This window comes from Nocardia aurantiaca (assembly GCF_009708175.1).
Classification (GTDB): Bacteria; Actinomycetota; Actinomycetes; order Mycobacteriales; family Mycobacteriaceae; genus Nocardia; species Nocardia aurantiaca.
The window spans coordinates 1-56,750 of record NZ_WMBB01000020.1 but is presented as its reverse complement, the minus strand read 5'-3'; the positions used below and the strand labels follow the sequence as shown (position 1 = coordinate 56,750).

55 protein-coding genes (1 of these 55 running past the window's edge) are annotated in these 56,750 nt (G+C 68.5%); 31 read left to right on the top strand and 24 right to left on the bottom strand.

Annotated features, from left to right (window positions below):
• The 5 genes from GLP40_RS31100 to GLP40_RS31080 all read right to left on the bottom strand — a co-directional run.
• Positions 1-236: the 5' end (the start) of a 3-oxoacyl-ACP reductase gene (locus GLP40_RS31100; RefSeq protein WP_407671733.1), read on the bottom strand. It extends 544 nt beyond the left edge of the window; the window shows 236 of its 780 coding nt (coding positions 1-236); the start codon lies at positions 234-236; the stop codon falls past the left edge of the window.
• Positions 237-253: 17 nt separating this feature from the next.
• Entirely contained in the window at positions 254-1,615 is a 1,362-nt protein-coding gene (locus GLP40_RS31095; RefSeq protein ID WP_328290861.1) for an aldehyde dehydrogenase family protein, read from the bottom strand.
• Positions 1,612-2,355 (bottom strand): gamma-glutamyl-gamma-aminobutyrate hydrolase family protein, encoded by a 744-nt coding sequence (locus tag GLP40_RS31090; protein WP_328290860.1) that lies wholly within the window; start codon positions 2,353-2,355, stop codon positions 1,612-1,614. Before GLP40_RS31090 ends, GLP40_RS31095 begins: the two co-directional genes overlap by 4 nt.
• Positions 2,336-3,703: a glutamine synthetase family protein gene (locus tag GLP40_RS31085; RefSeq protein WP_230330112.1), complete on the bottom strand. Its 1,368-nt coding sequence runs from the start codon at positions 3,701-3,703 to the stop codon at positions 2,336-2,338. Before GLP40_RS31085 ends, GLP40_RS31090 begins: the two co-directional genes overlap by 20 nt.
• A 393-nt stretch (positions 3,704-4,096) precedes the next feature.
• Complete coding sequence (locus tag GLP40_RS31080; RefSeq protein WP_154791576.1) at positions 4,097-4,978, bottom strand: RNA polymerase sigma-70 factor; 882 nt, start codon at positions 4,976-4,978, stop codon at positions 4,097-4,099.
• Positions 4,979-5,142: 164 nt separating this feature from the next.
• Between GLP40_RS31080 and GLP40_RS31075 the strand changes: the two genes are divergently transcribed.
• Complete coding sequence (locus GLP40_RS31075) at positions 5,143-5,628, top strand: carboxymuconolactone decarboxylase family protein (protein WP_154791575.1); 486 nt, start codon at positions 5,143-5,145, stop codon at positions 5,626-5,628.
• A gap of 3 nt (positions 5,629-5,631) precedes the next feature.
• Here the strand turns inward: GLP40_RS31075 and GLP40_RS31070 are convergent, their stop codons facing one another.
• From GLP40_RS31070 to GLP40_RS31050, 5 genes are all read right to left on the bottom strand, one after another.
• Complete coding sequence (locus GLP40_RS31070; RefSeq protein WP_154791574.1) at positions 5,632-6,180, bottom strand: hypothetical protein; 549 nt, start codon at positions 6,178-6,180, stop codon at positions 5,632-5,634.
• Positions 6,177-7,298, bottom strand: a complete 1,122-nt coding sequence (locus GLP40_RS31065) for a hypothetical protein (RefSeq protein ID WP_154791573.1) — start codon at positions 7,296-7,298, stop codon at positions 6,177-6,179. The genes GLP40_RS31070 and GLP40_RS31065 overlap by 4 nt, the downstream gene beginning before the upstream one ends.
• A gap of 29 nt (positions 7,299-7,327) precedes the next feature.
• Complete coding sequence (locus GLP40_RS31060) at positions 7,328-7,735, bottom strand: FixH family protein (RefSeq protein WP_154791572.1); 408 nt, start codon at positions 7,733-7,735, stop codon at positions 7,328-7,330.
• Positions 7,732-9,162 carry a hypothetical protein gene (locus GLP40_RS31055; RefSeq protein WP_328290859.1) on the bottom strand — a complete coding sequence of 477 codons (1,431 nt, stop codon included), beginning with the start codon at positions 9,160-9,162 and terminating at the stop codon, positions 7,732-7,734. The genes GLP40_RS31060 and GLP40_RS31055 overlap by 4 nt, the downstream gene beginning before the upstream one ends.
• A gap of 202 nt (positions 9,163-9,364) precedes the next feature.
• A complete protein-coding gene (locus GLP40_RS31050) occupies positions 9,365-9,832 on the bottom strand; it encodes a hypothetical protein (RefSeq protein ID WP_328290858.1) in 468 nt (155 codons plus the stop codon).
• Positions 9,833-9,972: 140 nt separating this feature from the next.
• Between GLP40_RS31050 and GLP40_RS31045 the strand changes: the two genes are divergently transcribed.
• Positions 9,973-10,599 carry a TetR/AcrR family transcriptional regulator gene (locus GLP40_RS31045; protein ID WP_154791618.1) on the top strand — a complete coding sequence of 209 codons (627 nt, stop codon included), beginning with the start codon at positions 9,973-9,975 and terminating at the stop codon, positions 10,597-10,599.
• A 9-nt stretch (positions 10,600-10,608) separates the two neighbouring features.
• Here the strand turns inward: GLP40_RS31045 and GLP40_RS31040 are convergent, their stop codons facing one another.
• Positions 10,609-11,541, bottom strand: a complete 933-nt coding sequence (locus GLP40_RS31040) for an alpha/beta fold hydrolase (RefSeq protein WP_154791571.1) — start codon at positions 11,539-11,541, stop codon at positions 10,609-10,611.
• Positions 11,542-11,689: 148 nt separating this feature from the next.
• Here GLP40_RS31040 and GLP40_RS31035 point away from each other — a divergent pair, with 148 nt between their 5' ends.
• Together GLP40_RS31035 and GLP40_RS31030 are read left to right on the top strand one after the other, a co-directional pair.
• The gene (locus GLP40_RS31035; protein WP_328290857.1) at positions 11,690-12,511 is read left to right on the top strand and encodes an SDR family oxidoreductase; all 822 of its coding nucleotides are present in this window, start codon (positions 11,690-11,692) and stop codon (positions 12,509-12,511) included.
• A gap of 15 nt (positions 12,512-12,526) precedes the next feature.
• The gene (locus tag GLP40_RS31030; protein WP_154791570.1) at positions 12,527-13,558 is read left to right on the top strand and encodes a phosphotransferase family protein; all 1,032 of its coding nucleotides are present in this window, start codon (positions 12,527-12,529) and stop codon (positions 13,556-13,558) included.
• Positions 13,559-13,590: 32 nt separating this feature from the next.
• Here GLP40_RS31030 and GLP40_RS31025 read toward each other — a convergent pair whose 3' ends face one another.
• Entirely contained in the window at positions 13,591-15,255 is a 1,665-nt protein-coding gene (locus GLP40_RS31025; protein WP_154791569.1) for a bifunctional 3'-5' exonuclease/DNA polymerase, read from the bottom strand.
• A 125-nt stretch (positions 15,256-15,380) separates the two neighbouring features.
• Between GLP40_RS31025 and GLP40_RS31020 the strand changes: the two genes are divergently transcribed.
• A complete protein-coding gene (locus GLP40_RS31020) occupies positions 15,381-16,133 on the top strand; it encodes an SDR family oxidoreductase (protein WP_328290856.1) in 753 nt (250 codons plus the stop codon).
• A gap of 127 nt (positions 16,134-16,260) precedes the next feature.
• On the opposite strand, the gene GLP40_RS31015 is transcribed toward GLP40_RS31020, so the two are convergent.
• Positions 16,261-17,148: an RNA polymerase sigma-70 factor gene (locus tag GLP40_RS31015; RefSeq protein WP_154791567.1), complete on the bottom strand. Its 888-nt coding sequence runs from the start codon at positions 17,146-17,148 to the stop codon at positions 16,261-16,263.
• A 120-nt stretch (positions 17,149-17,268) separates the two neighbouring features.
• Positions 17,269-17,682, bottom strand: coding sequence for an SRPBCC family protein (locus GLP40_RS31010; RefSeq protein ID WP_154791566.1), 414 nt, complete (start codon positions 17,680-17,682; stop codon positions 17,269-17,271).
• Positions 17,683-17,970: 288 nt separating this feature from the next.
• Between GLP40_RS31010 and GLP40_RS31005 the strand changes: the two genes are divergently transcribed.
• Positions 17,971-18,147, top strand: a complete 177-nt coding sequence (locus GLP40_RS31005; protein ID WP_154791565.1) for a DUF6374 family protein — start codon at positions 17,971-17,973, stop codon at positions 18,145-18,147.
• 82 nt (positions 18,148-18,229) lie between these two features.
• Here GLP40_RS31005 and GLP40_RS31000 read toward each other — a convergent pair whose 3' ends face one another.
• The 5 genes from GLP40_RS31000 to GLP40_RS30980 form a co-directional block, all read right to left on the bottom strand.
• Positions 18,230-19,813, bottom strand: coding sequence for a regulator (locus GLP40_RS31000; RefSeq protein WP_154791564.1), 1,584 nt, complete (start codon positions 19,811-19,813; stop codon positions 18,230-18,232).
• A 12-nt stretch (positions 19,814-19,825) separates the two neighbouring features.
• On the bottom strand, positions 19,826-20,524 hold the full coding sequence (locus tag GLP40_RS30995) for a cysteine hydrolase family protein (RefSeq protein ID WP_154791563.1): 699 nt from the start codon (positions 20,522-20,524) through the stop codon (positions 19,826-19,828).
• Positions 20,521-21,906 carry an allophanate hydrolase gene (locus GLP40_RS30990; RefSeq protein ID WP_154791562.1) on the bottom strand — a complete coding sequence of 462 codons (1,386 nt, stop codon included), beginning with the start codon at positions 21,904-21,906 and terminating at the stop codon, positions 20,521-20,523. The genes GLP40_RS30995 and GLP40_RS30990 overlap by 4 nt, the downstream gene beginning before the upstream one ends.
• Positions 21,907-21,962: 56 nt before the next feature.
• Complete coding sequence (locus tag GLP40_RS30985; RefSeq protein WP_230330110.1) at positions 21,963-22,631, bottom strand: GntR family transcriptional regulator; 669 nt, start codon at positions 22,629-22,631, stop codon at positions 21,963-21,965.
• Positions 22,632-22,977: 346 nt separating this feature from the next.
• The gene (locus GLP40_RS30980; protein ID WP_230330109.1) at positions 22,978-23,709 is read right to left on the bottom strand and encodes a hypothetical protein; all 732 of its coding nucleotides are present in this window, start codon (positions 23,707-23,709) and stop codon (positions 22,978-22,980) included.
• 252 nt (positions 23,710-23,961) lie between these two features.
• On the opposite strand from GLP40_RS30980, the gene GLP40_RS34240 reads away from it, so the two are divergent.
• On the top strand, positions 23,962-24,309 hold the full coding sequence (locus GLP40_RS34240; protein WP_230330108.1) for a TetR family transcriptional regulator C-terminal domain-containing protein: 348 nt from the start codon (positions 23,962-23,964) through the stop codon (positions 24,307-24,309).
• A 21-nt stretch (positions 24,310-24,330) separates the two neighbouring features.
• On the opposite strand, the gene GLP40_RS30970 is transcribed toward GLP40_RS34240, so the two are convergent.
• Positions 24,331-24,678, bottom strand: coding sequence for a zinc ribbon domain-containing protein YjdM (locus tag GLP40_RS30970; RefSeq protein WP_328290855.1), 348 nt, complete (start codon positions 24,676-24,678; stop codon positions 24,331-24,333).
• 47 nt (positions 24,679-24,725) lie between these two features.
• On the bottom strand, positions 24,726-25,541 hold the full coding sequence (locus GLP40_RS30965) for an alpha/beta fold hydrolase (protein ID WP_328290854.1): 816 nt from the start codon (positions 25,539-25,541) through the stop codon (positions 24,726-24,728).
• A gap of 239 nt (positions 25,542-25,780) precedes the next feature.
• On the opposite strand from GLP40_RS30965, the gene GLP40_RS30960 reads away from it, so the two are divergent.
• The 15 genes from GLP40_RS30960 (at position 25,781) to pdxS (ending at position 45,498) form a co-directional block, all read left to right on the top strand.
• Positions 25,781-26,101, top strand: a complete 321-nt coding sequence (locus tag GLP40_RS30960) for an ArsR/SmtB family transcription factor (RefSeq protein ID WP_154791560.1) — start codon at positions 25,781-25,783, stop codon at positions 26,099-26,101.
• 97 nt (positions 26,102-26,198) lie between these two features.
• Positions 26,199-28,025, top strand: coding sequence for a phosphoenolpyruvate carboxykinase (GTP) (locus tag GLP40_RS30955; RefSeq protein ID WP_328290853.1), 1,827 nt, complete (start codon positions 26,199-26,201; stop codon positions 28,023-28,025).
• 2 nt (positions 28,026-28,027) lie between these two features.
• Positions 28,028-29,668 carry a SulP family inorganic anion transporter gene (locus tag GLP40_RS30950; protein WP_196054863.1) on the top strand — a complete coding sequence of 547 codons (1,641 nt, stop codon included), beginning with the start codon at positions 28,028-28,030 and terminating at the stop codon, positions 29,666-29,668.
• Entirely contained in the window at positions 29,665-30,045 is a 381-nt protein-coding gene (locus GLP40_RS30945; protein WP_154791557.1) for a DUF5313 family protein, read from the top strand. The genes GLP40_RS30950 and GLP40_RS30945 overlap by 4 nt, the downstream gene beginning before the upstream one ends.
• A gap of 519 nt (positions 30,046-30,564) precedes the next feature.
• On the top strand, positions 30,565-32,775 hold the full coding sequence (locus GLP40_RS30940) for a SulP family inorganic anion transporter (RefSeq protein ID WP_154791556.1): 2,211 nt from the start codon (positions 30,565-30,567) through the stop codon (positions 32,773-32,775).
• Between the two features lie 185 nt (positions 32,776-32,960).
• Positions 32,961-35,168, top strand: a complete 2,208-nt coding sequence (locus GLP40_RS30935) for a SulP family inorganic anion transporter (RefSeq protein WP_154791555.1) — start codon at positions 32,961-32,963, stop codon at positions 35,166-35,168.
• Between the two features lie 256 nt (positions 35,169-35,424).
• A complete protein-coding gene (locus GLP40_RS30930; RefSeq protein ID WP_230330107.1) occupies positions 35,425-36,201 on the top strand; it encodes a (2Fe-2S)-binding protein in 777 nt (258 codons plus the stop codon).
• Between the two features lie 551 nt (positions 36,202-36,752).
• Positions 36,753-38,810, top strand: coding sequence for a threonine--tRNA ligase (thrS, locus tag GLP40_RS30925; RefSeq protein ID WP_328290852.1), 2,058 nt, complete (start codon positions 36,753-36,755; stop codon positions 38,808-38,810).
• Positions 38,807-39,382, top strand: a complete 576-nt coding sequence (locus tag GLP40_RS30920; RefSeq protein WP_196054859.1) for an HIT family protein — start codon at positions 38,807-38,809, stop codon at positions 39,380-39,382. Before thrS ends, GLP40_RS30920 begins: the two co-directional genes overlap by 4 nt.
• 115 nt (positions 39,383-39,497) lie before the next feature.
• Positions 39,498-40,169 (top strand): phosphatidylinositol phosphate synthase, encoded by a 672-nt coding sequence (gene pgsA / locus GLP40_RS30915; RefSeq protein WP_328290851.1) that lies wholly within the window; start codon positions 39,498-39,500, stop codon positions 40,167-40,169.
• 20 nt (positions 40,170-40,189) lie between these two features.
• Positions 40,190-41,197 carry a phosphatidylinositol mannoside acyltransferase gene (locus GLP40_RS30910; protein WP_154791611.1) on the top strand — a complete coding sequence of 336 codons (1,008 nt, stop codon included), beginning with the start codon at positions 40,190-40,192 and terminating at the stop codon, positions 41,195-41,197.
• The gene (locus tag GLP40_RS30905; protein WP_154791553.1) at positions 41,194-42,318 is read left to right on the top strand and encodes a glycosyltransferase family 4 protein; all 1,125 of its coding nucleotides are present in this window, start codon (positions 41,194-41,196) and stop codon (positions 42,316-42,318) included. The genes GLP40_RS30910 and GLP40_RS30905 overlap by 4 nt, the downstream gene beginning before the upstream one ends.
• A complete protein-coding gene (locus GLP40_RS30900; protein ID WP_328290873.1) occupies positions 42,318-43,358 on the top strand; it encodes an NUDIX hydrolase in 1,041 nt (346 codons plus the stop codon). Before GLP40_RS30905 ends, GLP40_RS30900 begins: the two co-directional genes overlap by 1 nt.
• 200 nt (positions 43,359-43,558) lie before the next feature.
• Entirely contained in the window at positions 43,559-44,227 is a 669-nt protein-coding gene (locus GLP40_RS30895) for a hypothetical protein (protein WP_154791551.1), read from the top strand.
• Positions 44,228-44,577: 350 nt separating this feature from the next.
• Positions 44,578-45,498, top strand: a complete 921-nt coding sequence (gene pdxS / locus GLP40_RS30890) for a pyridoxal 5'-phosphate synthase lyase subunit PdxS (RefSeq protein WP_154791550.1) — start codon at positions 44,578-44,580, stop codon at positions 45,496-45,498.
• A 329-nt stretch (positions 45,499-45,827) separates the two neighbouring features.
• On the opposite strand, the gene GLP40_RS30885 is transcribed toward pdxS, so the two are convergent.
• Both GLP40_RS30885 and GLP40_RS30880 read right to left on the bottom strand, forming a co-directional pair.
• The gene (locus tag GLP40_RS30885) at positions 45,828-46,439 is read right to left on the bottom strand and encodes a nucleoside/nucleotide kinase family protein (protein ID WP_328290850.1); all 612 of its coding nucleotides are present in this window, start codon (positions 46,437-46,439) and stop codon (positions 45,828-45,830) included.
• A 115-nt stretch (positions 46,440-46,554) separates the two neighbouring features.
• The gene (locus GLP40_RS30880) at positions 46,555-47,373 is read right to left on the bottom strand and encodes a PaaX family transcriptional regulator C-terminal domain-containing protein (protein ID WP_154791609.1); all 819 of its coding nucleotides are present in this window, start codon (positions 47,371-47,373) and stop codon (positions 46,555-46,557) included.
• A 489-nt stretch (positions 47,374-47,862) separates the two neighbouring features.
• Between GLP40_RS30880 and GLP40_RS30875 the strand changes: the two genes are divergently transcribed.
• From GLP40_RS30875 to ruvB, 8 genes are all read left to right on the top strand, one after another.
• Complete coding sequence (locus GLP40_RS30875; RefSeq protein WP_154791549.1) at positions 47,863-48,714, top strand: acyl-CoA thioesterase; 852 nt, start codon at positions 47,863-47,865, stop codon at positions 48,712-48,714.
• Between the two features lie 540 nt (positions 48,715-49,254).
• Positions 49,255-49,878, top strand: a complete 624-nt coding sequence (gene pdxT / locus GLP40_RS30870) for a pyridoxal 5'-phosphate synthase glutaminase subunit PdxT (RefSeq protein WP_154791548.1) — start codon at positions 49,255-49,257, stop codon at positions 49,876-49,878.
• Between the two features lie 65 nt (positions 49,879-49,943).
• Positions 49,944-50,696: a YebC/PmpR family DNA-binding transcriptional regulator gene (locus tag GLP40_RS30865; RefSeq protein ID WP_154791547.1), complete on the top strand. Its 753-nt coding sequence runs from the start codon at positions 49,944-49,946 to the stop codon at positions 50,694-50,696.
• A gap of 93 nt (positions 50,697-50,789) precedes the next feature.
• Positions 50,790-51,314 (top strand): O-acetyl-ADP-ribose deacetylase, encoded by a 525-nt coding sequence (locus GLP40_RS30860; RefSeq protein ID WP_154791546.1) that lies wholly within the window; start codon positions 50,790-50,792, stop codon positions 51,312-51,314.
• A gap of 97 nt (positions 51,315-51,411) precedes the next feature.
• Positions 51,412-51,855 carry a hypothetical protein gene (locus GLP40_RS30855; protein WP_154791545.1) on the top strand — a complete coding sequence of 148 codons (444 nt, stop codon included), beginning with the start codon at positions 51,412-51,414 and terminating at the stop codon, positions 51,853-51,855.
• A 111-nt stretch (positions 51,856-51,966) separates the two neighbouring features.
• Positions 51,967-52,536, top strand: coding sequence for a crossover junction endodeoxyribonuclease RuvC (gene ruvC, locus GLP40_RS30850; RefSeq protein ID WP_328290872.1), 570 nt, complete (start codon positions 51,967-51,969; stop codon positions 52,534-52,536).
• Complete coding sequence (gene ruvA, locus GLP40_RS30845; RefSeq protein WP_328290848.1) at positions 52,533-53,138, top strand: Holliday junction branch migration protein RuvA; 606 nt, start codon at positions 52,533-52,535, stop codon at positions 53,136-53,138. Before ruvC ends, ruvA begins: the two co-directional genes overlap by 4 nt.
• Positions 53,139-53,144: 6 nt before the next feature.
• Positions 53,145-54,233, top strand: a complete 1,089-nt coding sequence (gene ruvB / locus GLP40_RS30840) for a Holliday junction branch migration DNA helicase RuvB (protein WP_154791543.1) — start codon at positions 53,145-53,147, stop codon at positions 54,231-54,233.
• 84 nt (positions 54,234-54,317) lie between these two features.
• On the opposite strand, the gene GLP40_RS30835 is transcribed toward ruvB, so the two are convergent.
• Positions 54,318-55,286: an NADP-dependent oxidoreductase gene (locus GLP40_RS30835; RefSeq protein ID WP_230330106.1), complete on the bottom strand. Its 969-nt coding sequence runs from the start codon at positions 55,284-55,286 to the stop codon at positions 54,318-54,320.
• 70 nt (positions 55,287-55,356) lie between these two features.
• Between GLP40_RS30835 and GLP40_RS30830 the strand changes: the two genes are divergently transcribed.
• Positions 55,357-56,343, top strand: a complete 987-nt coding sequence (locus GLP40_RS30830) for a GlxA family transcriptional regulator (protein ID WP_154791542.1) — start codon at positions 55,357-55,359, stop codon at positions 56,341-56,343.
• The last annotated feature ends 407 nt before the right edge of the window (positions 56,344-56,750 follow it).

The following is a 56,750-nucleotide window of genomic DNA, read 5'->3' as shown; positions in this document are numbered from 1 at the left end:
TCGACGGCGGTCTGGAACATGGCTCGCACCTGTTCCTCGTCGGTGACGTCGACTTTCACGTAGAGCCCGCCGACCTCGGCCGCGGCGGCCTCACCGGCGGCGGCGTCGATATCGGCGACGACGACCTTCGCGCCCTCCTGGGCGAAGCGCCGGACGGTGGCGAGGCCGATGCCGCTGCCGCCGCCGGTGACGACCGCGACTCGATCCTGTAAGCGCTGCAACGTATCTCCTTCGATGAAATGGCGGGGGCGGACTATTCGGTGGCGAGGAACACGTTCTTGGTCTCGGTGAAGGCCCGCGCCGCGTCGGGACCGAGTTCGCGGCCCAGGCCGGACTGTTTGAACCCGCCGAACGGAGTCCAATAGCGCACGGAGGAATGGGAATTCACCGATAGGTTCCCGGCCTCCACACCACGGGCCACGCGGAGGGCGCGGCCGACGTCATTTGTCCAGATGGAGCCGGACAGGCCGTATTCGGTGTCATTGGCGATGCGCAGGGCGTCGGCCTCGTCGTCGAACGGCAGCACCGCGACCACCGGACCGAACACCTCCTCGGTCAGCACCCGGTCCTGGGAGCTGGAGGGCAGGACAACCGTTGGCGGGAACCAGAATCCGGGGCCGTCGGGGTGGGCGCCGGTGAACGCCACCTTGGTCGACGGCTCCAGGAATCCGGCGACACGGTCGCGATGCGCGGCGGAGATGAGCGGGCCCATCTCGGTCGCCTCGTCGCCCGGATCACCCACAGCCACGCCCTGGACCGCCGGTTCGAGCAGTTCCAGGAAGCGGTCGAAGATGCCGCGCTGCACCAGGATCCGGGAGCGGGCGCAGCAGTCCTGGCCGGCATTGTCGAAGACGCCGTAGGGTGCGGTGGCGGCGGCGCGCTCCACATCCGCGTCGGCGAACACGATATTGGCGCTCTTGCCGCCCAATTCGAGGGTCACCCGCTTCACCCGCTCGGCGCAGCCGGCCATGATCTGCCTGCCCACCTCGGTGGAGCCGGTGAACACCACCTTGCGCACGGCGGGATGGGTGACGAAGCGGGCGCCGACCACCGAGCCGCGGCCGGGGATGACCTGGAAGACGTTCTCCGGCAGCCCCGCTTCGAGGGCCAGTTCGCCGAGACGGATGGCGGTGAGCGGGGTGAGCTCGGCCGGTTTGAGCACCACGGTGTTGCCGGCGGCCAGCGCGGGACCGAAACCCCAGGCCGCGATGGGCATGGGGAAGTTCCAGGGCACGATGATGCCGACCACGCCCAGCGGCTCGCAGAAGGTGATGTCCACGCCCCCGGCGACCGGAATCTGAGTGCCGAGCAGTCGTTCCGGCATGCCCGCGCTGTAGTGCAGGACGTCGCGGACATTGCCCGCCTCCCAGCGGGCATTGCCGATGGTGTGGCCGGCGTTGCTGACCTCGAGCCGGGCCAGCTGCTCGATTTCGGCGTCGACGGCGTCGGCGAAGCGGCGCAGTAGTCGCGCCCGGTCGCCGGGGGAGACGGCCCGCCAGCTCGCTGCCGCCCGATGGGCGCGTTCGATGGCGGCGTCGGTCGCGGCCGTGTCGGCCGCCGCGATGGTGGCCAGGACCTTTTCGGTGGCGGGGTTGACGATGTCGGTGGTTGTCACAGGGTGCGCTCCTTTCCGTACTGTGCCGCGCGGCGGACCAGGGCCCGTATGAGGCGGGTGTCGGACGGGTTCTCCTCCGGATGCCATTGCACGCCGAGCAGGAACGAGCCGTCGCGGGTCTCGGCGGCCTCGATCATGCCGTCCGGTGCGTGCGCGCTAGCGGTGAGTTCGGGGGCGAGAGTGTCGATGGCCTGATGGTGATGGCAGTACGCCTTCACCTCGGGGCCGGTGATGGCGGCGATCCGGCTGCCGGGCACGGTGGTGACGGTGTTGACCGTGAAGACCCCGGGTGTGCGGGAATGGTCGGTGTGCCCGACCACGTCCGGGACATGTTGCAGCAGCGTGCCGCCGAGGGCGACGTTCGCCAATTGCAGGCCGCGGCAGATCGCCAGCACCGGCATGCCCGCGGCGCGCGCCAGTGCGAAGAGCCCGAGCTCGGATTCGTCGCGGTCGGGGCGGAGACGGCGGGTGGCGGGATGGGGTGGCGCGCCGTAACGGGTGGGATCGAGGTCCGCGCCGCCGGTGAGGACCAGGCCGTCGAGACGGTCGATGAGCTCGGGGCGTGGAGTTCCGGTGGGCGGCAACAGGACCGGAATGCCGCCCGCTCGCTCGGTCATGTCTATATAGGTGCGGGCCAGGACTGCGGCGTCGACATCCCAGTGGCCGAAGCGGGTGCGTTCGGAATACGTGGGCAGGCCGATGAGCGGCCGCCGTCCGGTGTCAGAGTCGTTCGAAGCCACGGATGCGCTCCCAGTCGGTCACCGCCGCGTCGTAGGCGTCCAGCTCGACCTGTGCGGCATTGCGGTAGTGCCGCACCACCTCCGGGCCGAACGCCTTCTGCGCGATCTTGCTCTCGCCGAAGAGTTGCGCGGCCTCACGCAGGGTGCGTGGGACGCGCGGACGGTGGGAGAGGTAGGCGTTGCCGTGGAATTCCGGCTCCAGGGGAAGCTGGTGTTCGATGCCGTGCAGTCCGGCGGCGAGGACGGCGGCGACGGCCAGGTAGGGGTTGACGTCGCCGCCGGGAATGCGGTTCTCCAGGCGCAGGGACGGGCCGTGGCCGACCACGCGCAGGGCGCAGGTGCGATTGTCCCGCCCCCAGGCGAGGGCGGTCGGCGCGAAGCTTCCTGTCTGGAATCGCTTGTAGGAGTTGATGTTCGGGGCGAGCAGGTAGGTGAGCTCGCGCAGGCAGTCAAGCTGGCCCGCGATGAAGTGTCGCATGAGCGCGGAGGGGCCGTCGCCCTCGGCGAAGACGGGCTCGCCCGTATTGCTGCGCAGACTGAGGTGAATGTGGCAGGAATTGCCTTCCCGCTCATTGTATTTCGCCATGAAGGTGATGCTGCGGCCCTCCTGGGCGGCGATCTCCTTGGCTCCGGTCTTGTAGATGCTGTGGTTGTCGCAGGTGACGAGCGCCTCGTCGTAGCGGAAGGCGATCTCGTGCTGGCCCGGGTTGCATTCGCCCTTGGCGGATTCGACATACATTCCCGCGCCGGACATTTCGGTGCGGATGCGACGCAGCAGCGGCTCGATGCGAGCGGTGCCGAGCATGGAGTAGTCGACGTTGTACTGGTTCGCGGGGGTGAGGTCGCGATAGCCGCTGCGGAAGGCGGCCTCGTAGGTGTCGTCGAAGACGAGGAACTCGAGCTCCGTGCCGACATACGCGGACAGGCCGCGTTCGGCCAGGCGATCCAGCTGGGCGCGCAGCACCTGCCGGGGTGAGGCGGCGACCGGCTGCCCGTGTTTGCCGTGCGGATCCACCTGCTCGACATCGCACAGGACCAGCGCGGTGCCCGGCCACCACGGGAGCAGCCGCAGCGTGTTCAGATCCGGGCGCAGCACGAAATCGCCGTAGCCGGTGTCCCACGACGACATCTCGTAGCCCCCGACCGTGGTCATCTCCACATCGACGGCGAGCAGATAGTCACACGCCTCGGTCGCCTGATCGAGCACCTCCTCCACGAAATACCGTGCCGAACAACGTTTTCCCTGCAACCGCCCCTGCATGTCGGTCATCGCCACCAGCACCGTGTCCAGCGTTCCCGCCGCGACCCGCGCCACCAGCTCCGCCGTGCTCAGCATTCCGGCCCGCATTCTTGACCCCTCTCGACGTCAACCTTGCTCACGCTAAGCGAACCCGGCCTCCGTGCGTGCCCGAATAGGCAAGAGATCGTCCCCGTGTCCGCACCGCCTCGACGGCGAGCACCGTGCCGAGGGCGGAGTACTGCTCGATGCGTCGTAGCGCCCCGGTCGGCCCCAGATGCCGACCTCGGTGAGAATCCGCCACGCGACCGGCGCGGCGAGGCCCGGACCGGTGAGAACGATCAGCTCTGCGGCGATCGTGGTCGCCAGGCATCCGCCGCCGCCCCTACCGCCCCGCCGCGCGCCAGCCGTCCCGAATCCTGCGCGGCCTGAAACCCCCGCCTCGAAGCCTCGGCCCTCTGCCAATGCGGAGAGGCGTTGCGGGAGCGGATCGGCTGGGCGGGGTCAGCGGAGGAGGGTGGTCTCGTGATCCAGGCGTGAGAGTTTGTGGGGGTTGCGGACGGCGTAGAGGCCGGTGATGCGGCTGGCGTCGGCACGGAGGGCCAGGACGGTGTCGAGTTCGCCGTCGCGGTCGACGATGAGGGCGGGGTGGCCGTTGACGTGGGCGGGGCGGATGGTGCCGCCGGTCGCGGGGAGGCGGGCCAGGAGGGTGGCGACCGGGGTGGCGCCGATGATGGGGATGAGGGCGGCCCGGACGATGCCGCCGCCGTCGGTGAGGAGGACCACGTCGGGGGAGAGGACGTTGAGCAGGGCTTGGAGGTCGCCGGTTTCCACGGCGCGCTGGAAGGCTGCGAGGGCGTCGCGGGTCTGGGTGGGGGAGGCGACGGCACGTGGGCGGCGGGCGGCGACGTGAGAGCGCGCGCGGTGGGCGATCTGGCGGACCGCGAGGGCGGATTTGTCGACGGCTGCGGCGATTTCGTCGTAGGACAGGTCGAAGACCTCGCGCAGGACGAAGACGGCCCGCTCGGTGGGGGTGAGGGTTTCCAGGACCAGCAGCATGGCCATGGAGACGCTGTCGGCCAACTCGACGTCCTCGGCGACATCGGGCGCGGTGAGCAGCGGCTCGGGAAGCCAAGGGCCGACATAGGATTCGCGGCGGCGGCCCAGCGTGCGCAGGCGGGTGAGGGCCTGGCGGGTGGTGATCCGCACCAGGAACGGGCGGACCTCGCGCACGGTGTCGAAATCCACGCCCGTCCACTGCAACCAGGTCTCCTGGAGCACGTCCTCGGCGTCCACGGCCGACCCGAGCATCTCGTAGGCGACGGTGAACAGCAGATTGCGGTGGGCGAGGAAGGCCGCGGTGGCGGGATCCGGGTGGTCGGTCATCGATGGCTCCTCGGCACGGTCGGCGGTGTCTCCACCAGACGCCGGCACTCGCGGATCCGTGACAGGTCCAGCGGTGTGCCCTGTGTCACAGTGCCGTGCTGTCACACCTTCCGCGTCGCCGGCAACTCATGTCCGTCCCACCGATAACGAAGGAGACGGAAATCATGGAACCCCGACTCGACCTGTCCGCCAATGAACTCGGCGCCAAGTTCGCCAAGCGCTTCGCCAATGCCAGCCTGGTGATCACCCAGTCGACCGTCCCGGCCGCCACCCAGGAACTGGTCAATCTGCGCGCGAGCCAGATCAACGGCTGCGGCTGGTGCACCGACGCCCACACCAAGGAACTCGCCGCCGCGGGCGAACCCGCGGTCCGCATCAATCTGGTGGCCACCTGGCGCGAGGCGACGGTCTTCACCGAGGCCGAACAGGCCGCCCTGGCACTGGCGGAGGAGGGCACCCGCCTGGCCGACGCCCACCTCGGCGTCTCCGACGACACCTGGGCGCGGGTCCGTAAGCACTACGACGACAACCAGATCGCCGCCCTGGTGGCGCAGGTCGCCATGATCAATGCCGCCAATCGTCTGGGTGTCATCCTGCACCAGAAGGGCGGCTCCTACGAGCCCGGCATGTTCGCCCGCGCCACCGACTGACCGCTAAACGGGGTGCGGCGTCGGGGCCGGGCGGCGGGTACGACGCCAGGCGTAGGCGAGGAAGGCGATCAGGCCGATCAGCGGAACCGTGCTGACGGCCCAGCTCACACCCAATGGGGGACCGGGCTGGTGGAGAACCGTGAGGTTCGCCAGATCGCCTTCACCCCGCCCCTGGGGTCCGTCGATGACGAAGTGGAAGGTCCATGCACCCTCTTGATCGAGGGAGCGCACGTCCAGGCCCCAGACGTCGCGTTTGCGTGGGTGACGCGAAAGCGGTTCGGCGCGGCGGATTTTCCCGTTGGGCTGGATTTCGGTGAGCGTCCCGGTCCTGTCCTCGATCCCGCCCTCGGGGATGAAGGTGAAATCCAGCGATTGCATTGCGCGCAAAGGCCATTCACTGAATCCGACGGTCAGCGAATAGGGCCCAGCCTGCACATGCTCGGTGTGCACGATATCGACCGGCTGATACGCCGAGGCCGTGCCCGCGGTCCCCGCGGTCAGGCCCAGAATGGCGAGAATCGTTGCGGCGGTGGCGAGAATACGGTTGATCATGCGCTGACCTTCGCGGACGGGGCGGTCAGCCGCAGCATGTCGCCGAATCGCCGGCCCACGTAACCGCCGAGCGCGCCGAACAGCGCGGCCGCGACGGTGGTGGCGACGATGATGGACGCGGGCGCCAGGTGGGCGTGGTAGATGATGACCTGCTGCACCGGGTTGAATCCGCCGACAATGGCCCCACCCAGCCCGCCCGCCAGCGCGGGCAACAGCCGAGCCGGGCTGTCGGTGCGCCGGATGAGCAGATCGATCACGATGCCGACCGGAACGAGGCAGAAGGGAATCAGCGCCGGAGTCGCCGGAATGCCCCGGATATGTTCGCGCATGGGCAATTCCACGAAATCGGCGTAGGTCCGCGCCGCCCACGGCGCGAACCACCAGAACACGCCCTGGGTCGCCGAGGAGAACACCGCGGTGATCGTCGCACCCCACCGCTGAAATCCGGCACCCGCGACCATCAGCAGAATCACCATGAACGCCGTCACCGCGACCGTCCACCGTACGGTCCCGGTGCTGAGCCGCTGTACCGCCAGCGCGGTGACGGTGCTCGAGGTCGTCAGATGCGCCAGCGCGAACAGCGCGCCGATCCGCCCCCAGCGATAGTTCCGTGCCGCCGCGAACACGATCACCGTACCCACCGAGATCACGGTGCTGGACAGGAACAATCCGATGTGCGGCGGTGAGTCGATGATCGCGTCGAACCCGTAGAGGCTGTGCCACCACAGATCCCACAGCCCGTACAGCAGGAACGAGGCCGCCCCCAGCGCCGCCACCATGTACCCGAGCGGCGCGGTGAACGTCCGCCCGAACACGCTGATTCCCGGCCCGCCCAGCTCGCCGTCCACCCGTCGCCCCGCTCGGCCCGCGGCCGAGGTGACGAGAATGACCGTGAGACCGGTGAATCCGGCGATCGCCGCACTGGCGTAGATGAACAGGTGCGGCAGCGTGAAGAAGGTGTCGGGCCCGACATCGGAGTGCCACTGGATATCCCAGGTGGACCCGATCGCGAAGGTGAGGCTGGCCGCGAACAGAATGGACGCGGGTAGCCACGGGCGAATGGTGATGGGTGTGGTCGCCTCGGCGGTGAGCCCGCGACCGTCGGCGGTGAGGTCCATGGTCTGCTCCTGATCCTCTTTCCTTCGATTCAGTTGGCCTGGACGGAGAAGGTGGCGCTGCCGGATCCCGGTGCGCCGGAAAGCCTGACGGCGATCTCCCACTGCCCCGGCATGGGAAGGGTCACCGTGGCCCGGTAATGCCCGGGCGTGACCGCGGCGGCGGTGCTCGGCGGCAGGGCGTGGCCCATCTGCGGCATGGCGGGTTCCACCGAGACGCGATCCGGGGTCGCGGCATTGCCGTGCTGGTCGGTGATGTCGAGGTCGACGGTGTTGTCACCGGGGCGCGGCGAACCGCCGGAGACGCTCAACCGCACCTGGTACGGCCCGGCCGCGCTGCGCGGCAGCGTTTTCGCGTTGTCGGACGGCCACAGCCACCAGGTCACCAGCGCCGCCACCAGCACGACCGCCGCCGCGATCAATCCGTTGCGCCTGGTCATTGCGGAACCCCCGCTCGGACGTCGACCGTGGTCGGAATGGTCATGACGGAATAGCCGCGCTCGGCCTGCGCCCACACCAGATACCGGCCGGGCTGCGGAAAAGTGAAGGTGAAGGCCATATTCGGGCCGTAGGCGGCGACGGTCTCGTCCGGCGGCTGCGCGCCGACGGCGGGCGTCGGGGCCATGGCGTGCGCGTGCGCCCAGATCGGCACGGTCGCGGCGGACGTCCCGGCGGGCACGCCGTCCGGCAGCGGGCCGACCGCGATGAGATGGCCCAGCATGCCCAGCCAGGGCTGGAGATCGGCGGAACCGCCGTAGCCCGCGGTGAGAGTGGTGGGTTCGCCCGCGACTGCCTCGGTGGTGGTCAGCGTGGCCCCGCTCGGCGCGGAATCCAACGCGCCGGAACCGGATTGACCGGTGACATGCAGCGCGGACCGGAGCAACTGCACGCCCCCGCCCCGGCGCGCGATCTCGGCGGCGACCGCGTAATCACCGGATTCGTTCAGCCCCAGGCTGACCCGGTACTCGCCGGGCGCGGTGCGGATCGGATGCCGATGCCAGAACCGTCCGGACGGTCCTACCACCATGAGGTGCAGCAGCGCGTCATCGTTCACCAGCAGGTCATCCACGGGCCGCCCCGTCGCCGAATCGGTCAGCGACAGCTGAACCTCCGTCGGCTCCCCGGTCTCGGCCGAGTGCGCACGCACGCTCAGATTCACCGGCGGGCGTGAGTAATTCGTGGTCAGCGGCAGATCTCGCTCCGGATAGGGATTCCCGATATTCCTCGACGTGGGATCGAGCAGACTGCCCGCCGGCCGCGGCTGCGGCGCACTCGAGGACAGCACCGCCCCCGTGGCGCCTACGGTCAGCGCGGCGATGAGCGCCCCCACCGGAATCAATGTCGGCCACCCCCGTTTCGAGATGAGCGCCGTCCCCAGCGCCACCAGCAGCAACACGCCCGCCGCGAAGAATCCCCCGTAGGCCGCCCGCTCCCACGGCGTCACAACGCGCGCGGCGACCAGGAACGGAATCCGCGCTGTCCGCTCACCGTCCGAAATGGTCAGTTCCCACGGACCGGCATGATCCACCCGCAAGGTCGCCGCATACAACCCCGGCAGATCGCCGAGTTCGACTGTGCCAGTGGAGGTCTCACTACCCCGGTCCACCGGCGCGGCGCCGACCGTCAGCCTCCCCGCCGCCGACCCCGCATGGCTCACGACCTCGACCCGCAGCGGCCCCGGCTCCGCCCGCCGTACCACCACGGTCAGCTCCCGCGCCCCCAGCGATTGCGCCACGGTCAGATCACCCCCGCTCGCCGCTCCATCGGCCCTGGCATTCGGCGCTGACGCCACACCCAGCAGAAACGCGCAGAGCACGCCCACCACCAGGCATGCGCCGCGCAGGCGAACGATCAACGGCGGCTGCACTGTTCCGAAACTACCGAAGATCCGCCCACCGGAAATCCCACCCGCGGGGGATGCGCCCTCAGGGTGCCGTCAGGGTAAGGTTCCCCGCCCTCTCCCCGAATTACACGACAACGAACCAGAATCGAACAATTCGCCCCCAATTGCGCGCCGCTCGATGCCCGTTCGCCACCCGCCGACCGATATGCCGGTCGACAACCGACATTCAACCCAGCGCATTCCGAAGCCAACTCGGCCCCACCGTCGTGGCCCCGAGCGCCTCTACCCGCGCCCGCAATCCGCGATCAGCCGTCACCACCGTGACCGCGCCGCCCGCGACCGCCGCCGCGACCACCTCCACGATGGCGTCATCCCCGGATCCGCCGGCCAGCATCACCCGCAAACCTGCGCCCTCGCCATCGTCGAGCACGGGCTCGCCGGCTCCTCGGAGCACCACCCACAGTCCCTCCTGCCTCTCACTCCGGCGGTCGACAGCAGCCTTGGCAGCTCCCTCGAGCACCACGACCACCCGTGCCGAGTCGGGCAGTCGCTCCCGCAACCCAGTCAATTCCCCCAGTAACCGCCGAGCCGCCCCGGCCCGATCCCGCCACCACCCATCCGGCCGCGACCCGACCACATTGGCCGCATCCACCACGATCACCCGCTCGGCATCCTCCACCCGTTCAGTGTCCACCGGCGAGCCTGATCGGCAGCGGACGGATATGCGTCGGTCTCCGCGGTCATTGCGGCCCGGACCGCAGCTGTTGATACGGTGGCCGTTCGGAAAGTTGTCCGCGAAACGACAGGCAGTGATCAGCGTTGGCGTCCGAATCGATGGCGGGGGAGAGCGGATCCCGCCGCACCGCACCGCCTACCCGGCGGGGGCAGCGCACCCGGAGTGCGCTCATCGACGCGGCGCGTGAGGTGTTCGAGCGGGACGGGTATCTCGATGCCAAGATCGCGGACATCTCCAAGACGGCGGGGATGGCGTCGGGGTCGTTCTACACCTACTTCGACAGCAAGGAAGAGATTTTCGCGGCGCTCGTCGAGCAGGTGTCGGAGGAGATGCTGCATCCGCATGTGCGCGAGCGCAGCGGGATCACCGATACGCGCGCGCTCATCGAGGCGGCCAATCGGGACTACCTGCTGTCCTATAAACGCAATGCCCGTTTGATGGCGTTGTTCGAGCAGGTCGCCCATATCGACGAGAACTTCCGGCGCCTGCGGGTCGAGCGGGGCAAGGCGTTCGCACAGCGCAATGCCCGGATGATCCGTGAGCTACAGGAGTCCGGGCAGGCCAGCGCGGACCTGGATCCGATGATCACCGCGCACGCGCTCTCGGCGATGGTGAGCCGCATGGCGTACATGGTTTACGTTCAGAAGCAACGGATTCCGTTCGAGAAGCTGGTGACGACGTTGACCCAGCTGTGGGTCAACGCCCTGCAGTTGAAATCCGAGTGAGCCGAGCGATCATCCGAGCTCGCGCGCGAAGTCGATCAGCGCGGCATTGACCTCCTCGGGCCGTTGCTGCTGAATCCAGTGGCCCGCGCCGTCGAGGATGATCGTCCCCCGCAGATCGCTGAGCAGCGCCGACATCTTCCGCATGGGCGTGAACCGGATGACCGGATCGGTGGACCCGGCGATGAACAGCGACGGCTGGTCGATCGTCATGTCAGCGAGATGCGCGGTGCGCTCCCACGTGCGATCCAGGTTCCGGTAGTAGTTGAGCCCGCCGGTGAATCCGGTGGCCGTGAAAGTCTCGACGTAGTAATCGAATTCGGGTTCGCTCAGCCATTCGGGCAGTGGCGGCTCGGGCGCTGTGGTGTCCAGGAACGTGGCGGCGCTCATGATGTCGTCCTGCAGCAGCGTGCGCCGCACATCCGCGTTCAGCACCGCGTCGGCGACCCCGGGTTCCTGGAACCACACCATGTAGAAGTCCGCACCGAGCCGCGACCGCATGATCGACAGCGGCGGCCCGGACGACCGCGGCGTCGCGGGCACGCTCAACCCCGCGACCGCCCGCACCCGCTCCGGATACTCCCAGGCCATGTGCCAGACCACCGACGCACCCCAGTCGTGGCCGACGAAGATCGCGTCCTCGAGCCCGTACGCGTCGAGCAACCCGGCCAGATCCCCGCACACGGCGAGCATGTCGTACTCCTCGACCCGCTCGGGCCGCGAGCTGCCACCGTACCCGCGCATATCGGGCGTGAGGGTCCGGAACCCCGCCTCGGCCAGCGCGAAAACCTGATGCCGCCATGAGAATCCGAGCTCCGGGAACCCGTGGCAGAACACCACCGGCGCACCCGCGCCGTGCTCGACCACCCGCAGCTCGATGCCATTGGCCGCGACCCGCGCGCTGCCCAGCCGCTGCCACTCCTCGACCAGATGTGCTGACTGCATCCGTTGTTCACCTCTCGTGACCGGGCCGGTTGACGCCGAACGGGTCATGAACTTGAATCCGACGTAGGTTTCATATTCCATCAGCCGACGCATCCGATCCAGCCGAGACGGCCGGATCGGGGCCCGGCGCGGGCCGGAGGGAGAACTCGTGCAGGTCGCGGGAAAGAACGCCATTGTCACCGGAGGCGGTGGCGGCATCGGCGGCGCGATCGCCGCGCGGCTGGTGCGGGCCGGGGCGCGGGTCGTCGTCGCGGACCTGAACGGCGGCGCGGCCGCGGCGGTGGTAGCGGCGTTGGAGGCGGAGTTCCCGGGTGCGGCCGTGGCGGTCGGGGCCGATGTGTCCGACACCGCCCGCATCGAGGAGCTGATCGCCCGCACCGAGGCCGAATTCGGGCCGGTCGATCTGTATTTCGCCAATGCGGGCGTGATCGGGCCGGTCGGACTCGGCGCGGAGAAGGACTGGGAGACCACCCTCGACGTCAATCTCAACGCCCACATCCGCGCGGCCCGGCTGCTGGTCCCCGGTTGGCTGGAGCGCGGCGAGGGTTACTTCATCAGCACCGCGTCGGCGGCGGGCCTGCTGACCCAGATCGGTTCGGCCGCATACTCGGTCACCAAGCACGCGGCGGTCGGCTTCGCCGAATGGCTGTCGGTCACCTACGGCGATCAGGGCATCCGCGTCAGCTGCCTGTGTCCCATGGGCGTGGAGACCCCGCTGCTGCGCGCGGGCGAGAACTCCGGCGACGCCATCGGCATGGCCGCCACCCGCGCGGTCACCTCGGCGGGCGCGGTGCTGACCCCCGACGCGGTGGCCGAGCTGGTCATGGCCGCGGTGGACGACGAGCGGTTCCTCATCCTGCCCCATCCGGAGGTGCTCGATATGTACCGTCGCAAAGGCGCCGACTACGACCGCTGGCTGTCGGGCATGCGGCACTATCAGGCGCGTCTGCTGGACAGCGACGGCCACTGAGCATCGGGGAGACACATGAGCGACGATCAGCGGACCGGCGAACTACCCGGCCTGGATCTCGAGCGACTCGCGGCGTGGCTGACCGAGACTCGGCCCGGCCTGGTGACCGGACCCCTGAGCGGTCGGTTGATCGCGGGCGGGAAATCCAACCTCACCTATGAGATCGGCGACGGCGAATCGGCCTTCATCGTGCGGCGTCCGCCGCTGGGCCACGTGCTCGCCACCGCGCACGACATGGCCCGCGAATACCGGGTCATCACCGCGCTGGCCGACACTGGTGTCCCCGTGCCCGCCACCTACGCGCTGTGCCAGGACGACGACATCATCGGTGCGCCCTTCTATGTCATGGAGCGCGTGGCCGGCACGCCCTACCGGAGCGCGGCGGAACTGGTGCCGCTCGGCGTCGAACGGACCCGGGTCATCGCCACCGGTCTCATCGACACCCTGGCCGCCCTGCACACCGTCGATCCGGCCGCGGGCGGGCTCGGGGACTTCGGCCGCCCGGACGGATTCCTGGAACGGCAGGTGCGGCGCTGGAAGAAGCAGCTCGACGCCTCCCTCAGCCGGGACCTGCCCGCCGCCGCCGAGCTGCACGATCTATTGGCGAAAAACCTGCCCGCACAATCGGCTACGGGCATCGTGCACGGTGACTACCGGCTCGACAACGTGCTGGTCGACGACACGGACAAGGTCGCGGCCGTGATCGACTGGGAGATGGCCACACTCGGTGATCCGCTCACCGATATCGGCCTGCTGCTGGTCTATCAGCGCACGAGCGATGTCGCCATGCCCGGCGTCAGCGATGTCGCGCTCGCGCCCGGCTACCCCACCGAATCGGAAGTGCTGGAACGCTATTCGACGGGAACGGGACGCGATGTGTCCGAGATCGGGTTCTATATCGCGCTGGCGTCGTTCAAGCTCGCCGTGATCAGCGAGGGCATCCACTTCCGCCACATCCACGGCCAGACCCTGGGGCCCGGCTTCGAGCACATCGGTGAGGCGGTCGAACCGCTGCTGGCCGCCGGTCTGTCCGCGCTGACCTCGTAAGGTCCGAAAACTCCAGCGCTGTCGGTGATTTCCTACTTCGCGTCCGCGTAGCACTCGACGATCGCGGTCGTGAAGGGGAACCGCACCGGCGTCGGCCCGAAGGCGAGCCGGCCAGCGGTCTCCGCCGCGGTCGCGATCGCGGCGGCCACCGTCTCGGCCTCGTCCGCGGGACAGTGCACGATGACCTCGTCGTGCTGGAAGAAGACCAGTTCGGCGCGCAGGCCCGCCTGATGCATCGCATGGCGCAAGCCCGCCAGCACCAGCAGCGTCCAGTCGGCGGCGCTGCCCTGTACGACGAAGTTCCGCGTGAAGCGGCCCCGGGCACGCGCCCTGGGCGTACTGCCATATGCGCTGGAGGCCTCCTCGTTGTTCGCCTGGTCGTATGACGCGGCGGGCGGGCAGGTGCGGCCGAACCAGGTGCGCACCAGTCGGCCCTGCTCGCCGGCGGCGGCCGCATCGTCGACATAGGCCATCGCATCCGGATAGCGACGGCGCAACGCCGCCATATGTGTGAGCGCGTCTCCGGAGGTCTGGCCGTAAATCGCGCCCAGCATGGCGACCTTGGCCTGCGCGCGATCACCGCCGAAGGCGCGGGCGGCCAGGTCGGCATACAGGTCTTCGCCCCGGCCCGCCACCTCCATCAGACCGCGATCCCGGGAGATGGCCGCGAGCACACGGGGTTCCATCTGATCGGCGTCGGCGACCACCAGCCGCCAGCCCGGATCCGCCCGGATGGCTCGGCGCACCACTTTCGGAATCTGGAGCGCGCCACCGCCATTGGTGGTCCACCGGCCGGTCACCGTGCCGCCGGGCAGGTACTCGGGCCGGAAGCGGCCGTCGTGCACCCACTGGTCGATCCAGGACCAGCCGTGGGCGGTGTAGAGGCGATAGAGCGATTTGTAGGCGAGCAGCGGCGCGACCGCCGGATGGTCGATCTCCCGGAGCTCCCATTTCCTGGTGGAGGACAACGAGATTCCGGCGCGCGCGAAGGCCCGGATGATGTCCTGGGGCAGATCGGGCCGCACCCGAATCCCGTCGCCGAAGGCCCGCGACACCTCATCGGCCAGCTCCGCCATGCGCCGCGGCTCCGTGTTATTCGAAATACGTTCTCCGAGCATCGAATCGAGCAATTGGCGATGCAGGTCGGCGCGCCAGGGGATGCCGGCCCGCGACATCTCCGTGGCCACCAGCATGCCCGCCGATTCGGCGGCCAGCAGCATCCGCATGCGGTGCGGGTATTCGGCCGCGGCTGTCCGGGCCACCTGCCCCGCGTACACCTCGAGCAGCGCGGTGAATTCATCGGTCCCGGCCGGCAGCGGCACCGGACCCGATTCGAACAGGGTCGGCTGGGTGTCGGCGGCGCGCAGGGGCGCGTCCTCGGGAACGGGCATGCGGTGCAGTCGCGCCCAGGCCGCCGCCAGCGATCGGGCCTGCCCCGACTGTCCGTCCTCGTGCCCGATGAGCAACGACTCCGCCGCCTCCACGTCGTAGCAGCGATCCACGCGGACGCCGGCCTCGAGCAGCCGCCGGTAGACGGCCGCCGTCGACCGCCACACCCACCGCTGCACCCCGGGACGCGACCGCACGGCCTCGGCCACCGAGCTCTCCTCGACCACCGGACCCGCGGGCCGGCCGTGCCGATCCAGCGGGCACAACCGTGCCCCGCCGTCACCCGTCTCCGCCACCGCCCACCGCATACCGATGAGTCTCGCAGCAGGCACGGACAATGCCGTCGCGATCGGCCGTGGCCAGCGCCGACGCGGGTTCGCATGCTGCGATGGCGTTGCGAAGTCCCGCGGAGGGTCGAATACGCTCGGGTTTCGTGAGCACATCGAAGATCGTTCTTGTCACCGGCGCCGGGACCGGGTTGGGGCGCGCCATGACTCATGCGCTGACGGCGGCCGGGCATCGGGTCGTAGCGGTCGGGCGCACGGCTGCGACCCTGGACGAGGCCGTGGCGTCGGCGCCCGGACCCGGGAGTGCGGAGGCCGTGCGGGCCGATGTCACCGATTCCGCCTCGGTAAACGCGGTCTTCGCGCACATCGTGCAGCGGTGGGGACGGCTGGACGTGCTGGTCAACAATGCCGGGATCTTCGGTCCCTCGCAGCCGATCGACGAGGTGTCGGTGCAGGACTGGAAGCAGGTCGTCGATATCAACCTCACCGGGGCGTTTCTATGCGCGCAGGCCGCGTTTCGGCTCATGAGGACACAGACGCCGCGGGGCGGGCGGATCATCAACAACGGGTCGATCTCCGCTCACACTCCGCGGCCGAATACCGTCGCTTACGCGGCCAGTAAGCACGGCCTCACCGGACTCACCAAGGCGCTGGCGTTGGAGGGGCGGGCGCACGATATCGCGGCAGGGCAGATCGATATCGGCAATGCCGCAACCGAACTCACCGCCGGTATCGCGGCGGGCTCGTTGCAGGCGGATGGGAGTGTCCGGCCCGAACCCACGATGGACGCATCACATGTGGCCGCGCTGGTGGTTCAAACCGTCGCTCTGCCGCTCGAGGTCAATGTTCCGTTCTTGACGGTCATGGCCACGGGTATGCCGTACATCGGTCGCGGCTGACTGCCAGCGGCAAAGGCGCGCAACGGAATTCGCTGGCGGCGGGCACGAGTCCTACGGCGCCCGCATGGCCGATCCGGCCCGCAGCGCCGTGGACGCGTACCCGAACGACCCGGCCGGGTAGCCGGACTCAGCGGCTCAGCGCGGTTTCCTGCTCCATGTGCGACAGCTTCTCCGGGTTGCGCACCGTGTAGAACCCGGTGATGAGCCCGTCGTCGATGCGGATCGCCAGGACGGCGTCGACCTCGTCGCCGTGCCGGAAGACCAGCGCCGGATGGCCATTGACCATGGCCGGTTCGATCGCCAGCTCCGGCTCGAAGATCCTCCAGCCCTTGGTGAACAGCCGCGCCACCTGGTGCGCGCCGGTAATGGGTCGCGGCAGCGCCTGTTTGATGCCGCCGCCGTCGCCCAGGGCGACCACGTCGGGCGCCAGCAGATCGAGCAGTCCCTGCAGGTCACCGGTTTCGAGGGCGCGCTGGAAGGCCTCGAGCACGCCGCGGGTCTCCGCCGGGGACACGACCCCGCGCGGCCGGCGCGACGCGACGTGCGAGCGGGCGCGATGGGCGATCTGACGCACCGCGGCCGGTGTCTTGTCGACGGCCTCGGCGATCTCGTCATAGGGCAGATCGAACACCTCGCGCAGCACGAACACCGCCCGCTCGGTCGGCGTGAGCGTTTCGAGCACCAGCAGCATGGCCATCGAGACGCTCTCGGCCAGTTCGATGTCCTCGGCCACGTCCGGCGTGGTCAGCAGCGGTTCGGGCAGCCACGGCCCGACATAGGACTCCTTGCGCCGCCCCAGCGTCCGCAGCCGCACCAGCGCCTGCCGGGTGGTGATCCGCACCAGGTACGCCCGCTGATCCAGCACCGTGTCGAGGTCGACACCGGTCCACCGCAGCCACGTCTCCTGCAGCACGTCCTCGGCGTCGGCCGCCGACCCGAGCATCTCGTAGGCCACCGTGAACAGCAGGTTCCGCTGCGCGACGAACGCCTCGGTCGCGGCCGTGGTTCCGGTCATGGCTGGCTCCTGTCCTCAGTCTCCACCGTGTCACCCACTAGACACCGCCCCCGTCCGTTCTGTGACACCGGGACCCGTAATTGATCTTGAAGTGGGTCGCAGGAGGTCTCTGCCGTCGAATCAGTCGGGGTCGGCGGATGCTTCGATCGCCTGCTTCATTTCGGCGATTCCGAACCCGGTGCGGATCCGGATTTCGGGGGCGGCGGTGTCGGGGAGGACGTCGGTGGTCCATACCAGGCGGGATCGGGCGCCGTCGGCGTGGACTTCGAAGGACGCGTGGTGGTAGTCGAGCGCGGGACGGGCTCCTTCGCGGACCGAGTAGACCAGGCGGCGGGTGTCGTCGTCGATGGTGATGAGCAATTCGCGGATGATGTGTCCGTCCGGGAAGGCGAGGAACCGGTGCGGGCCCTCGAGCCGGGTATCGGCCACCCGGCCGGGTAGCAGTCGGTCATGGACGGCGCCGACATCGCGCAGGACATCCCACACATGTTGTGGGGAAGCGTTTATCGCGATCTCGTGGCGGATGGAGGCCATGCGGGTGAGGGTTCCGTTCGATCGGTGTGGTTGGGTTGCCGCGGCGAAGGCGCGGGTGCGTGTGGTGTTTCGGTTCGTGGGCCATGCGCGGCCCCATTCGATTTTCGGTGCGCCGTGCGGCGGAACGTTAGAGGGCGTCGGGGCGTGTGGTAACGGAGTGCGGGCGCGCCGATGGGCCGGACGCCGAGACCGGTTCCGGCCAGGGGCAAGCCTCTCGTTTCGATAGCGGGGCCGATGGCCGAAAACAGGACTCGAACAAACGTTCTACTCGAGGTATCGTTCCGGGCCATGCCGGAACTCTCACGACGCGACTGGGCGACGATGAACCTCAAAGAGGTGCAGCGGCAATTGTTGAAGGCGGCGTCGTTCGGGAAGGCGTTGTCGCCGGAACAGCTGGAGAATGCCGCGGGGAAGATCGGGGAGGGGTTGCGGATTTTTCTGGAGGAGATGGATCAGACCGGGTAACATCCGCCACCCGCACCGCCAGAGAGGGCGTGGCCTGGGCCTTCGCCCTCGATGCCGACTCCTGCGCCTCGATCCCGCAGACCTAGCCCGCGACCGGTTCAGCCGGCGCTGGACCAGCCGTAACGGTGGGGCGCAGGAACGAGCAGGCCAGGCACACCAGGCCGAAGAACAGGTACCCGAGCGCGACCTTCGGCGCGGCCGCCCAGCCGACCTCGGCGGCATGGATCAACCCCACGAAACTGAGCACCGCTCCCACTGAAGAGGCGAGAGCCGCTGCCCGGAAACGCTTTTCGAGCACAAAGGTCACCATCGTGCCCAACACCAGCCCGGCCAGCACCGCACCCTCGCCGAGCGTCTTCAGTCCGTCGTACACCACTCCGGCCTGCCCGAGCGCGCCCATGCCGAGCTTGTCCGCGGTGGTGCCCGCCGCGCTGAGCGCATTGTCGATCTGGCCGACACCCCACTCCGCCAGGTTCGGCAGGAGCGCGGCCACGACCGCCACCGCGTGCAGGCGCGGCACCGCTTGGAAAGCCTGTGCCCCGATCAGCAGACCGATGTACAGCAGGATAGGCACGATCGCCGGAATGGGCAGCAGTGTGGCGAGCACTCCGAAAAGGCCCAGCAGACACATCAACCCGATGATCGCGCCGCCGGCCAGGGAGTAGCCGGTGCGCCCGCCCGCGTCCTTCCAGCCGGGGTGGCCGATGTAGACGGCCGGCGGGAACGGGGATCCGAATCCGGATCCGATGATCGCGCCGAACCCGTCGGCCAGCAGCACACTGCGGAGGTTGTAGTTGTCGCCCGCCGCGGCGGCGCTTTCCACATTGCTCATGGCCTCTGTGAAGTTGTAGACGCCCAGGGGAATCGCGGTGGCCAGCAGCGGAGCCAGATGAGCCAGTCCGTCGAAGAGCAGGTGCAGGCGCAGATCCGGCAGCCCTAGGGCGATGTCGTGCGCGGCCTTGGAGACATCGGGCACCGACATGTAACCGCCGATCCAGCCGATGGCCGTGCCCGTCAGCAGCGCCGCCAGTCCGATCGGCACATTGCCCGGCAACCGCACATCGGTGAAGAAGCCGATGAGAATGATGGCCAGCACCGGCAACCCGATCCAGGCCGCCTCCCACATCTGGGCGGCGGGCCGCATGGCGATGAAGGTGATGGAGATGCCCGCGAGGGTGCCCAGCATGGCGGCGCGCGGCGTGATGCGGCGGATGGAAGGGCCCACGAACGCGCCGATCATAACGATCACACCGATCATGAAGGCCCAGGCCAGTCCTGCCGACCACGCCTTCATCGGGTCGTTCGTCTTCAGATAGATCGGCAGCATGACCACGAACACCACGATGAACATGTGCGGCACGCTCGGGCCGTACGGCAGCGCCGTGACCGTGGCCCGCCTCTCGCGCCGGGCCAGTCGCCGCGCCAGCGTCATGTAGTAGAGGTTGCCCAGCACCAGCGCGACCCCGAGCGCGGGCAGCACGGTGCCCAGCACATCGGTGCTGGGGATCTTGACCACCGCGATGGACAGCGTGGTGAGGGTCAGGACATTGACAAGGATATTGAACGACAGGCCGAAGAAGGCATTGGTGTCGCCGCGGGTCCACCACGGCAGCGACAAGGGTGCGGTGGCGCCGGTTTCACCGGGCAGTTGGGTTTCGACGGACATCGGAATTCCTGTTCACTGGGCCGGAATGGGAGAGAAGGCGGATTCGAGCGCGCCGCGGACTGCCGCGGAATCGGCGACCCAGCCGAAGATCCCGCCCTGCGCGGCGATCATGGCCAGTCCGGCGCGCTGGAACTCCGGGAAATACGAACCGACACAGTCGGAGACGACCAGGCACTCGTAACCGCGGTCGTTGGCTTCGCGGACCGTGGTGTGCACACAGACCTCGGTGGTGACGCCGGTGATCAGTAGATGGCGGATTCCGTTGCGTACCAGCACGTCCGACAGCTCGGTGGCGTAGAACGCGCCTTTCCCGGGCTTGTCGATCACGAACTCGCCCTCGGCGGGCGCCAGTTCGTCGATGATGTCGTGGCCGTACTCGCCGCGGATCAGGATGCGCCCGAATCGGCCCGCGTCGCCGATGCGGTGGGATGGATTGCCTCGCAACAGTTTCGCGGGTGGGCAATCCGAAAGGTCCGGCAGATGGCCCTCCCGGGTGTGGATGACGGGTATCCCGGCCGCACGGGCTGCGGCCAGCAGCGCCGCCAGCGGATCGATGACGGCGCGCAGCAGGGCCACGTCATTACCGAGGCTCTCGCCGAAGCCGCCGGGAAGCAGGAAATCACGCTGCATGTCGATGACAACCAGCGCGAGGGAGTCGGGGGCGAAGGGGAAATCGGCGGGTTGCGCCGGAATGTGGTGGACGGCCGTCATTGTCGTTCTTTCTGTGTGAGCCGGAGATCCGAATGCGCCACCGCCGGGCGCGGCTCGTCGAGGATGCGGGCGGCGGCCGCGAGCACGGTATCGTCCGCGAGAGCGGGCCCGAAGACCATCACCGCCAGCGGGCGGCCGTCCGCCGCGGTGCCCACGGGCACCGACACCGCGGTGAGATCCAGCAGATTCCCGAAGTGGGTGTAGTGGCCCAGCATCGTATTGGTGGCAATGGGGTCGGCCAGCACCTGCGCGACCGTGAAGGTGGTGCCGATGGTGGGCACCACCATCACATCGACGTCGACCCACAGCCGCGCCACTGTCGCGCGCAGCTCCTGCAGGCGTTGCTGCGCGCGGAACACCTCGACCGCGGTGAATCGGAACCCGCCGGTGAGGATCTCGCGGATCACCGGCAGGATCGAGCCGGGACGGGCCTCGAGGAAGGTCTCGAACTCCACCAGCCGCTCGGCCACCCACGGGCCTTGATACAGCAGTTCGCCCGCGGCCAGGAAGGGCTCGAGAGTGGCCGGTACACACTCGAATCCAAACCCTCCCAGCCGATCCCGCACCCCGAGGTGCGCGGCGCGGAACACCTCGTCGCCGAAGAACTCCAGCTCGGTCACGGCGGGCAGCCCGACCCGCAGCGGACCGCCGCCGAAGCGCGGCCCGCGCGCCCGGCTCCACGGATCCTCCGAATCCACGCCGGCGATCACATCGAAGACGCGGTCCAGATCCTCCACCGTGGTGGCCATCAGAGTCATGCAGTCCAGTGATTTGCACGCCGGCACCAGGCCCACCGCACTGATGAGACCGCGCGACGGCTTCCAGCCGAGAATCCCGTTGAGCGCGGCCGGCACCCGGCCCGATCCGGCCGTGTCGGTGGCCACGCAGAACGGAACTTCGCCCAGTGCCACCGCACGTGCCGACCCGGAACTGGAACCGCCGCAGATCATTTCACCGCCGTAGACGCTGCGCGGAATCGGGTAGGGCGTGCGGGTGCCGTTGAGGCCCGTCGCGAACTGGTCCAGATTGGTCTTGCCCACGAACAGTGCGCCCGCGTCCAGCAGGCTCTGGACCGCGGGCGCCGTTTCGGCGGCTGTGTAGGCGAAGTCGGGGCAGGCGAGGGTGGTGGGCCAGCCCGCCACGTCGATGCTGTCCTTCACACCGAACGGAACACCGTAGAGCGGTAGTGTGCGCGCCCCGGGGCGGCGCTCGATCTCGGCCGCGGCGGCCAGCAACTGCTCACGCGGAACCGGCGTGATCCAGGTGCCGTCCGCGCCCCGCGCGGCGATGGCATCGGCGACCCGTGTGGCGGTGTGGGTCGGGGAGCCACTGCCGCTCTCGTGTGAGGCCAGAATCTCCGCGACCGTGGGACCGTTCAGCATTTGTCGATTGTCGACAGAATATGTGAAATCGACGGTCTCGCAATGTATCCGCTGTGTTAGCCGATATCCAGGTCCAGGTAGGCCAGCTCCCCGTGCCGCAGCAACGCATCGGACGCGACGGCGGCATCACCGCATTCCAGCGCCTCCAGCAGCTCGGCGTGCCGGCGAACTCCACTGCGTCGCTGTGAGATCCGCGCCTCGGTGCGCAAATTGCGGGCCATCGGCAGCTGCAGCTTCAGCAGGATCGGCTCATAGGCCAGGTTCAACTGCCGGTTGCCCGCCAGCGCCACGATGGCGGCGTGGAAGCGTCGATGGGCATTGTCGCGCTCGATGAGGTCCTCCGCGGCGTCGGCCGCCCGCATCCGGTCGAGTGCCGCCCGCACCTCCCGCAGCGGATCGCCGTCCGCCGGAAGCGGAAACGCGCTGTCGATGGCATGCCGCTCCAATACCCGCCGCAATTCGAACAGCTGCAGAATGTCGGTCTTCGACCACACCGCCACCCGGAACCCCCGCCGCGGCACATGCTCGATCAGCCCCTCCTGAGCCAGCAGTCGCAACGCCTCCCGCACCGGCGCCCGGCTGGTCCCCAGCCGCGCGCACAGCGCCTCCTCCCCGATCCGCTCCCCGGGCTCGAACACCCCGCTGAGCACCTCGGCCCGCACCTGTCGCGTCGCCACTTCCACCAAACTCGGCGGCAACCCCGCCCCGTTCATCCCCGACACCATGAATCGAGATTAAGCCGACCGGCCCGTCACGTCCGATCCGCCGACCTGTATCGGGCCGCCGACATCGCGCGCGAGACGCTTCCCACGGAAGTGAGCCGCAAGTCGAGTAGCCGCGGAAACCGCTGCGCCACAGCGAGAACCCTCATGAGAGCCTGGATCGGACAGCGTTGCCCGTCAGATATCCGCGGATCGGTGCGGGCGGATCAGCGCGGCCGCCATGGTCTTCGCGCGGCGCGCCGCCCGGCGATCGGCCTCGGCGGCGGCGATGATCGTGGCCTTCATGGGGATGTGCCAGCAGCGGGTGAATTGTCCAGGTCCGACAGCCCCGCGCATTCCGGACCGGCGCTCACAGCTCGCACGCCAGAGCCGTCGTGCCGGTGCCGTGAACGAATTCGCGGTCGCCGTAACGCAGTTGGCTGTCACTCCATTCGCCGCCGAGTCCGATCACGAAATCCTGGACCAGGCTCATATCGGCCCGGTCGGCCACCAGGATCAGATTGCCGGATTCGGTGACCGAGCCGCCGCCGAGCCGATCACGCACCACGGGATCGGCGACCAGGGCATCGTGGAAGCGGGCGCGGTCGATGCCCGGGACGGTGACGGTGAAGCCATTGGCGCGGGCGTCCTGGCCGGGCAGGTACTCGAAGGTCAGCACCGATGCCTGGTTGTAGCGAACGCGCAGGTCGTCGGCGACCCAGCACAGATTCTTGTAGTCGGTACAAGCCAGTTGGAACTGGCGGAACCTCTCATAGGTGCTGGTCCCCGTGTCCGAGGACCAGAACACGCCGTCGAGCAGTTCCGAGCCGACCGGCAGCGCGAGTTCGGTGAGCGCGGTCGCGTCCACCTCGATCTCGAACTGCGAGAGCCGGTCGCCCAGCCGAGGATCGGCCGGGTCGGCGATGGTGGCGGTGTTGTTGGTGGCGAACAGCTCGGAGGTGGGCTGGGTGGGGTTCCCCGGAACGCATGACGCCGGTCCGTAGGCCCGCGCGGGCGGGATGGCCGGACCGAGGGCCACCGCGCCGGCGCCGGTGATCACGAGCACAGCGGCCAGGGTGGCGGTAATGCGGACCGTGGTCATGGCTTTCGAGTCTGACGCGCGTTCGGGCCCGGTAGGGGTGAGATGGCCGAATTCGGTGGTTCCAGATCCAGATCCAGATCCAGGTCGGGTCCGGCGGCATGATCAGCACTGAGACCGGTCTCGCGTCTGCGGGCATCCGCTCGCTCCGTCGGCAGAGCAGGTCGGTCTGAGGGCCGGTGATGCGGACCGCGGCCGCATGCCGATTCTCGGTCAGGTCGAAGCCCTTGCCCGCCACACCCTGGTGTCCTTCCCATGAATGATCGTGGTCAGCTCGACCCTGGAGCGGCCGAGTCGCGAATGGCGTTGGCGCGCAAAGATGTACGGCTTCCATGCAATGAAGCCGGTGAGTTCGCCTTCGTGAAGCCGCTCGATCGCGCCGAGGTAGCTGCGCCGCCTCTCTTGACTGAAAATTCAGTCAGGATTGCAGTCCTTCTGCCCGCTGGTTCCATCGCACTGGATCTCGACGTCGCCGCCGTCGCGGAACGGCTCACCGCACTGGTCGAGGGGCTGAGCGAGCGCTGGCACAGCGGCTCGCTCACCCTCGATCGTGCCCGCGCTCTGCTCGCCGGCGCGATCGCCGCCGAACTCGGTGCGCGCTAGCGCTGTTCGCGCTCGACCGGCTCAGACCTTCTTGACCACACTAGATTTCAGCTGCATCGCACCAATCCCGTCGACCTTGCAATCGATATCGTGGTCGCCGACTCCGGGCACCAGGCGGATATTTCGCACCTTGGTGCCCGCCTTGATGCCGGTCGGGCTGCCTTTCACCTTGAGGGTTTTGATCACGGTCACGGTGTCGCCGTCGGCGAGCACATTGCCGACCGCGTCCCGGATCACGCCGTCCTCGGCCGCACCGCTCTCGGCCTCGAGCGTCCACTCGTGGGCGCACTCCGGGCAGGTCAGCAGTTCGCTCACCACATAGGTGTATTCGCTCGAGCAGACGGGGCAGGGTGGCAGCGTGTCGGTCACGGTCGGGTCCTTATCTGGGGGATACAGGGCTGGAATTCTGCTGGGGCTCAGGCGTTCACACCGGTGAGGAAGTCGATGATGGTGCGATTGACCTCGTCGGGGCGCTCCAGATACCCGTAGTGGCCGCATTTCTCGATCTCCACGAAACGCGCACCGGGAATCGCCTCGGCCACCTCGCGGCCGAAAGCCGGTGGCAGCATCCGATCGTCGGCGAACCCGACGACCAGGCTGGCGACGGTGATCCGGGCGTAGTCGGCGAGACGATCGCGGGAGCGGTCCATCCGCATCTGGGCCAGGACTCCGGGCGAGGGCTCCGCGCTCGCCGAGTACTCGAAGATATCGAGCCACTGCTGTGCCTGATCATCGGCCTCGAGGGTATGCGGCGATAGATTCAGCATCGCCTTGATGGCCGCCGCGTATTCCGGCGGCAGCTTCACACCCTGTTCCGCCAGGGCCCGCTCGCCCCGGTTCAGCGTGCTCGCCAGCGGATGCGGGCGCCCGGTGGTGGCCAGCATGACCGCCTTGCTCACCAACTCGGGCCGCGCCAGCGCGAGTTCCTGCGTGACGCGCGCACCCATGGACGTGCCCACCACATGCGCTGGGCCGCCGAGGTATTCGATGAGTGCCGCGGTGTCGGCGACCAGGTCCTCGATACGCATGCCGTGTGCGCTCTCCTCCGAGGGCGCGATGCCGCGATTGTCGAAGGTGACGACCCGGAAGCCCGCCTTCACCAGCGCCGGAACCTGGTATGTCCGCCACACCCGGCCGGGGCTGCCGGTACCCATGACCAGCACGACCAGTGGCCCGCTGCTGCCGGTGACGTCGTAGTTGAGGCGAATCCCGTTGAGGGTGGCGATCGGCACGTTCGGTCTTTCTGCTGGGCGGTCCGAAGAACGACCGAACGTACCATGTGTGCAGAATTTCGCTGTTTCACTGTTTAGCAAACAGTTGATCGCGTGCGGACACGCTGGGGGCTCGCGTCAGAGCCACGCCGGGGCGTATGGGCGTTGATTGTCCTGGTTGCTAAACTCTGCAACTGTCGGGCGGCCATGCGCAGAGATGGTCCGCCACCAGCGAAAGGAGTGGCCAGCAGGTGCCAGGAATGCAACGGCCGCTCTATCAGATGAAGGCGGACTTCTTCAAGACGCTGGGCCATCCGGTCCGCATCCGGGTCCTCGAGCTGCTCAGCCAACGTGAGTACGCGGTCTCCGAAATGCTCGGTGAGATCGGTGTCGAGGCCGCCAACCTGTCGCAGCAGCTGTCCATTCTGCGGCGCGCCGGGCTGGTCACCGCCCGCCGAGAAGGACTCTCGGTCACCTATGAGCTGACCTCGCCGCAGGTGGCGGAACTGCTCGCGGTCGCCCGCGTCATCCTCACCCGCGTCGTCACCGGCCAGGCCGAGGCGCTCGAACAACCGGCTTAGCCGGATGCTGTTCCCGCTCGAAATGGACCCCGCACGTCTTGCTAGTTGCGTGTTTTCTAAACTATAAACCTAGTTGTTTCGTAAAGAGAGGTTCGCCGTGCCCGATCGTTCCCTCGCCGCCGTCGCCACCGCAACGACCGGCCATCCCGGCATCCTGTCCTGGGTCGCCGAGGTCGCCGAACTCACCGCACCCGAGCGCATCGTCTACTGCGACGGGTCTCGCGAGGAGTGGGATCGGCTCACCGCCGCGTTGGTGGCCAAGGGGACCTTCGTCCCGCTGCCGGCCAAGCCGAACTCCTTCTGGTGCGTCTCCGATCCCGACGACGTCGCACGGGTGGAAGACCGCACCTTCATCTGCTCCGAGCACGAGGGTGATGCCGGGCCGACCAACAACTGGGTGGATCCGGTCGACATGCGCACCGTCATGACCGAGCATTACCGGGGCGCCATGGCCGGGCGCACCATGTACGTGATCGCCTACTGCATGGGCCCGCTGGAGGCCGCGGAACCGAAATACGGTGTGCAGATCACCGATTCGGAATACGTCGCGGTGTCGATGCAGATCATGACCCGCTCGGGCGCACAGGTCTGGGAAAAGCTCACCGGTGACACGGAATTCGTGAAGTGCCTGCATTCGGTGGGTGCGCCGCTCGCCGAGGGGCAGCCCGACGTGGCGTGGCCGTGCGACAAGACCAAATACATCGCGCACTTCCCCGAGACCCGGACCATCTGGAGCTACGGGTCCGGCTACGGGGGCAACGCGCTGCTGGGCAAGAAGTGTTTCGCGCTGCGCATCGCCTCGGTGCTGGGGCGTGACGAGGGCTGGCTGGCCGAGCACATGCTCATCCTGAAACTGACCTCGCCGCAGGATAAGACGCATTACATCGCCGCTGCCTTCCCGTCCTCGTGCGGCAAGACCAATCTCGCCATGCTCGAGCCCACGCTGCCGGGGTGGAAAGCCGAGACGGTCGGCGACGACATCGCGTGGATGCGCTTCGGGGCCGACGGGCGGCTCTACGCGGTGAATCCAGAGGCCGGGTTCTTCGGTGTGGCGCCGGGAACCGGCACCAAGACCAACCCGAACGCCATCGCCACCATCGAGGCGGGCAATTCGGTCTTCACCAACACCGCGTTCACCGATGACGGCGACGTGTGGTGGGAGGGGCTTACCGAGCAGCCTCCGGCCCACCTGATCGACTGGCGTGGCGAGGAGTGGACTCCCGAGTCGGGGAGCCCTGCCGCGCACCCGAATTCGCGCTACTGCACGCCTGTCGAGCAGTGTCCGTCGGTGGCTCCGGAGTGGAACGATCCGCGCGGTGTGCCGATCTCGGCGATCTTCTTCGGCGGTCGCCGGGCCACCACCATCCCGTTGATCGCCGAGTCCTTCGACTGGGCGCATGGGGTGTTCACCGCGTCGGTGCTGTCCTCGGAGACCACGGCCGCTGCCGCGGGCGCGGTCGGGGTGGTGCGCCGCGATCCGATGGCCATGCTGCCGTTTCTGGGTTACCACGTCGGCGACTACTTCGCGCACTGGCTGGCCATGGCCGAGCGCGAAGGTGCGCAGCTGCCGAAGATCTTCCAGGTCAACTGGTTCCGGCGCAGCGCGGACGGCAAGTTCCTGTGGCCGGGCTTCGGCGACAATGTGCGCGTACTGAAGTGGGCACTCGAACGGCTCGACGGGAACGCCGAGGCCGAGCGCACCCCGATCGGCTTCGTCCCGACGGCGGCGGCACTGGATCTCGACGGCCTCGGTGAGGGCTACCGTGCCCTGATCGGCGCCGCCCTCGCCGTCGACGTCGACGAATGGGTTCACGAGATCGCCTCGATCGACGAGTGGTACGCCACCATCGGTGGCAACCGGCTCCCCGATGCGCTGCGCGCCGAACTCGCCGCCCTGAAACTCCGCCTCGCCGAGGCGCTCTGACCGTGCGAACGCTGCTGCCGTCTCGAGCGGACTGGCTACCGGCGCTGCGCTCCCCGGGCACGGACCTGCTGGCCGGACTGGTCGTCGCATTGGTCGCGCTGCCGCTCGCCCTGGGCTTCGGCATCAGCTCGGGACTGGGCGCGGCGGCCGGGCTCGCGACCGCCGTGGTGGCCGGCGCGATCGCCGCGGTGTTCGGCGGTTCCCGGTACCAGGTGACCGGGCCGACCGGAGCCATGACGGTGGTACTGGTGCCGATCTTCCATCAGCACGGTGCGAGCGGGGTGCTGGCCGTGGGGCTGCTGGCCGGGCTCGTGCTGGTGGTGCTCGCGGTCGCCGGGGTCGGGCGTGCGGTGCGCTACATGCCCGCCCCGGTGATCGAGGGTTTCACCGCGGGTATCGCGGTCGTCATCGCGCTGCAGCAGTTTCCGTCCGCGCTGGGGGTCGCGCACGCGCACGGTGACAAGGTGTGGCAGTCGGCCTTCGACGCGGTGCGGCAATTCGTGGCGCAGCCCAGCGGGGTGTCGCTCGCGACCGCCCTGCTGGTCGCGGCGGTGGTGCTGATCGGTGGGCGGTACCTGCCGAGGCTGCCGTTCGCGTTGCTGGCGGTGGCGCTGGCGACGCTGGCGGCCAACCTGTTCCATCTCGACCTGACGCTCATCGGCAGCATCCCGTCCGGATTGCAGGCTCCCACGGTGGCATTCCTGCACCCGGACCAGCTGGGTTCGCTGCTCATGCCGGCGCTCGCCGTAGCGGCGCTGGCGGCACTGGAATCGCTGTTGTCGGCCACCGCGGCCGATTCCATGGCGATCGGCACCCGCCACAACCCGGACCGGGAGCTCTTCGGCCAGGGCCTGGCCAATATCGCCGCACCCCTGTTCGGCGGCGTGCCCGCGACCGGGGCCATCGCCCGCACCGCGGTCAACGTGCGCTCCGGTGCACGGACCCGGCTGGCCGCGCTGGTCCACGCGCTGGTGCTCGCCGCCATCATCTACCTCGCCTCCGGCGCGGTCGCCTTGATTCCCCTCTCCGCGCTGGCGGGGGTGCTGCTGGCCACGACCGTGCGCATGGTGGAGACCGCCTCGCTGGCCGCGATCGCCCGCGCCTCCAAGGGCGACGCGGCGATCATGGTCGTCACCTTCGTCGTGACCGTCGCCATGGATCTGGTGACCGCCGTCGCCGTGGGCGTGGGCATCGCGGTGCTACTGGCGCTGCGCTCCGTCGCCAAAGAGGCTCGGCTGCATCAGATTCCGCTCGACGACGCCGACCATGTCGCCGAGGAGCACCAGCTGCTGCACGACCACATCGTGGCCTATCGTCTCGACGGACCGCTGTTCTTCGCGGCCGCGCACCGTTTCCTGCTCGAACTGGCCGAACTGTCGGATGTGCAGGTCGTCATCCTGCGCATGTCCCACCTCACCGCTGTCGACACCACCGGTGCGCTGACGCTCAAGGATGCCATCGCCAAGCTCGAACACCGGGGCATCACCGTGCTCATGTCGGGTCTGCGGGAGGATCATCGGCGGCGGCTGGCGGCCATCGGTGCACTGCCGGGCACGGATATGGGCCATCTGTTCGAGCACACTCCCGACGCCATCGCCGTCGCTCGGGAACTCGTGTCCAGTCCAGCCGAAAGTAATCGATGAGCACACTGGCCAAGCCCAATCTCGTTCAGCGCCTGCGCTATATCTGTGGCGGGACGTTGCCGCCGTCCATGGCGCAGTGGGTGATCGACGATCTGACCGGGCCGGGGGCGGCGCGGCGCTACATGATGCGGATCCTCATTCCGATCATTCCGCCGTTGTGCCTGTTCCTGCTCATTCCCGGACCGATGTGGATGGGCCTGGCCATGATGGCGCTGCTGTACCTTCCGCTGATCTACTTCACAGCCGCGCTCATGTACGTATTCCGGCGGGCCCGGCTGGCCAAACACGGTCTGGACCCGGCGTTGGCCGATCACCGCGAACGTGAGCGTGCCGCCGCGGCCCGTGAAGCCTATGAACGGGCTCACGGTCGCGGGTGAGGCCGGGCCGGTCAGCTCAGGCGGCGCTCGGTGAATTCGGCGAGGACCTCGGTGCCGCTGCCTTTCACCTGATCCCAGAAGAAGGGCAGCTGCTCGACCTGTGCAGACGGCCGTCGCGAGCGCGGAGGTGGTGAAGGCGGTCTGAGACTTCCACCGGAATGTCAGCGAATTGACCTGGTCTTCCCGATGTCGGTGCCGGTGGTTCTTCCCATGGAGTTGCCGTTCCGGGTACCGACACCGTGAGTCCTCGAACGGAGCATCGAGCGCACAGCGGGTGACATCGTGGTGCCCAGTCTTGACAAGAAGTCAGTTTGGCGTTCCTGCGTGAGCTGTGTCACAGTTTGATAGCAGTTCGCCTCAATTGCCGCAAACGTTTTTCGTTTCCTTTGTCTTGTCTTTACGATTACCCGCGATCTGCCCAGCGTCGTGGCTCTCCAGCCTCGCCCGCCGCTGCCTCTCGATGCCAGTGCATGTTGACCGATGAACCGGGCGGCTCTGCCGTGCCGGCGAAGGAGAGATATGTCCGCCGACACCGATCAGCCTCCACGGACGTCGCTTCCCGGCTTCGCCGCCCTGTTGCGCCACGATCTACCCGCCTCACTCGTCGTCTTCCTGGTCTCACTGCCGCTGTCCATCGGCATTGCCGTCGCCGCCGGAGCGCCGGTCGCCGCCGGGCTGATCGCCGCCGTGGTGGGCGGCGTGGTCGCCGGGCTCGTCGGCGGATCGACTCTCCAGGTCAGCGGGCCCACGGCCTCGCTCACCGTGGTGGTCGCCGAATCCATCAACCAGTTCGGTTGGGCCGCCACCTGTTTCATCACCATCCTGGCCGGCGGCCTGCAGATGCTGTTCGGGCTCAGCCGGATCGCGCGCGGCGTGCTGGCCATCGCGCCGGTGGTCGTGCACGCCATGCTCGCAGGGATCGGCATCGTCATCGGGCTCGAGCAGGTGCACGTGCTCATGGGCGGCGATTCGCTGACCTCGTCCTGGGATGCCATCGTGGCACTGCCGCACCAGCTGGCCTCGTTCCACCCCGGTGACCTGTGCATCGGACTGGTCGTCATCGCCATCCTGGTGGGCTGGCGGCGGTTGCCCGAACTCGTGCGCCGGGTGCCGGCACCGTTGGCGGCGGTGGTGGTCGCCACCCTGCTGGCGCGCGTATTGCCGGTGCAGGCCGAGCGCATCACACTCAATGGCTTACTGCTGGAAGAACTTCGGCTTCCGCAGGTGCCGCACGGGAGCTGGGCCGCGGTGGCGTTGATGGCGGTCACCATCGCGCTCATCGCCAGCGTGGAGACCCTACTATCGGCTGTGGCGGTGGATCGGATGCGCCAGAACGCCGCGCGCCGAACGGATCTGGATCGTGAGCTGCTCGGTCAGGGCGCGGCCAATATGGTCGCGGGTCTGGCCGGCGGCCTGCCGGTGGCGGCGGTGATCGTGCGCAGCACCACCAATGTCAAAGCGGGAGCCCGCACCAAGGCCTCGACCATGCTGCACGGTCTGTGGATCCTGCTGTTCTCGGTGGCGCTGGTCGATGTGGTGCGCTCGATACCCAAGGCGGCCCTGGCCGGGCTGCTCATCGTGGTCGGCATCCAGCTGATCAAGCTCGCCCACATCCGGCGCGCCCAGCGCACCGGCGACCTGGTCGTGTACGCCGCCACCGTGTTCGTGGTGGTGTTCTGGAATCTGTTGCTGGGCATGCTGGTCGGGCTCGCACTGGCCTTCGCGTTGCTGCTGTGGCGGGTGGTCCGGGTATCGGTGACGGCCGAGGAGGTGGACGCGCTGCACTGGCGGGTCACCGTGGACGGCAGCTTCACCTTCCTGGCGCTGCCCAAGCTCACCGCCGAACTCGCCAAGGTGCCCGCGAATGCCGACGTGGTGATCGAGATGACCGTCGACTTCATGGACCACGCCGCCTACGACGCCGTGCAGGAATGGGTGGATCAGCACCGCGAGCAAGGCGGCGCAGTCGAATTCGTGGAGGTCGGCGCGGTGCGGATGGCCGACGCGGCCGACGGGCCGCCCGCGCGCGGGCATTCCCGTCACCTGCTGAACGAGGTGCTCGGACCCTGGCGGCGCACCGCCACCGATGTCGATCCGATCGTCGCGGGCGTGGCCGCCTATCACCGCAGCCATGCGCACCTCATGCGCCCGCACCTCGGAGTACTGCGAGACGGCCAGGAACCGGACTCGCTTTTCGTCACGTGCGCCGACTCCCGCATCGTGCCCAATGTCATCACCAACAGTGGTCCGGGGGACTTGTTCACCGTCCGCAATGTCGGCAACCTGATTCCGCGTGACGCGCAGGACTCGTCGATGGAGGCCGCGCTCATCTACGCACTCGACAAGCTGGATGTGCGGTCGGTGGTGGTGTGCGGGCACTCCGGCTGCGGCGCGATGGGCGCGCTGCACAGCGAACTGGTCACCGGATCCCAGCTGGACGACTGGCTTGCCCACGCCCGGCCCAGCCTCGAGCGCTACCGGCTCGGGCATCCGGTCGCGGTGGCCGCGGCGGCGGCTGGATTCGGGCCGGTCGACCAGCTCGGCATGGTGAATGTGGCGGTGCAGTTGGAGACGCTGTACGCGCATCCGGTGGTCCGCCGCGGCGTCGGGGAACGCGGCGTGGTCCTCTCGGGCCTGTTCTTCGATATCGCGACCGCCCGGGTGGTGGAGGTCACGGTGGACGGGATCTCCGAGATCGATGGCATCGGGCGGGTAGCTCAACCCGCCTGACGACCGGGGAAGAAGGGGTGTGAATCCAAGAGGATTCACACCCCTTTGGCATTGGGGCGTAACTTTTCTCAGACTTTGCTAAGTCTTTACGATTAGCCTTACCTCTGCTCGTCCGGTGAGTCTGCGGCCAAAGTCGTCCGCGGCCCTTATTCGATGCCCCCTGTACATGCTCGCTTAGGAGCGATATGTCTCGCGACACCGATTCACCGCCAGGTAGAACCGACGGCCGGCTCGACAGCCTGCTACGTCATGATCTCCCTGCATCCCTCGTCGTCTTTCTCGTCGCACTGCCGCTCTCGCTCGGCATTGCCGTCGCCTCCGGTGCGCCCATCGCCGCCGGACTCATCGCCGCCGTGGTCGGCGGCATCGTGGTCGCCCTGCTCGGCGGTTCGCCGCTGCAGGTCAGCGGTCCCGCAGCCGGCCTGACCGTGGTGGTCGCCACCACTATCAGCGAATTCGGCTGGAAGACAGCCTGTTTCATCACCGTCTTGGCAGGCGTCATGCAAATCCTGTTCGGACTCAGCCGCATTGCCCGCGCCGCGCTTGCGATTGCCCCGGTCGTGGTGCACGCCATGCTCGCCGGCATCGGCATCACCATCGCGCTCCAGCAGCTGCACGTCCTGCTGGGCGGATCCTCCCGCAGTTCCGCCTGGCAGAACCTGATTCAGCTGCCCGGCGAACTGGCCAACCTGCACGGCGACGACTTCGTTATCGGGCTCATCGTCATCGCCATCATGCTGAGCTGGAAGTACGTGCCCGGCCGGCTGAAGGTGCTGCCCGGGCCACTGGTCGCCGTGGTGGCCGGCACCGTGCTATCGCTGGTGCTGCCCGGCGATCCGGAGCGAATCATCTTGAGCGGCTCGCTGTTCGACGCCGTCGGACTGCCGCAACTGCCCTCCGGAGACTGGGGTGCGGTGGTGCTCGCGGCACTGACCATCGCGCTGATCGCCAGTGTGGAGAGCCTGCTCTCGGCGGTCGCCGTCGACAAGATGCACACCGGCCCGCGCACCGACTTCGACCGTGAGCTGGTCGGGCAGGGTGCGGCCAACGTGATCTCCGGCGGCCTCGGCGGCCTGCCCGTGACCGGCGTCATCGTGCGCAGCGCCACCAATGTGCAGGCCGGCGCACGCTCACGCGTCTCGGCGTTGCTGCACGGCATCTGGATCCTGGTGTTCTCGGTGGCACTCGTCGGCCTGGTGCAGCAGATTCCGAAATCGGCGTTGGCCGGTCTGCTCATCGTGGTCGGCATCCAGCTGGTCAAGCTCGCCCACATCAAGCTGGCCCGCCGCACCGGCGACCTGCTGGTGTATGTGGTCACCGTGCTGGGCGTGGTTTTCCTGAACCTCCTCGAAGGCGTCATCATCGGCCTGGCCCTGGCGTTCGGCCTGCTGCTGTGGCGGGTGGTGCGCGTCTCGGTGACGGTCGACGAGATGCCCGGGGCCGACCGTTGGCTGGTGAGCATCGAGGGCACCTGCACCTTCCTGGCCCTGCCCACACTGTCCTCGGAACTGCGCAAGGTGCCCGATGGGGCGGACGTGCTGGTGGAGATGAGCGTCGACTTCCTCGATCACGCCGCCTACGAAGCCATCCACGACTGGTCCAACCAGCATGAGAGCACCGGCGGCACAGTCGAATTCGTGGAACTCGGCACCGCGCGCATGGCCCACGCCCTGACCGGCCCGCCGGTCCGTGGCCGCGCCCGCAGCCTGCTCGACGATGTGCTGCGCCCCTGGCGCGAGGACGACGGCAACCCCATCACCAAGGGCGTCGCCGCCTTCCACGAGCGCAATGCCCACGTGGTGCGCCCGCACCTCGACGAGCTCCGTGATGGGCAGAACCCGCACTCGCTCTTCCTGACCTGCGCGGATTCGCGGATCGTGCCCAATATCATCACCAACAGCGGTCCCGGTGATCTGTTCACCGTCCGCAATGTCGGCAATCTGGCGGTCCCCGGCGGTCGCGACACCTCCTTCGAGGCGGCGCTCGCCTTCGCCATCGAAGAACTGAATGTCGACAACGTGGTGGTGTGCGGCCACTCTGCCTGCGGTGCGATGAAGGCGCTGGTCGCGGGCGGTCCCACCGGGCCCGGACTGGGCGACTGGCTGGTCCACGGCCGCGCGAGCCTGGACCGCTTCCACTCCGGCGACCCGGTCGCCACCGCTGCCGCGCGGGCCGGATTCGGCGTGGCCGACCAGCTGTCCATCGTGAACGTGGCCGTCCAGTTGGACACCCTGCGCGCCCACCCGATGGTCCGGCGAGCCATCCTCGAACGCGGGCTCGAGGTCTCCGGCCTCTTCTTCGATATCGGGTCCGCCCGAGTCCTGGAAGTCACCTCCACGGGCATTCGCGAAATCGACGCCCCCGAGCTATCGGCGTTGGCCCACAGCCACTGAGAGCGCCACACCATGCGATGGTGCGGGATTCCCGTTCGGGAATGCCCGCACCATCGTGGCCTTCGGGGAGGATCGGTCGGTGGCCGGGGCGGGTCGACGAGGTGGGCGAGCCGACGCGGCATACGCTGAACCCGTCTCGCGATATCGCGAGATGGATCGGATGCGCCCGGCGTGGGGGAACAACCCATCCAGGCGCGAAAACGTGACATCGTGGGTAGTCATCACCGCGGATCGGCCGAATCGGAGTCGAATGGAAATGGTTGCGCAGCCCCCCGTTTCACAGGTCCTGGCGCCGGGCACCCAGCTCCTGCGCCCGCGGTGGCTGGCCGAACGGATCGCCGATATGGGGATCTCGTGGGGGACCGGCGACTCACGAGTGTCGGGCACGCTGTGGTGGTGCATGGCGGCCTCCTCGCTGGTGGATCCGATCGTCGGGGCCATCGCGAGCGGGCGGCCCGCCTTCGACCCGGCGCTCGAACACCTCGCGCTGGAGATTCGGCCGGACGGCGGCGTGGAGCGGGTATGGCCGGAACAGCGCTTTCTCGGCGGGGCCGGTCCGCTGGCGATCGAATCCCGGACTCCGGTCACCTCATCGGCGCCGGCCAACGAGTCCGCGGGGCGCGTATGTGCCGATCCGGCGGCTCCTGCCGCGGACAGCGAGGCCGCGTTCGGGGGCTGCTGCGCGACAGCCTCCGTCGGGCATGCGTTGCGGCACACGCTCTCTCGCGTGATTCCGGTGGTGGCCGAGGTGTCGGGCGCGGGCGCGGCCTCGCTGTGGGCGATCGTGGCCGACGCCATCGGCAATCGCGCCCTGGATATCGGAGCCGAGGAGGCCGGTGCCCGGCTTGCCCGGGATGTCGCGGGTCGGCTGCCGGTGCCGCGCTTCCAGGACGTGGGCGGCCGCACCTTCGTTCGCCGTATCTCCTGCTGCCTGGTCTTCGAGGTGCCCGGCTGCCAGATGTGCACCAGCTGCCCCAAACGCCCCGCGTCCGAACGTGAAGCCCTGCTCGCCGAGGTCGCCGCGCGCGGCTGACGGTCGCCGCGGGGACGCCGCTCCACCGGCCGCTCGAAACGTCTTGCGTCCCAGCGGGAGGCCCTGTCCTCCGAGCGTGCCGCCACGGCCGCGGCCCGCCGGGCGTGGACACGTGCTCCGGCGGCCCGAATCGCCCTGTGTCACAGCATAAAGAGGGTAGACCGCGGCCCTCGGGCGCGGCGCACGGTCGGTGCGGTGGCGAATTCGCTTGCCGTGCCCGCGTGGCGAATCGGAGAATTGTGCGGTCGGCCTGCCTCGGAGCGCGGAATTCCGTGCCTCGGGCCGATCTTGTCCGCGGGTGCCTCCGGGGCTCGGTCTCTCGTCTCGGCCGAGGCGTTTCGCCTGGTCGCCGTGGCGGGATCGATCCGTGCCGGCACACCTGCGGGACGGGGCGGCGCGGCGGGGCCGGTCCATCGGCACGCGGTGAGAACCGTGCCGATAGAGTGGTGGCCGCCGGGGCTCTGCCCTTCACGAGGGGGGTGCCCGGTCATCGTGTCCAACCTGTACGGCGGATCGACCACCCGCCGTGAACCGCCAAGGAGTGTCCAGCCGTGACCACCTCACCCCAGCAGACCCCAGCCGCCCGCGTCCGGGTTCCGGCTGGGACTACCGCCGGGGCCGCGGTGCGCGAGGCGGACCTGTCGAGCAAGGGACCAGGCGCGGTTGTCGTGGTCCGTGACGCCGACGGCGCACTCAAGGATCTGTCGTGGGTGCCCGAAGTCGACACCGAGGTCGAGGTCGTCACCGCCGATTCCCCGGACGGTCGCAATGTGATCCGGCACTCGGCCGCGCACGTGCTGGCACAGGCGGTGCAGCAGGAGTTCCCCGAGGCCAAGCTGGGCATCGGCCCGTTCATCAAGGACGGCTTCTACTACGACTTCCAGGTCGACCGCCCCTTCACCCCCGAGGATCTGGCCAAGCTCGAATCCCGGATGAAGAAGATCATCAAAGGCGCGCAGCGGTTTTCGCGCCGGGTGGTCGAGGTCGACGAGGCGCGCGTCGAACTGGCCAAGGAGCCGTTCAAGCTCGAGCTCATCTCCGACAAGTCGGGCATCGACGATCCGGAGGTCATGGAGGTCGGCGGCAAAGAGCTGACCATCTACGACAACCTGGACCCGCGCACCGGCGAAAAGGTCTGGGGCGACCTGTGCCGCGGCCCGCACCTGCCGACCACCAAGTACATCCCGGCCTTCAAGCTGACCCGCTCCTCGGCCGCCTACTGGCGTGGTGACCAGTCCCGTGAGGACCTGCAGCGCATCTATGGCACCGCCTGGGAATCCAGTGAGGCCCAGGACGAGTACCTGCACCTGCTCGAGGAGGCCGAGAAGCGCGACCACCGCAAGCTCGGCCTGGAACTGGACCTGTTCTCCTTCCCCGACGAGCTGGGCTCGGGCCTGCCGGTGTTCCACCCCAAGGGCGGCATCATCCGCAAGGAGCTCGAGGACTACTCGCGCCGCCGCCACATCGCCGCCGGCTACGAGTTCGTCAACACCCCGCACATCACCAAGGGCCATCTGTTCGAGGTCTCCGGTCACCTGGACTGGTACCGCGACGGCATGTTCCCGGCCATGCACCTGGACGCCGAGCTCAATGAGGACGGCACCGTGCGCAAGCCCGGCCAGGACTACTACGTCAAGCCGATGAACTGCCCGATGCACAACCTGATCTTCCGCTCGCGTGGGCGCTCCTACCGTGAACTGCCCTTGCGCATGTTCGAATTCGGCTCGGTCTACCGCTACGAGAAGTCCGGCGTCGTGCACGGCTTGACCCGCGTGCGCGGCATGACCCAGGACGACGCGCACATCTACTGCACCAAGGAGCAGATGCACGCGGAGCTGACCAGCACCCTGCAGTTCGTGCTCTCGCTGCTGCGCGACTACGGCCTCGACGACTTCTACCTGGAGCTGTCCACCAAGGACCCGAAGAAGTTCGTGGGCTCCGACGAGCTGTGGGAGGAGGCCACCGAGACCCTGCGCAAGGTGGCCACCGACTCCGGTCTGGAGCTGGTGCCGGATCCGGGTGGCGCCGCTTTCTACGGCCCGAAGATCTCCGTCCAGGCCAAGGACGCGCTCGGCCGCACCTGGCAGATGTCCACCATCCAGCTGGACTTCAACCTGCCCGAGCGCTTCGAGCTGGAGTACACCGGCTCCGACGGCGCCAAGCACCGCCCGGTCATGATCCACCGCGCGCTCTTCGGCTCCATCGAGCGCTTCTTCGGTGTGCTCACCGAGCACTACGCGGGCGCGTTCCCGGCGTGGCTGTCGCCGGTGCAGGTGATCGGCATCCCGGTCGCCGAGACCTTCGCCGAGCATCTCGACGGCGTGATCGAGCGCCTGCGGGACAACGGTATTCGCGCCGAGGTCGACCGCAGCGACGATCGCATGCAGAAGAAGATCTTCAACCAGACCGCGCAGAAGGTGCCGTTCATGCTGCTGGCCGGCGCGCGCGACGTGGAGAACAACGCGGTCAGCTTCCGCTTCCGCGATGGCACCCAGGTCAACGGCGTGCCCGTGGCCGACGCGGTCGCCACCGTCGCGGACTGGATCGCGCGCCGCGAGAACGACTCGCCGACCGCGGAGGGCTTCCAGATCCGCAAGGCGGATCGATGAGTGAACGGACTATGCCCGTGTCCGAGCAGATCGTGGATACCGGTGCGGGGGATCCCGACCGCTTGCAACGGTTGTGGACCCCGTACCGGATGTCCTACATCACCGGCGCGGCCGAGGACCGAAAGACCGACGCGCCCAAAAAGACCGGCCATCCCTTCACCGACATCCCGGAGATGTCGGACGAGGACGGGCTGATCATCGCGCGTGGCGAATGGGTGTACGCGGTGCTGAACCTGTACCCGTACAACCCCGGCCACATGATGGTGGTGCCCTACCGTCGCGTCGCCAACCTCGAGGACCTGACCGTCGAGGAGAGCGCCGAGCTGATGGCGTTCACCCAGCAGGCGATTCGGGTGATGAAGCAGGTGTCGCGGCCCGAGGGCTTCAATGTCGGACTGAATCTCGGCGGCGTCGCCGGTGGTTCACTCGCCGATCACCTGCATCAACATATCGTGCCGCGCTGGAGCGGGGACGCGAACTTCATTACCGTCGTCGGCGGAGTGAAGGTGATGCCGCAGCTGCTCCGGGAAACCCGGGCGCTGCTGGCACAGGCGTGGAAGGAAGCCGAATAGGCATGAGCGGGTCAGGCCCGGAGGCGTCGCACCTCCTCTCAGCGCTTGCGCAGCGTGACCATGGAGGGCTCCCGATCCTGTCCCATGGACACGGCATGGAAGGACGCGGGGTAGCGTGCTGAGCTTCTTCGGTCGCGAGACGTTCGCCAAAGCGACTGCGCCCCTGGGCAAAGCGCTGGTGAGCACGGGGCTCACGCCCGATGCGATGACGCTCATCGGCACCACCGCCTCGATTGTCGCGGCGGTGACCCTGTTCCCGACCGGTCACCTGTTCTGGGGAACCATGGTGATCTGGCTGTTCGTCATGTTCGACATGCTGGACGGGGCGATGGCTCGGGCCCGGGGTGGCGGCACGAAATACGGTGCGGTGCTGGACGCCACGTGTGACCGCGTGGCCGACGGCGCCATCTTCGCCGCGCTGGCCTGGTGGTCGGTGTACCACGAGAATTCCAAGCACCTGTTCGTGGCGACGCTGGTGGTGCTGGTGACCTCGCAGGTCATCTCGTATGCCAAGGCGCGCGCCGAGGCCAGCGGGCTCTCGGCCGACGGCGGCCTGATCGAGCGGCCGGACCGGCTGGTCATCGTGCTGGTCGGCGCCGGATTCACCGGACTGGGCGGCTATTTCGGCGTCGACTGGCTGCACTACGCGGTCTACGTCGCCATGTACGCCCTGGCCGTGCTGAGCATCATCACCGTCTTCCAGCGGGTGCTGGCGGTGCGCAGTTCCCCCGGCGCCCGCGACATCATCGCCCCCGCGGCGAAGGCTCCGGAGGAACCACAGCGGTGACAACCGATTTCACGTCCGCGATGACCGACAAGGCGTACGCGGCCGGATGGCGGCTTGTCCGCGGCCTGCCGGAGGGCTTGGTGCGCAAGGGATTCGACGCGGGCGCGAACGCCGCCGCCCGGCGGTCGAACAAGAAGGCGCACCGCGGGCACCCGAGCCAGCTGCGGCGCAACCTGGCACGGGTGCTGGGAACTACGCCGGAGGGGGTCCCGGACAGCCTGATCCGCGACAGCATGCGGTCCTACGCCCGCTACTGGCGTGAGGCCTTCCGCTTGCCGTCGATGGACCATGTGGCGCTGGGACAACTCCACGTCGGCGGCCTCGAACATCTGGACGCGGCGCTGGCGCGGGGCAAAGGCGTGCTGCTGGTGCTGCCGCACTCGGGCAACTGGGATATGGCCGGGGTCTGGCTGGTGCAGAACCACGGTCAGTTCTCCACGGTCGCAGAGCGTTTGAAGCCGGAGTCGCTGTTCGAGCGGTTCGTCGAATACCGCGAGAGCCTCGGCTTCGAGGTGTTCCCGCTGACCGGTGGGGAGCAGCCGCCGTTCCCGCAGCTGGCGGAGCGGCTGCGGAGCAACAAGGTGGTCTGTTTGATGGGGGAGCGCGACCTCACCGGCAAGGGGGTGCCGGTGACCATGTTCGGCGAACGCACCTGGCTACCCGCCGGCGCCGCCCGGCTGGCCGCCGACACCGGTGCGGCGCTGCTGCCCGTGCACTGCTGGTTCACCACCGAGGCCGATGGCCGCGAGGGCTGGGGCATGCAGGTGTTCGAGGCCCTGGATCTGTCCGGCGGCATCGCGCCCGCCACCCAGGCGCTGGCCGATGTCTTCGCCGCCAATATCGCCGCCCATCCGGCGGACTGGCACATGTTGCAGCCCATGTGGGAAAGTGACTTATCGCAGGCCAGGCTGGAGCGGATCGCGGCCGCGCAACAGGCACTGGGTTATGGCGCGCGAGGCGCGCGGAGCGATCGGGAGCTGGTGGGCGACGCCGGCTCCGACGGGTCACGGGAAACAGGGGCACTATGAAGATCGGCATGGTCTGCCCGTATTCGTTCGATGTTCCGGGCGGAGTGCAAGCCCATGTCGTTGAGCTGGCGCAGGTGCTCATCGAGCGCGGCCACAAGGTGAGCGTGCTCGCGCCCGCCGCCGACGACACCCCGCTGCCCGATTTCGTGGTGTCGGCGGGCAAGGCCGTGGCGATCCCGTACAACGGCTCGGTCGCCCGGCTGTCCTTCGGGCCCACCGCCTACACCCGCATTCGCCGCTGGATCGCCGAGAACGACTTCGACGTCCTGCACATCCATGAACCCAACGCCCCCAGCCTGTCCATGCTGGCGCTGAAGATCGCGGAGGGGCCGATCGTGGCCACCTTCCACACCTCGACCACGAAATCGCTGGTGCTCAGCACGTTTCAGGGCGTGCTGCGGCCCTATCACGAGAAGATCAGCGGCCGGATCGCGGTGAGCGAGCTGGCACGGCGCTGGCAGGTGGAGGCACTGGGCGGGGACGCGGTCGAAATCCCCAACGGGGTGGATGTGCCCGCGTTCGCGCACGCGCCGCTGCTGGACGGGTATCCGCGGGCGGGGAGGGCGGTGCTGTTCCTGGGTCGCTTCGACGAACCGCGCAAGGGCATGGAGGTCTTGCTCGGCGCGCTGCCGGAACTGGTGCGCCGGCACCCGGATCTCGAGGTGCTGATCGTCGGCCGCGGTGACGAGGACCGGCTGCGCCGTGAGGCGGGGGACACCGCGGGGCATCTGCGATTCCTCGGGCAGGTGTCCGATGCCGAGAAGGCTTCGGCCATGCGCAGTGCCGATGTCTACGTCGCCCCCAATCTCGGCGGTGAGAGCTTCGGCATCGTGCTGGTCGAGGCCATGGCCGCCGGAACCGCGGTGGTGGCCAGCGACCTCGACGCGTTCCGCCGGGTGCTGCGCGACGGCACGGCGGGACTGCTGGTGCCGGTCGGCGATTCCGCGCGGCTGGCCGCGGCGATCAGCACCATGCTCACCGACGACGCCCGGCGCGAGGAGTTCGTCCGTACCGCCAATCAGGTTGTCGGCGAATATGATTGGCCCGTCGTGGCCGAGCAGATCCTGCGCGTGTACGAGACCGTCACCGTGGGCGACGTGCGCGTCAGGACCGCCGGATGATCACCTTCTCCGCGACGACCATTCTGGTCCTCGTCCTCGTCGCGGCGCTGATCATCACCGCCGCCGGCTGGGCCTACACCACCGCCAACCGCCTCGACCGCCTGCACGTGCGCACCGACCAGGCCCGCCACGCGCTGGACGCGGCCCTGGCCCGGCGCGCGGTGGTGGCACGCTCGGTCGCCACCACCCTGGCCGGTCTCTACGATCCGGCCCTGGTCGAACAGGCCCGCCGCCTCGCCGCGCTGGCCGATCGCGCCGAACGTTCCAACTGGCGCGACCGCGAAACCGTCGAGAACCAGCTCGCCGCAGCGTTGTCCGTCGTCGACATCGCCCTGCTGCCGCCCCAGCTGGTGGCCGAACTGGCCGATGCCGAGGCCCGGGTCCTGATCGCCCGCCGCTTCCACAACGACGCCGTCCGCGACACCCTGGCGTTGCGCACCCGCCGTCTGGTCCGCTGGCTACACCTCGGCGGTACCGCCCCCCTGCCCGTCTACTTCGAGATCGCCGAACGCGTCACCCCCGCGGCCGCCACCGGTCTGGACGTCGACACCGTCCGCACCTCGGCCCGCGTGGTCCTCGTCGACGAGCAGAACCGGGTGCTGCTGCTCCAGGGCGTGGACCCCAAGGTCCCCGACGTCCCCTTCTGGTTCACCATCGGTGGTGGCGTCAATCCGGGAGAAACCCTGCGCGAAGCCGCCATTCGCGAGCTCTACGAGGAGACCGGCCACCCCGCCGACTCCTCCGCCCTCCGCGGGCCCCTGTGGCGCCGAGTGGCCGTCTTCCCCTTCAACGGCGAACTCATCCGCTCCGAGGAACTCTTCTTCGCCCTGCGCACCGAGTCCTTCGACGTCAATCCCGCCAACCTCGACTTCGTCGAGCGCCGCTCGATCACTGCCAGCAGATGGTGCACCCCCGCCGACATCGCCCAACTCGACCACGCGGGCGAGACCGTCTACCCGTACCACCTCGACCAACTTCTCGCCGAAGCGATCGCCGCCGCCGATTCCGACACCGACCCCGAGGTCCGTTCCATCCGGTGACCCAGCGCCGCCGCATCGCCACTGTGTGAGAACCGGAAGCGGCAGGCGGTCGAACAGCTGCGGCCCTCGAGCGGGCCGAGAGCCGTACCGCCGATCGCTGGATCCACTGGGTGGGATCGGATCGCCGGATCGGATCCGTGAATTCGATGACCGAACTACGGTGGGGCGATCAATGGTGATCTGTGAGAAGGACTTACGGCATGAAGCTGATGTATGCGCTGTGGGGTGGGGGGCTGGGCGAGCGGCTGCGCGGCGAGGAGCTGCGGAAAGAGTTGGGCGCGGCGGGGGTCACGGCGTATCAGGTGAATGTGCGGGATGCGGACGTCGAAGACGCGCAGGTGAGGCACACGACCTATGACGCCCCGATCGACGCGATCGTGAGTGTGTGGACCGAGGGGGAGCATGAGGCGGTCACGGGGCTTTTGCGGGCGGTTGCCGAGGACGTGAACGGCTGGATCGTGGATGAGCGGCGGCCCATCGAGCCGCCTGCGGTCGAGGACGGGGTGCGGACCGAGGCGCTGGCGAATATCGCGCTGCTCCGCATTCCGGAGGATCTGACTCGCGAGGAGTGGCTGTATCGGTGGCATGTCCTGCACACGCCGGTGGCTATTGAGACGCAGGACACGTTCGGCTACGTGCAGAACACCGTCACCCGGGCGATCACCGAGGGCGAACGGGTTGACGCTCTGGTGGAGGAATTGTTCCCGATGGCGGCCATGACCAGCGCACATGCCTTCTACGGGAGCGGTGGAGACGATGCGGAACTGCAGCGGCGCGTGACGGCCATGATGGAGAGCGTGGTGCGGTTCGGCGCGCATCTGAATCTGGACCTGGTGCCGACGAGCAGGTACGTCTACACGCTGGGCTGATGGACAGCGCCGAGAACTTTCTCGTGATCGAGAGCGCATTCTCCGCTATGGTCCTGGGAAGGTTTGCCGCGCAACGGAATCGGCTGACCGTGTGTGGAAGGTGGAAAGTTTTTCGTGTCTTACCTGCTCTATGACTTCCTGGAGCCGTTGATGGGTCCGGCCGCGGCCGAGTACTGGGCGACGATCTTCGTCATCGGACCGCTGTAATAGCGACGCGGTAACCCTGAGGTTGTGACGCCCGTCATCCATGCGGGGGCGGGCAGTCCAGTCGTGTCGGACTGGCTATGAAGTGGCCTGAAAGCGCCGCCTAGAATCGGGATGTTCGATTCCGAGCGATCCGATTGGCCCACATGACTCAGGAGTTTGCCGTGACCACGCCCGACACCACCCCGACCATCGGTACCGCCCGCGTCAAGCGCGGCATGGCCGAGATGCTGAAGGGCGGTGTGATCATGGATGTCGTCACGCCGGAGCAGGCCAAGATCGCCGAGGACGCGGGCGCGGTGGCGGTCATGGCGCTGGAACGGGTCCCGGCCGACATTCGCGCCCAGGGTGGCGTGTCCCGCATGTCGGATCCGGACATGATCGACGGCATCATCAGCGCCGTCTCCATCCCGGTCATGGCAAAGGCCCGCATCGGCCACTTCGTCGAGGCGCAGATCCTGCAGTCGTTGGGTGTCGACTACATCGACGAGTCCGAGGTGCTGACCCCGGCCGACTACTCCAACCACATCGACAAGTTCGCCTTCACCGTCCCGTTCGTGTGCGGCGCGACCAACCTGGGCGAGGCGCTGCGCCGAATCACCGAGGGCGCGGCCATGATCCGCTCCAAGGGTGAGGCCGGCACCGGCGACGTCTCCAACGCCACCACCCACATGCGCAAGATCCGCGACGAGATCCGCCGCCTGACCTCGCTGCCGAAGGACGAGCTGTACGTCGCCGCCAAGGAGCTGCAGGCCCCCTACGAGCTGGTCGCCGAGGTCGCAGAGACCGGCAAGCTGCCGGTCGTGCTGTTCACCGCCGGTGGCATCGCCACCCCGGCCGACGCCGCCATGATGATGCAGCTCGGCGCCGAGGGCGTGTTCGTCGGCTCCGGCATCTTCAAGTCCGGCAATCCGGCCCAGCGCGCCGCCGCCATCGTCAAGGCCACCACCTTCCACGACGATCCCGATGTGCTGGCGAAGATTTCGCGCGGCCTGGGTGAGGCCATGGTCGGCATCAATGTCGAGGAGATCCCGCAGCCGCACCGTCTCGCCGAGCGCGGCTGGTGATGCCCGCCGGGTGCGACCGGTAATCGGCTCGGCCGCAGTCTGATTCACACCGCCGGGTGGTCCTGTGACCGCTCGGCGGTCTTCACTGTGTGCGAGGGGTTTCGGCCCCAGCGGGATTGCCCGACCGGGTGCTGGATGTCAAGGATTCGCATGTGCGGCACGCGGAGCCTTCTGATGGTGCTGCTACGACCTGCCGCACCGCGACGATCGCGCCACCGATCTCGGTCCCGTCGGCCCCAGTTCTCATGAGAGTCGTTGACAGCAAAGGCGGTTCGCTGACCTGAAAGCCGAAGCTCGCCCTCGATTCCGACCACCGGTGCCGGGTCGCGCTAACCGACGCGGATGGCCGGCCGGTCGGGGTGATCCCAGGCGACCAGGATGTCGAAGTCTTCCGCCTGCTCCCGCTGGAATGCGAGGATCCCGTCGACCGTGAACATCTCGGCCGCGTCGGTCCGCCGCCGCAGCGCGCCCTCCGACATGCGCAGGCCGATGGTCAGATCGAGGCGCAGACCGCGTCCCAGGAGCATGGGCCCGGCGAGGAACAGCACCGTTCTGTCGGCAGCGGCGCGGATTCGGGCGCGGGCGGAGCGATCGGCGCGTTCATCCCAGAGGGCGGGAAGGTAGCGGCCCGTGTCCCGGAGCGGTTCGAGAACTTCGCGATTCACCGCGGCATAGTCGAACCAGCCTGTGCGGTAAGTGAATTCGCTGTCGCGGTCGTATTCGAGCCGGACCGAGGCGGGACGGACGAAATCGTGCAGGGACACCACCTCGGAGGGGCGACCCTGGGCGCGGAGCCGTTCGGACGCCGCGCGTGCGATGCGCAGCGGGTCGGCCGCGTCCGCGCCGTCCACCCCGATCACCGCGTAACCGGGCAGTGCCATGGCCCGGTCGGCGACCAGGTCGAGCAGGGCGTCGGGGGTGATGGCGGTGAAGTCGGGCACGGGACCATCATCGTGGAGGTCTCGTGCCCGGTCACTTCGGGTCAGCGATATTCGGCCGGGCGGGGCTGCCGCCGAGCAGAACCGGCACCGCCACGACCACGGCCGCTCGGCCTGATCACCGGCGCCGGAGCGGAGGGGTGATCTCGGCGACCACCTCGGCGTACCAGCGGAAGAGCCGAATCGGCGGCAGGGGAGCGGCATTCAACTCCGCCCAGCACTCGGCGACCGCGGCCCGCGCGCGCACCCCGATCCAGGGCCGGGGGAGCAGCTCGGGCGGCAACAGCGGATCCGGTGTGACCACGCGCTCGAACTCGGTCGCCAAGGCGATTGCCAGAGAGAGCTGTTCGGTGGGATCGGCCACGCGCAAGGCCCGGATGGCATGCTCGGCGGCCGCCAGCAGCCGTTCGTGCCCGGCGGCGATCCGGTCCAGTGGCCACAGTCGCGTCGCGAGCTCGCGCCCGCCGGTGATTCCCCCCACCGACAACTCGGTCGTCGCCAGCGTGGTGAGCTGCCCGTCGATGCCGAGTGTGTGTGCCGCCGAACGGATTCGGTCCTCCCACGCATGCGGCGACACGTACAGTCCGCCCTGGATCGGCGCGCCACCGTGGTACACGATGGTCTCGCGCATGGCGTCCCGCGCCTGCCGATTGGTCTCCGGCACCGCGAACGCCGCCAGGTGCCAAACTCCGTCCCACCGGACCTCCCCGCGATCCTGGGCGAAGGCGAACCGCAGATACTCCAGGTCGGGTTCGATCGTCCCGCGCGTGTCATCGGTGGCGCGCAGCACCGCCTTGCGTCCCCGGCCCTCATGCGTGAATCGCCCCTCGGCCACCAGCCGTTTGATGCACAGCCGTACCTGCTGATCGCTCATGCCCAGCGTGGCCGCGACATCGTAGAGCTCGCCGGCGTCGATGGTGGCGTCCTCGCGGACCATGCTCTCCACGAGCGTCCGGGTCGAAATCTCGGTGGCGGGAATCAGATCCTCCACGGTCACACCACCCGCTCCCTTTCGATCGCGGCCATCGGGCCGGCGCTGCCGGAGGCACGGACCAGATCTTCGAAGAACCGCCTGGGAGCGATCACCGCCTCTGGCGGATGCGTGCCCGGCCGTTCGCACTGCCGCCGATGACCTGGGACATGCCCAGCGCCACAGGGATCCGGGCGGCCCGCGCCATGCCGCCGAGGAGCTTACCGGTCGGGTCCTCGTCGCCGCCTGACCGGTCGGCATGGGCGAGCCCACGTATTCGTGCCCGTTGAGCAGCGCTGCCTGGCGGGTCGATAGCGCCAGTGCGGCAACACGACCCGTGGCGGTGCGGATCCCGCGCCTCCATGTGGCCAACCTATCAGAACAGTACGATCGTCGAATCAACGATAGGTTTGCTGGGTTGTTAGCCTGAGCGGGACAACCGGGAAGGGACGGTGCATGGCGACGATCGAAGAGGCGCTCGAAATAGAGCAACTCGAACGCGACATCTTCCGTGGCGCGTCCACCAAGACGCAGCTGCCGCGCACATTCGGTGGGCAGGTGGCCGGGCAGGCGCTGGTAGCGGCCGTGCGCACGGTGGATCCGCACTATCAGGTGCATTCGCTCCACGGGTATTTCCTGCGGCCGGGCAATCCGGAGCGACCCACCGTCTACCAGGTGGACCGAATTCGGGACGGCCGTTCGTTCTGCACCCGCCGGGTCACCGGCGTGCAGAACGGCGAGGCCATCTTCACCATGTCGGCCTCCTTCCACGTCGGTGACGAGGGGCCGGAGCATCAGGACAGGATGCCGTCGGTGCCGCCGCCGTCGGAGCTGCCCGACGCCAAGGAGACCATGAGCCCGGAACGGCTGTGGGCCATGCGCGAATGGGAGCACTGGGACATCCGCACCGTCCCGCAGGAGGATGTGGACCGCCGCGACGGCCTCGTCGCCCAGCAGCAGGTGTGGTTCCGCTATCGGCACCCGCTGCCCGACGATCCGCTGTTCCACGTCTGCACCCTGGCCTACATGAGCGATATGACGCTGCTCGGCTCGTCGAAGGTCATCCACCCCGACGAGCCCACCCAGAACGCCTCGCTCGACCACGCCATGTGGTTCCTGCGCCCGTTCCTGGCCGACGACTGGCTGCTCTACGACCAGCAGTCGCCCTCCGCAGGCGCGGGCCGCGCGCTGACCGGCGGGCGCATCTGGAATCAGGCCGGGGAGCTGGTGGCCGTGGTCATGCAGGAGGGTTTGATCCGCACCTTCCAGGACGCGCAAGCGGTGTCCTACCCGGCCGGAACCGCCTGAGTCGCAGTCGAATCGAGCGCGCCGCCGGTGAATTCGGCGGCGCGCCAATACATTCGGAATCGGTCAGGAGGTTTGCACGCGCAGGTGGCGCACCACGGTGTCGGACATCCTGCGCGGCACCCGCTCCAGCTCGGTCGCTGCGGTGGCTGGGCAGCACGCGGTTCCAGCCGGCGGACGGCTCGACCTCGGCGATCACCACCACCTTGCGCCGGCCGGTGAAATGGTCGGCGACATAGCGCGCCACCGGGCCGCCCACTGTCGAATCGCCGTCCTCGAGCAGAACGAGGCGCATATTCGGATGCCAGGCCTCCCACTCCTTGGTGAAGACCGTGATGTTCTCGCCCGCGCGGATGCCGTGGAGATTGAGCACGATGATCCCGGGACGGCCGGACTCGGGTTCACGCCACCACACGGCCCGGGCGAGGTGTGCGGTAGCACATCGGTCACATTCGGGAGTGTTCACCGCACATGCCTCGTGGACACTCGTCCTGACCGAACCCTGACGCCCTGGGTGAGCAGGGCCACACACCCCGCAAACGTATGCTCGACGTCGTGAAACCGACGATTGGTGTGCTGGCGCTGCAGGGCGATGTGCGTGAACACCTGCATGCTCTCGAGGCGTGCGGGGCGGATGTGGTGCCCGTGCGCCGCGAATCCGAGTTGGCCGCCATCGACGGTCTGATACTGCCCGGCGGGGAGTCCACCGCCATCAGCAGACTGCTGGAAGTCTTCGATCTGCTGGAACCGGTCCGGCAGCGGCTGCGTGACGGCCTGCCCGCCTACGGGTCCTGCGCCGGCATGATCCTGCTCGCCTCCGAGGTGCTCGATACGCGCCCGGACATGCAGCCGCTGCACGGCATCGATATGACCGTGCGCCGCAATGCCTTCGGACGACAGGTCGACTCCTTCGAGACCGACTTGGACTTCGCGGGCCTCGACGACGGCCCGGTCCGCGCCGTGTTCATCCGCGCCCCCTGGGTCGAGCGGGCGGGCGACGGCGTCGAGGTCCTGGCCCGGGTGCCCGCGGGCCCGGCCGCCGGGCGCATTGTCGCGGTGCGTCAGGGCAATGTCATGGCGACCTCCTTCCATCCGGAGGTAACCGGCGATCTGCGGGTGCACAGGCTGTTCGTCGACACCGTGGTGCGACCGCGCGTCGGAGTCTGACGTACTCTCGAATGTCGGAAACCACTCGAGAATCACTCGAGCCCCCGGAAACGAGGAAGTAGGGAATGAGCGGCCATTCAAAATGGGCCACCACCAAGCACAAGAAGGCTGCCCTCGACGCCAAGCGCGGCAAGCTGTTCGCCAAGCTGATCAAGAATATCGAGGTCGCGGCGCGCACCGGTGGTGGTGACCCGGATGGCAACCCGACGCTCTACGACGCCATCCAGAAGGCCAAGAAGAACTCGGTGCCGCAGGACAACATCGAGCGGGCCCGTAAGCGCGGTGGCGGCGAAGAAGCCGGTGGTGCCGACTGGCAGACCATCATGTACGAGGGCTACGGCCCCAGCGGTGTCGCCGTGTTGATCGAATGCCTCACCGACAACCGCAACCGCGCGGCGGGCGAGGTCCGCGTCGCGGTCACCCGCAACGGCGGCACCATGGCCGACCCGGGCTCGGTGTCCTACCTGTTCTCCCGCAAGGGCGTGGTGACGCTGGACAAGGCCGGTCAGAGCGAGGACGACGTCCTCATGGCCGTGCTGGACGCGGGCGCCGAAGAGGTCAACGACCTGGGCGAGGAGTTCGAGATCATCTCCGAGCCGGGTGACCTGATCGCGGTCCGCAGCGCGCTGCAAGAAGCCGGCATCGACTACATTTCGGCCGAATCCGGCTTCCAGCCGTCGGTCTCCGTCCCCGCCGACGCCGACCTCGCCCGCAAGGTGTTCAAGCTGGTCGACGCTCTCGAGGACTGCGACGACGTGCAGAACGTCTTCACCAACATCGACGTCTCCGACGAGGTGCTGGCCGAGCTCGACGCCTGACCGAGCTCCGATCACGCGGGCCGCCTCCCGAACCGGGAGGCGGCCCGCGTCGTACGTTCGGGTTCCGCCGATGCCCGGTGCGAGAATTTCGGCATGCCCGAATTGCGCGCCGTTCGTGGCGATATCACCGAACAAGATGTGGATGCCATAGTGAACGCGGCGAACTCCTCCCTGCTCGGCGGCGGGGGAGTGGACGGGGCGATCCACCGCAAGGGCGGACCCGAGATCCTCGCCGCCTGTCGCGCCCTGCGGGCGTCCCGCTACGGCCGCGGCCTGCCGACCGGGCAGGCGGTCGCCACCACCGCCGGAAACCTCTCTGCCCGCTGGGTGATTCATACCGTCGGCCCCGTGTGGTCGGCGACCGAGGACCGTGCCGCCCTGCTGGCCTCGTGCTACCGCGAATCATTGCGTGTCGCCGACGAACTGGGTGCGGGGATCGTGGCGTTCCCCGCCGTCTCCACGGGTGTGTACGGCTGGCCCATGGACGACGGCGCGCGCATCGCCGTCGAGACCGTGCGCCGCGCCGAAACCCGGGTGCGGGAGGTGCGGTTCGTGCTCTTCTCCGAGGAGGCCCTGCGAACCTACGCCGCGGCACTCGCAGCGGATCGGGGGGTCTGAACCCGCGAATTCCGGGTTTACCCCGATGCGCGCCAAACCTCCTGTGCGACAAGCTGAATCCCGGGTCGGGTCACAGTCGATAGGAGTTGATTCACACATGGCTCAACGGTTGCTGGTCGGTCTGGGCGCTGCGGCCCTGATCACCGCCGCGGCTGGTGCACTGGCCCCGGCGGCCTTCGCCAAGGATCTGGCCGAGGGGGTGTCCTGCAGCGAGCACAGCTGCCGCAACGACACCGACGACATCTACCGGATCCAGGCGCGGGTACTCTGCTCGGGATTCGATGGCGCGCACGAGATCTCGGTCTGGGTGAACAGCCACTCCACCGAGGAGGTGCAGGCCGGGTGCACCGGGCGATGGGTGTCCGGGGGGATGCGTCCCGGAACGCCCTCGATGAACTCCGACGGCACCTGGAGCACGCCGCCGATGGTGACCGAGCCGGACACGTATGAGCCCAGCTATCTGAGGGGTATCGAGTACCTCAGCGCCGTGGTCGACAACAGCGGCCGGGCGCGGCCCGCCCCCGCGCCCAGCGGTTCCTGATCCGCGGATCACCCGAGCCCGCACCGGGACCGCCCGTGTCGATGGACCATGTCGCCGCGAGGGTCCGTTAGACTCTCGAACAGTTGTTCGTTCGCGGTGAGAGGGGTTTCGGTGCGGGTGATGGGCGTCGACCCCGGGCTCACCCGGTGCGGGCTCAGCATGGTCGTGGGCGGCACGGGTCGGCAGCTTTCCATGCTCCAGGTCGACGTGGTGCGGACGCCGCCGGAAATGGAACTGGCGCAACGACTTCTGCGCGTCGCCGACGCCGCCGAAGCCTGGATGGACACCCACGAGCCGGAAGTCGTGGCCATCGAACGCGTCTTCTCCCAGCACAATGTGCGCACCGCCATGGCCACCGCGCAGGCGGGCGGCGTCATCGCCCTGGCCGCCGCGCGACGCCAGATCCCGGTGCACTTCCACACTCCGTCTCAGGTGAAGGCGGCGGTCACCGGCAACGGTTCGGCGGACAAGGCGCAAGTGACCGCCATGGTGACCCGTATCCTCGGGCTGGCTGTCGCGCCCAAGCCCGCCGACGCCGCGGACGCGCTCGCCCTGGCCATCTGCCACTGCTGGCGTGCGCCCATGCTGGAACGCATGGCCAAGGCGGAGGCGATGGCGGAGCGGCAGCGGCGCATGTACGAGGAAAGGCTTGCCCAGCAACGGAAGGCGGTAATTCGGTGATCGCGTCGGTACGCGGCGAGGTGCTCGAGATCGGGCTCGACCATGTGGTCATCGAGGCCGCGGGGGTCGGCTACCGGCTCAATGCCACTCCGGCCACCCTGGCCGGGCTCACTCGCGGCGAGGACGCCCGGCTCTACACGACCATGATCGTGCGCGAGGACTCCATGACCCTGTTCGGCTTCGCCGACACCGAGGCGCGGGAGCTGTTCGGACTGTTGCAGACCGTATCCGGCGTCGGCCCGAAGCTGGCCATGGCGGTGCTGGCGGTGCTGGAGCCTGAGGCGCTGCGCAAGGCGCTCGCGGAATCGAATGTGGCGGCGCTGACCCGGGTGCCGGGCATCGGCAAACGCGGGGCCGAGCGGATGGTGGTCGAGCTGCGGGACAAGGTGAATCTGGTTCCGGTGCAGTCCGGCCCGCCCGGATCCGGGCCCGCGCCCATGACCACCCCGGTGCGCGAGCAGGTGGTGGACGCGCTCATCGGGCTGGGTTTCCCGGCGCGGCAGGCCGAGGGCGCGGTGGACGCGGTGCTGGCCGACGAACCGGGCATCGGCACCTCGCAGGCGCTGCGCACGGCGCTCGGGCTGCTGGGCAAGAATCGATAGGCCGCCATGACCGACGAGTTCGACGAGATCGACGACACCGAATCCGCTGTCAACGCAAGCTATCTGCACTCCGACGGCGAGATCGAGGCCAGCCTGCGCCCGAAGTCCCTCGATGACTTCATCGGGCAGCCGCGGGTACGCGAACAGCTGGCGCTGGTGCTGCGCGGGGCGAAACTGCGCGGCGGTACCCCGGACCACGTCCTGCTGTCGGGCCCGCCGGGTCTGGGCAAGACGAGTATGGCCATGATCATCGCCGGAGAGCTGGGCACCGCATTGCGGCTCACGTCCGGCCCCGCGCTGGAACGCGCCGGCGACCTGGCCGCCATGCTGAGCAATCTGGTCGAGGGCGACGTGTTGTTCATCGACGAGATCCACCGTATGGCCCGGCCCGCCGAGGAAATGCTGTACCTCGCGATGGAGGACTTCCGCGTGGACGTTGTGGTCGGGAAAGGCCCTGGCGCGACGTCGATTCCGCTGGACATCGCCCCGTTCACGCTGGTCGGCGCGACAACTCGCTCCGGCGCGCTGACGGGGCCGCTGCGTGACAGGTTCGGCTTCACCGGCCATATGGACTTCTACGAACCTGAGGAGCTGCAGCAGATCCTGGAACGCTCGGCCCGAATCCTGGGGGTGCGCTTGGAGTCCGACGCGGCGGCCGAAATCGCCGGACGCTCCCGCGGCACGCCCCGTATCGCGAACCGGCTGCTCCGCCGCGTGCGCGACTACGCCGAGGTCAAGGCCGACGGCCTGGTCACGCGCGAAATCGCCGGTGCCGCACTGGCGGTGTACGACGTGGACGCGCTGGGCCTGGACCGCCTCGATCGCGCGGTGCTGAGCGCGCTGATCCGCAGCTTCAACGGCGGCCCGGTCGGTGTCTCGACCCTCGCCGTGGCGGTCGGCGAGGAAGCGGCGACGGTCGAGGAGGTGTGTGAACCCTTCCTGGTGCGAGCCGGTCTGGTAGCGCGGACACCCCGCGGCCGCATCGCCACCGCGGCCGCGTGGGAACACCTCGGCCTGGTCCCGCCCACCGATCTGGTTTTCGGATCGATCGAAGTGCGGCGTCACGAGCCGCAAATGGATCTGTTCGAGCCGTGAACCGTTCACCGGTGCGAACTTCCACCGTGAAAGGAAGCGCGCCGCTCACCGTTTTCCGCTGAGTGGCGCGCTTCTCTCGGTGCTTCAGTCGACCGTGAGGACGAGTTTGCCGACGGTACGGCCGGTCTCGCCGAGAGCGTGGGCCTTGGCGGCGTCGGCGAGCGGGAAGGTGCCCGCGATGGTGGGGCGCAGCGCGCCGGATTCGGCGAGTTCGCGCAGTGCGTCCATACCGGTGTGATCGGCCTCGACGAGGAGGATCTCGGCGCGCACGCCCAGCTTCTCGGCGTCGGCCTTGTAGTGGTCACCGCCGTTGGCGCGCAGGGAGACCAGGATCCCGCCGGGCCGCAGCGTGCGCAGGGAACGCTGGGCATGGTCGGCGTCGATCGGGTCGAGGACCATATCGACATCGCGAACCGTTTCGGCGAAATCGGTGGTGCGGTAGTCGAGTGCCTCGTCGACGCCGATGCCGCGCAGGAATTCGTGATTGGCGGCGCTGGCGGTGCCGATCACGTACGCGCCGAGCGCCTTGGCGATCTGCACCGCGAAATGCCCGACGCCACCGGCGGCCGCGTGGATCAGAACCCGTTGCCCGGCCCGCGCATTCGCGGTGTCGACCAGTGCCTGGTAGGCGGTCAGGGCGGCCAGTGGGATCGCGGCGGCCTGCGCGTGGTCGAGGTTGGCGGGCTTGCGGGCGAAGGCCCGGGCGGGCCCGGTGACGTATTCGGCGGCCGCGCCGTGTCCGTGCGGGTAGGGGAGCATGCCGAACACCTCGTCGCCGGGCTTGAACAGGGTGACGCCGATGCCGGTCGCCACCACCTCTCCGGAGACGTCCCAGCCCAGCACGAACGGAGGCGGGGGCAGGAACAGGCCGGCGCGGCGGCGGTGGCCCCAGTCGGTCGGGTTCAGGGCGGTGGCGCGCACCCGCACCAGGATCTCGCTCGGACCGGGCTGCGGCACCGGAAGTTCCACTTCGTGCAGGACTTCGGGACCGCCGAGCGTGTCCTGGCCGATGGCCTTCATGGTGGTGGGAATGGTGATGTCATTCTCGCTCATGCCTCTCAGCTTGCCGCCGGAAGAGCCGGGAGAAAATGGCACGATTGCCATTATTCGATAGGATTGCGCCATGTACTCGGAGGTTGCTCGGCCGCATCGCGTCGTCGTCCTGGCCCTCGACGGGGTGTATCCGTTCGAACTCGGCATCCCGAATCGGGTGTTCGGGACGGCCGACGGACGGTACGAGGTAGTCACCTGCTCGCTCGACGGGCGGCCGGTGCGCAGTAGCTCCGACTTCGATATCGCGCTGGCACACGATGCGAGCGCGCTGGAAACCGCGGACACCGTGGTGATTCCGCCGTGCGAGGTTGTGACCATTCTGAAAGACGGGCTCCCGCAGGCTGTTTCGGATGCACTGGCCGTGATCCGGCCGGGAGCGCGGCTGGTGTCCATCTGCACGGGCGCGATCGTGGTGGCAGCGGCGGGCCTGCTCGACGATCGCCCCGCCACCACGCACTGGAACTTCGCCGAGCGGTTCGGCCGGGCCTATCCGAAGGTGCGGGTCGATCCGAACGTCCTGTACGTCGACGATGGCGACATCCTGACCTCGGCGGGCGCCACTGCCGGAGTCGACCTGTGCCTGCACCTGATTCGCAACGACCATGGCAGCGAAGTCGCCAATATGGTGGCCCGGCGCTGCGTGGTCCCGCCATGGCGAGAAGGCGGCCAGGCCCAATTCATCGAGCAGCCGGTCCCGCCCCCGGCCGCCGCGGGGACGGCTGCGGCCCGCCAGTGGGCACTGGAGAATCTGCACCAGCCCGTGACCATGGCCGATCTCGCCGATCGGGCGCGAATGAGCGGCCGCACCTTCGCGCGGCGCTTCCGCGACGAGGTCGGCATGAGCCCGGGCCGATGGCTGATCCAGCAGCGGGTATTCCGCGCCCGCGAACTTCTGGAGACCACGGACCTCTCCGTGGATCGGATCGCCGGTGAGGTGGGATTCGCCACCGGAGCCTCCTTGCGGCAGCACCTGCACGAGGCCATCGGTGTCTCACCGCTGGCCTATCGGCGCACTTTCCGGACCGGGAGCGCGGTGGTCGGTGCGGCGAGCCACTGAGCTCCCTGCAGCTCGCGCACATGCCGATCCATAGCGGCTGCGCCGCCGTGGGCCGTCACCGTCTGGTGGATCCGGTGATAACCCTCCGAGCGACAGGCCCGATGGCAACGGCGCGGCAGATCTCCGAACGGGCCTCGGATTTCGATGGGCGCCGCTGGCGCGAACCGGGTGCCGCTGGTTCGGGCGACACGTGATGGTGTGCTCTTGGCGGGACACCGTGGCAGTCGAGGATCTCCGTGCCGTCGCCCGCCTTCGGGCGGGAGGGGACGTCAGAGATTGTCGGCGAGCACTTCACCGGTGGGCGGGTCGCGGCTCGCTGCTGCCTTCGAGTGAGTCGTGCCCTGGGCGCGACTGCGGTCCCGTCTCGGCCGATTGCGCTGTGCCGCTGAAGAAGTCGCGGTAGACGC

Bases quoted from the DNA above. Each gene is read 5' to 3' on its own strand.
- GLP40_RS31040 (WP_154791571.1), bottom strand. From the start codon at position 11,541: ATGCAGTCAGCACATCTGGTCGAGGAGTGGCAGCGGCTGGGCAGCGCG.
- GLP40_RS30895 (WP_154791551.1), top strand. From the start codon at position 43,559: ATGAAGCTGATGTATGCGCTGTGGGGTGGGGGGCTGGGCGAGCGGCTG.
- GLP40_RS30995 (WP_154791563.1), bottom strand. From the start codon at position 20,524: ATGACGGCCGTCCACCACATTCCGGCGCAACCCGCCGATTTCCCCTTC.
- GLP40_RS31080 (WP_154791576.1), bottom strand. From the start codon at position 4,978: ATGACCGACCACCCGGATCCCGCCACCGCGGCCTTCCTCGCCCACCGC.
- GLP40_RS30985 (WP_230330110.1), bottom strand. From the start codon at position 22,631: ATGGTGTCGGGGATGAACGGGGCGGGGTTGCCGCCGAGTTTGGTGGAA.
- GLP40_RS31065 (WP_154791573.1), bottom strand. From the start codon at position 7,298: ATGGACCTCACCGCCGACGGTCGCGGGCTCACCGCCGAGGCGACCACA.
- GLP40_RS30860 (WP_154791546.1), top strand. From the start codon at position 50,790: ATGCCCGAATTGCGCGCCGTTCGTGGCGATATCACCGAACAAGATGTG.
- ruvB (WP_154791543.1), top strand. From the start codon at position 53,145: ATGACCGACGAGTTCGACGAGATCGACGACACCGAATCCGCTGTCAAC.
- GLP40_RS30880 (WP_154791609.1), bottom strand. From the start codon at position 47,373: ATGGTCCGCGAGGACGCCACCATCGACGCCGGCGAGCTCTACGATGTC.
- GLP40_RS31005 (WP_154791565.1), top strand. From the start codon at position 17,971: ATGCCGGAACTCTCACGACGCGACTGGGCGACGATGAACCTCAAAGAG.
- GLP40_RS30945 (WP_154791557.1), top strand. From the start codon at position 29,665: ATGAGCACACTGGCCAAGCCCAATCTCGTTCAGCGCCTGCGCTATATC.
- GLP40_RS30905 (WP_154791553.1), top strand. From the start codon at position 41,194: ATGAAGATCGGCATGGTCTGCCCGTATTCGTTCGATGTTCCGGGCGGA.
- GLP40_RS31075 (WP_154791575.1), top strand. From the start codon at position 5,143: ATGGAACCCCGACTCGACCTGTCCGCCAATGAACTCGGCGCCAAGTTC.
- GLP40_RS30960 (WP_154791560.1), top strand. From the start codon at position 25,781: ATGCAACGGCCGCTCTATCAGATGAAGGCGGACTTCTTCAAGACGCTG.
- GLP40_RS30990 (WP_154791562.1), bottom strand. From the start codon at position 21,906: ATGCTGAACGGTCCCACGGTCGCGGAGATTCTGGCCTCACACGAGAGC.
- GLP40_RS30865 (WP_154791547.1), top strand. From the start codon at position 49,944: ATGAGCGGCCATTCAAAATGGGCCACCACCAAGCACAAGAAGGCTGCC.
- pdxT (WP_154791548.1), top strand. From the start codon at position 49,255: ATGCTCGACGTCGTGAAACCGACGATTGGTGTGCTGGCGCTGCAGGGC.
- GLP40_RS30920 (WP_196054859.1), top strand. From the start codon at position 38,807: ATGAGTGAACGGACTATGCCCGTGTCCGAGCAGATCGTGGATACCGGT.
- GLP40_RS30830 (WP_154791542.1), top strand. From the start codon at position 55,357: ATGTACTCGGAGGTTGCTCGGCCGCATCGCGTCGTCGTCCTGGCCCTC.
- pdxS (WP_154791550.1), top strand. From the start codon at position 44,578: ATGACTCAGGAGTTTGCCGTGACCACGCCCGACACCACCCCGACCATC.
- GLP40_RS31000 (WP_154791564.1), bottom strand. From the start codon at position 19,813: ATGTCCGTCGAAACCCAACTGCCCGGTGAAACCGGCGCCACCGCACCC.
- GLP40_RS31060 (WP_154791572.1), bottom strand. From the start codon at position 7,735: ATGACCAGGCGCAACGGATTGATCGCGGCGGCGGTCGTGCTGGTGGCG.
- GLP40_RS31025 (WP_154791569.1), bottom strand. From the start codon at position 15,255: ATGCGGTGGGCGGTGGCGGAGACGGGTGACGGCGGGGCACGGTTGTGC.
- GLP40_RS34240 (WP_230330108.1), top strand. From the start codon at position 23,962: ATGAATGATCGTGGTCAGCTCGACCCTGGAGCGGCCGAGTCGCGAATG.
- GLP40_RS31070 (WP_154791574.1), bottom strand. From the start codon at position 6,180: ATGATCAACCGTATTCTCGCCACCGCCGCAACGATTCTCGCCATTCTG.
- GLP40_RS31045 (WP_154791618.1), top strand. From the start codon at position 9,973: ATGGCGGGGGAGAGCGGATCCCGCCGCACCGCACCGCCTACCCGGCGG.
- GLP40_RS30930 (WP_230330107.1), top strand. From the start codon at position 35,425: ATGGTTGCGCAGCCCCCCGTTTCACAGGTCCTGGCGCCGGGCACCCAG.
- GLP40_RS31085 (WP_230330112.1), bottom strand. From the start codon at position 3,703: ATGCGGGCCGGAATGCTGAGCACGGCGGAGCTGGTGGCGCGGGTCGCG.
- GLP40_RS30855 (WP_154791545.1), top strand. From the start codon at position 51,412: ATGGCTCAACGGTTGCTGGTCGGTCTGGGCGCTGCGGCCCTGATCACC.
- GLP40_RS30875 (WP_154791549.1), top strand. From the start codon at position 47,863: ATGGCGACGATCGAAGAGGCGCTCGAAATAGAGCAACTCGAACGCGAC.
- GLP40_RS30940 (WP_154791556.1), top strand. From the start codon at position 30,565: ATGTCCGCCGACACCGATCAGCCTCCACGGACGTCGCTTCCCGGCTTC.
- GLP40_RS30835 (WP_230330106.1), bottom strand. From the start codon at position 55,286: ATGAGCGAGAATGACATCACCATTCCCACCACCATGAAGGCCATCGGC.
- GLP40_RS31030 (WP_154791570.1), top strand. From the start codon at position 12,527: ATGAGCGACGATCAGCGGACCGGCGAACTACCCGGCCTGGATCTCGAG.
- GLP40_RS30980 (WP_230330109.1), bottom strand. From the start codon at position 23,709: ATGACCACGGTCCGCATTACCGCCACCCTGGCCGCTGTGCTCGTGATC.
- GLP40_RS30910 (WP_154791611.1), top strand. From the start codon at position 40,190: ATGACCGACAAGGCGTACGCGGCCGGATGGCGGCTTGTCCGCGGCCTG.
- GLP40_RS31010 (WP_154791566.1), bottom strand. From the start codon at position 17,682: ATGGCCTCCATCCGCCACGAGATCGCGATAAACGCTTCCCCACAACAT.
- GLP40_RS30935 (WP_154791555.1), top strand. From the start codon at position 32,961: ATGTCTCGCGACACCGATTCACCGCCAGGTAGAACCGACGGCCGGCTC.
- GLP40_RS31015 (WP_154791567.1), bottom strand. From the start codon at position 17,148: ATGACCGGAACCACGGCCGCGACCGAGGCGTTCGTCGCGCAGCGGAAC.